This is a genomic window from Streptomyces sp. NBC_00154, assembly GCF_026342835.1.
Taxonomy (GTDB): domain Bacteria; phylum Actinomycetota; class Actinomycetes; order Streptomycetales; family Streptomycetaceae; genus Streptomyces.
The window spans coordinates 1,122,501-1,180,171 of record NZ_JAPEMI010000001.1; the positions used below are offsets into that span (position 1 = coordinate 1,122,501).

At 69.9% G+C, this 57,671-nt stretch carries 47 protein-coding genes (1 of these 47 only partly in view); 19 read left to right on the top strand and 28 right to left on the bottom strand.

Translation table 11 applies throughout. From position 1 onward, the window contains the following. Window positions 1-53: 53 nt before the first annotated feature. From OHA03_RS04895 to thyX, 3 genes are all read right to left on the bottom strand, one after another. Entirely contained in the window at window positions 54-1,739 is a 1,686-nt protein-coding gene (locus OHA03_RS04895; RefSeq protein ID WP_267001090.1) for a ribonuclease J, read from the bottom strand. Window positions 1,740-1,868: 129 nt separating this feature from the next. Continuing rightward, window positions 1,869-2,768 (bottom strand): 4-hydroxy-tetrahydrodipicolinate synthase, encoded by a 900-nt coding sequence (gene dapA, locus OHA03_RS04900; protein WP_267001092.1) that lies wholly within the window; start codon window positions 2,766-2,768, stop codon window positions 1,869-1,871. Window positions 2,769-2,920: 152 nt separating this feature from the next. After that, entirely contained in the window at window positions 2,921-3,658 is a 738-nt protein-coding gene (gene thyX, locus OHA03_RS04905) for an FAD-dependent thymidylate synthase (RefSeq protein WP_267001094.1), read from the bottom strand. 186 nt (window positions 3,659-3,844) lie between these two features. Between thyX and OHA03_RS04910 the strand changes: the two genes are divergently transcribed. Both OHA03_RS04910 and OHA03_RS04915 read left to right on the top strand, forming a co-directional pair. Next, complete coding sequence (locus OHA03_RS04910; protein ID WP_267001096.1) at window positions 3,845-4,084, top strand: hypothetical protein; 240 nt, start codon at window positions 3,845-3,847, stop codon at window positions 4,082-4,084. Window positions 4,085-4,178: 94 nt separating this feature from the next. Continuing rightward, the gene (locus OHA03_RS04915; RefSeq protein WP_267001098.1) at window positions 4,179-4,730 is read left to right on the top strand and encodes a hypothetical protein; all 552 of its coding nucleotides are present in this window, start codon (window positions 4,179-4,181) and stop codon (window positions 4,728-4,730) included. 63 nt (window positions 4,731-4,793) lie between these two features. Here OHA03_RS04915 and OHA03_RS04920 read toward each other — a convergent pair whose 3' ends face one another. The 6 genes from OHA03_RS04920 to eccD all read right to left on the bottom strand — a co-directional run bounded on the left by OHA03_RS04920 (window position 4,794) and on the right by eccD (window position 12,008). Continuing rightward, a complete protein-coding gene (locus OHA03_RS04920) occupies window positions 4,794-5,270 on the bottom strand; it encodes a tetratricopeptide repeat protein (RefSeq protein ID WP_267001100.1) in 477 nt (158 codons plus the stop codon). Between the two features lie 14 nt (window positions 5,271-5,284). Beyond that, entirely contained in the window at window positions 5,285-6,037 is a 753-nt protein-coding gene (gene dapB, locus OHA03_RS04925) for a 4-hydroxy-tetrahydrodipicolinate reductase (RefSeq protein WP_267001102.1), read from the bottom strand. Between the two features lie 23 nt (window positions 6,038-6,060). Continuing rightward, complete coding sequence (locus OHA03_RS04930) at window positions 6,061-7,440, bottom strand: pitrilysin family protein (RefSeq protein ID WP_267001104.1); 1,380 nt, start codon at window positions 7,438-7,440, stop codon at window positions 6,061-6,063. Beyond that, the gene (locus OHA03_RS04935) at window positions 7,437-9,650 is read right to left on the bottom strand and encodes a polyribonucleotide nucleotidyltransferase (protein WP_030933195.1); all 2,214 of its coding nucleotides are present in this window, start codon (window positions 9,648-9,650) and stop codon (window positions 7,437-7,439) included. Before OHA03_RS04935 ends, OHA03_RS04930 begins: the two co-directional genes overlap by 4 nt. Window positions 9,651-9,984: 334 nt before the next feature. Next, entirely contained in the window at window positions 9,985-10,275 is a 291-nt protein-coding gene (rpsO, locus tag OHA03_RS04940; RefSeq protein WP_030933198.1) for a 30S ribosomal protein S15, read from the bottom strand. 251 nt (window positions 10,276-10,526) lie between these two features. Continuing rightward, window positions 10,527-12,008 (bottom strand): type VII secretion integral membrane protein EccD, encoded by a 1,482-nt coding sequence (gene eccD / locus OHA03_RS04945; RefSeq protein WP_267001108.1) that lies wholly within the window; start codon window positions 12,006-12,008, stop codon window positions 10,527-10,529. Window positions 12,009-12,195: 187 nt separating this feature from the next. Here eccD and eccCa point away from each other — a divergent pair, with 187 nt between their 5' ends. Together eccCa and OHA03_RS04955 are read left to right on the top strand one after the other, a co-directional pair. Beyond that, window positions 12,196-16,155: a type VII secretion protein EccCa gene (eccCa, locus tag OHA03_RS04950; RefSeq protein WP_267001110.1), complete on the top strand. Its 3,960-nt coding sequence runs from the start codon at window positions 12,196-12,198 to the stop codon at window positions 16,153-16,155. A 236-nt stretch (window positions 16,156-16,391) separates the two neighbouring features. Continuing rightward, window positions 16,392-16,625 (top strand): DUF397 domain-containing protein, encoded by a 234-nt coding sequence (locus tag OHA03_RS04955; RefSeq protein ID WP_030933207.1) that lies wholly within the window; start codon window positions 16,392-16,394, stop codon window positions 16,623-16,625. Between the two features lie 69 nt (window positions 16,626-16,694). On the opposite strand, the gene OHA03_RS04960 is transcribed toward OHA03_RS04955, so the two are convergent. The 4 genes from OHA03_RS04960 to eccB all read right to left on the bottom strand — a co-directional run bounded on the left by OHA03_RS04960 (window position 16,695) and on the right by eccB (window position 20,487). Beyond that, window positions 16,695-17,000, bottom strand: coding sequence for a WXG100 family type VII secretion target (locus OHA03_RS04960; RefSeq protein WP_267001112.1), 306 nt, complete (start codon window positions 16,998-17,000; stop codon window positions 16,695-16,697). Between the two features lie 52 nt (window positions 17,001-17,052). Further along, window positions 17,053-17,403 carry a WXG100 family type VII secretion target gene (locus OHA03_RS04965; RefSeq protein WP_267001114.1) on the bottom strand — a complete coding sequence of 117 codons (351 nt, stop codon included), beginning with the start codon at window positions 17,401-17,403 and terminating at the stop codon, window positions 17,053-17,055. Between the two features lie 260 nt (window positions 17,404-17,663). After that, window positions 17,664-18,890, bottom strand: a complete 1,227-nt coding sequence (mycP, locus tag OHA03_RS04970) for a type VII secretion-associated serine protease mycosin (RefSeq protein WP_267001116.1) — start codon at window positions 18,888-18,890, stop codon at window positions 17,664-17,666. A gap of 46 nt (window positions 18,891-18,936) precedes the next feature. Next, window positions 18,937-20,487 carry a type VII secretion protein EccB gene (eccB, locus tag OHA03_RS04975; protein ID WP_267001118.1) on the bottom strand — a complete coding sequence of 517 codons (1,551 nt, stop codon included), beginning with the start codon at window positions 20,485-20,487 and terminating at the stop codon, window positions 18,937-18,939. Between the two features lie 226 nt (window positions 20,488-20,713). Here eccB and eccE point away from each other — a divergent pair, with 226 nt between their 5' ends. The 8 genes from eccE (at window position 20,714) to OHA03_RS05015 (ending at window position 32,094) form a co-directional block, all read left to right on the top strand. Further along, a complete protein-coding gene (eccE, locus tag OHA03_RS04980) occupies window positions 20,714-22,078 on the top strand; it encodes a type VII secretion protein EccE (protein WP_267001120.1) in 1,365 nt (454 codons plus the stop codon). Beyond that, window positions 22,078-22,800 (top strand): hypothetical protein, encoded by a 723-nt coding sequence (locus OHA03_RS04985; protein WP_267001122.1) that lies wholly within the window; start codon window positions 22,078-22,080, stop codon window positions 22,798-22,800. The genes eccE and OHA03_RS04985 overlap by 1 nt, the downstream gene beginning before the upstream one ends. 337 nt (window positions 22,801-23,137) lie before the next feature. Next, window positions 23,138-25,888: an SCO5717 family growth-regulating ATPase gene (locus OHA03_RS04990; protein ID WP_267001124.1), complete on the top strand. Its 2,751-nt coding sequence runs from the start codon at window positions 23,138-23,140 to the stop codon at window positions 25,886-25,888. A gap of 197 nt (window positions 25,889-26,085) precedes the next feature. Beyond that, window positions 26,086-27,966 carry an ABC transporter substrate-binding protein gene (locus tag OHA03_RS04995; RefSeq protein ID WP_267001126.1) on the top strand — a complete coding sequence of 627 codons (1,881 nt, stop codon included), beginning with the start codon at window positions 26,086-26,088 and terminating at the stop codon, window positions 27,964-27,966. Between the two features lie 96 nt (window positions 27,967-28,062). After that, window positions 28,063-29,145 (top strand): ABC transporter permease, encoded by a 1,083-nt coding sequence (locus OHA03_RS05000; RefSeq protein ID WP_267001128.1) that lies wholly within the window; start codon window positions 28,063-28,065, stop codon window positions 29,143-29,145. Then, window positions 29,142-30,077, top strand: coding sequence for an ABC transporter permease (locus OHA03_RS05005; RefSeq protein WP_030979809.1), 936 nt, complete (start codon window positions 29,142-29,144; stop codon window positions 30,075-30,077). The genes OHA03_RS05000 and OHA03_RS05005 overlap by 4 nt, the downstream gene beginning before the upstream one ends. Beyond that, window positions 30,074-31,102 carry an ABC transporter ATP-binding protein gene (locus OHA03_RS05010; protein ID WP_267001131.1) on the top strand — a complete coding sequence of 343 codons (1,029 nt, stop codon included), beginning with the start codon at window positions 30,074-30,076 and terminating at the stop codon, window positions 31,100-31,102. Before OHA03_RS05005 ends, OHA03_RS05010 begins: the two co-directional genes overlap by 4 nt. Then, the gene (locus OHA03_RS05015) at window positions 31,099-32,094 is read left to right on the top strand and encodes an ABC transporter ATP-binding protein (protein WP_267001133.1); all 996 of its coding nucleotides are present in this window, start codon (window positions 31,099-31,101) and stop codon (window positions 32,092-32,094) included. The genes OHA03_RS05010 and OHA03_RS05015 overlap by 4 nt, the downstream gene beginning before the upstream one ends. A 75-nt stretch (window positions 32,095-32,169) precedes the next feature. Here OHA03_RS05015 and OHA03_RS05020 read toward each other — a convergent pair whose 3' ends face one another. Beyond that, entirely contained in the window at window positions 32,170-32,772 is a 603-nt protein-coding gene (locus tag OHA03_RS05020) for a MarR family winged helix-turn-helix transcriptional regulator (protein WP_267001135.1), read from the bottom strand. Between the two features lie 228 nt (window positions 32,773-33,000). Here OHA03_RS05020 and OHA03_RS05025 point away from each other — a divergent pair, with 228 nt between their 5' ends. The 4 genes from OHA03_RS05025 (at window position 33,001) to OHA03_RS05040 (ending at window position 38,204) form a co-directional block, all read left to right on the top strand. Further along, a complete protein-coding gene (locus OHA03_RS05025) occupies window positions 33,001-33,822 on the top strand; it encodes an FAD binding domain-containing protein (protein WP_267001137.1) in 822 nt (273 codons plus the stop codon). Then, complete coding sequence (locus tag OHA03_RS05030) at window positions 33,819-34,352, top strand: (2Fe-2S)-binding protein (RefSeq protein ID WP_267001139.1); 534 nt, start codon at window positions 33,819-33,821, stop codon at window positions 34,350-34,352. Before OHA03_RS05025 ends, OHA03_RS05030 begins: the two co-directional genes overlap by 4 nt. Next, window positions 34,349-36,649, top strand: coding sequence for a xanthine dehydrogenase family protein molybdopterin-binding subunit (locus OHA03_RS05035; protein ID WP_267001141.1), 2,301 nt, complete (start codon window positions 34,349-34,351; stop codon window positions 36,647-36,649). Before OHA03_RS05030 ends, OHA03_RS05035 begins: the two co-directional genes overlap by 4 nt. Before the next feature lie 190 nt (window positions 36,650-36,839). Continuing rightward, window positions 36,840-38,204 (top strand): MFS transporter, encoded by a 1,365-nt coding sequence (locus OHA03_RS05040; RefSeq protein WP_267001143.1) that lies wholly within the window; start codon window positions 36,840-36,842, stop codon window positions 38,202-38,204. 78 nt (window positions 38,205-38,282) lie between these two features. On the opposite strand, the gene OHA03_RS05045 is transcribed toward OHA03_RS05040, so the two are convergent. The 9 genes from OHA03_RS05045 to rimP all read right to left on the bottom strand — a co-directional run bounded on the left by OHA03_RS05045 (window position 38,283) and on the right by rimP (window position 50,117). Next, a complete protein-coding gene (locus OHA03_RS05045) occupies window positions 38,283-39,236 on the bottom strand; it encodes a bifunctional riboflavin kinase/FAD synthetase (RefSeq protein WP_267001144.1) in 954 nt (317 codons plus the stop codon). Window positions 39,237-39,279: 43 nt separating this feature from the next. Continuing rightward, a complete protein-coding gene (locus OHA03_RS05050; RefSeq protein ID WP_267001146.1) occupies window positions 39,280-42,699 on the bottom strand; it encodes a serine protease in 3,420 nt (1,139 codons plus the stop codon). 221 nt (window positions 42,700-42,920) lie between these two features. Continuing rightward, window positions 42,921-43,820, bottom strand: coding sequence for a tRNA pseudouridine(55) synthase TruB (gene truB, locus OHA03_RS05055; protein WP_267001148.1), 900 nt, complete (start codon window positions 43,818-43,820; stop codon window positions 42,921-42,923). Continuing rightward, window positions 43,817-44,281 carry a 30S ribosome-binding factor RbfA gene (rbfA, locus tag OHA03_RS05060; RefSeq protein ID WP_267001150.1) on the bottom strand — a complete coding sequence of 155 codons (465 nt, stop codon included), beginning with the start codon at window positions 44,279-44,281 and terminating at the stop codon, window positions 43,817-43,819. Before rbfA ends, truB begins: the two co-directional genes overlap by 4 nt. Window positions 44,282-44,381: 100 nt before the next feature. Then, window positions 44,382-44,675 (bottom strand): DUF503 domain-containing protein, encoded by a 294-nt coding sequence (locus OHA03_RS05065; RefSeq protein ID WP_267001152.1) that lies wholly within the window; start codon window positions 44,673-44,675, stop codon window positions 44,382-44,384. A gap of 137 nt (window positions 44,676-44,812) precedes the next feature. Continuing rightward, window positions 44,813-47,917 (bottom strand): translation initiation factor IF-2, encoded by a 3,105-nt coding sequence (infB, locus tag OHA03_RS05070; RefSeq protein ID WP_267001154.1) that lies wholly within the window; start codon window positions 47,915-47,917, stop codon window positions 44,813-44,815. Between the two features lie 149 nt (window positions 47,918-48,066). Further along, a complete protein-coding gene (locus OHA03_RS05075) occupies window positions 48,067-48,345 on the bottom strand; it encodes a YlxR family protein (protein ID WP_078879240.1) in 279 nt (92 codons plus the stop codon). A 222-nt stretch (window positions 48,346-48,567) separates the two neighbouring features. Continuing rightward, entirely contained in the window at window positions 48,568-49,608 is a 1,041-nt protein-coding gene (gene nusA / locus OHA03_RS05080) for a transcription termination factor NusA (protein WP_267001160.1), read from the bottom strand. 2 nt (window positions 49,609-49,610) lie between these two features. After that, on the bottom strand, window positions 49,611-50,117 hold the full coding sequence (gene rimP / locus OHA03_RS05085; protein ID WP_267001162.1) for a ribosome maturation factor RimP: 507 nt from the start codon (window positions 50,115-50,117) through the stop codon (window positions 49,611-49,613). 177 nt (window positions 50,118-50,294) lie between these two features. Between rimP and OHA03_RS05090 the strand changes: the two genes are divergently transcribed. The 3 genes from OHA03_RS05090 to OHA03_RS05100 are packed head-to-tail and all read left to right on the top strand — an operon-like array spanning window position 50,295 to window position 52,242. Continuing rightward, complete coding sequence (locus OHA03_RS05090; protein ID WP_267001164.1) at window positions 50,295-50,804, top strand: hypothetical protein; 510 nt, start codon at window positions 50,295-50,297, stop codon at window positions 50,802-50,804. After that, window positions 50,801-51,310: a ferritin-like domain-containing protein gene (locus OHA03_RS05095; RefSeq protein WP_267001166.1), complete on the top strand. Its 510-nt coding sequence runs from the start codon at window positions 50,801-50,803 to the stop codon at window positions 51,308-51,310. The genes OHA03_RS05090 and OHA03_RS05095 overlap by 4 nt, the downstream gene beginning before the upstream one ends. Window positions 51,311-51,339: 29 nt before the next feature. Continuing rightward, a complete protein-coding gene (locus tag OHA03_RS05100; RefSeq protein ID WP_267001168.1) occupies window positions 51,340-52,242 on the top strand; it encodes an aminoglycoside phosphotransferase family protein in 903 nt (300 codons plus the stop codon). 88 nt (window positions 52,243-52,330) lie between these two features. Here the strand turns inward: OHA03_RS05100 and OHA03_RS05105 are convergent, their stop codons facing one another. The 5 genes from OHA03_RS05105 to OHA03_RS05125 form a co-directional block, all read right to left on the bottom strand. Next, a complete protein-coding gene (locus tag OHA03_RS05105) occupies window positions 52,331-54,031 on the bottom strand; it encodes a proline--tRNA ligase (protein ID WP_267001170.1) in 1,701 nt (566 codons plus the stop codon). A gap of 79 nt (window positions 54,032-54,110) precedes the next feature. Beyond that, the gene (locus tag OHA03_RS05110; protein WP_267001176.1) at window positions 54,111-54,680 is read right to left on the bottom strand and encodes a GNAT family N-acetyltransferase; all 570 of its coding nucleotides are present in this window, start codon (window positions 54,678-54,680) and stop codon (window positions 54,111-54,113) included. A 119-nt stretch (window positions 54,681-54,799) separates the two neighbouring features. Beyond that, a complete protein-coding gene (locus OHA03_RS05115; protein WP_267001178.1) occupies window positions 54,800-55,645 on the bottom strand; it encodes a GNAT family N-acetyltransferase in 846 nt (281 codons plus the stop codon). Window positions 55,646-55,819: 174 nt separating this feature from the next. Continuing rightward, window positions 55,820-56,974, bottom strand: coding sequence for a flavodoxin-dependent (E)-4-hydroxy-3-methylbut-2-enyl-diphosphate synthase (ispG, locus tag OHA03_RS05120; RefSeq protein ID WP_267001180.1), 1,155 nt, complete (start codon window positions 56,972-56,974; stop codon window positions 55,820-55,822). Window positions 56,975-57,182: 208 nt separating this feature from the next. Next, window positions 57,183-57,671: the 3' portion of an RIP metalloprotease gene (locus tag OHA03_RS05125; protein ID WP_267001182.1), read on the bottom strand. Its footprint extends 822 nt past the window's final position; the window shows 489 of its 1,311 coding nt (coding positions 823-1,311); the start codon falls outside the window, past its right edge; it ends in the stop codon at window positions 57,183-57,185.

The window sequence follows — 57,671 nt, forward strand, 5'->3', positions numbered from 1 at the left end:
GCGCCCCGATGCAAATCGGGGGCCCCGCTCCGGAGTTCGTGCCTGTCGGGGCGTCAGACCTCGACGACGACGGGAAGGATCATCGGGCGCCGGCGGTAGGTGTCGGAGACCCACTTGCCCATCGAGCGACGGACGAGCTGCTGGAGCTGGTGCGGCTCCACCACGCCGTCCTGGGCGGACTTGTTGAGCGCTTCCTCGATCTTCGGCACGACGGCGGTGAATGCCGCGTCGTCGATTCCGGAACCCCGGGCCTGGATGTACGGACCGCCCGTGATCTTGCCGGACGAGCTGTCGACCACGATGAAGACCGAGATGATGCCCTCGTCGCCGAGGATGCGACGGTCCTTGAGGGAGGTCTCCGTGACGTCTCCGACCGAGAGGCCGTCGACGTACACATAACCGGCCTGCACCTTGCCGACGATCCTGGCCTTGCCATCGACGAGGTCGACGACGACGCCGTCCTCGGCGATGACGATGTGGTCCTTGGGCACGCCGGTGAGCGCACCCAGTTCGGCGTTGGCCCGCAGGTGGCGCCATTCGCCGTGGACCGGCATCAGGTTCTTCGGCTTGCAGATGTTGTAGAAGTACAGCAGCTCGCCGGCCGAGGCGTGGCCCGAGACGTGGACCTTGGCGTTGCCCTTGTGGACGACGTGGGCACCCCAGCGGGTCAGGCCGTTGATCACGCGGTAGACCGCGTTCTCGTTGCCCGGGATCAGGGACGACGCGAGGATCACCGTGTCGCCCGGGACGATCCGGATCTGGTGGTCGCGGTTGGCCATGCGGGACAGTGCGGCCATCGGCTCGCCCTGGGAACCCGTGCAGACCAGCACGACCTCGTCGTCCGGCAGGTCGTCGAGGGTCTTGACGTCGACGACCAGGCCCGCGGGGACCTTCAGATAGCCGAGGTCACGGGCGATGCCCATGTTGCGGACCATCGAGCGGCCGACGAAGGCGACCCGGCGGCCGTACTCGTGTGCCGCGTCGAGGATCTGCTGAATCCGGTGCACGTGGCTGGCGAAGCTCGCCACGATGATGCGCTTCTGGGCGTTGGCGAAGACCGTGCGCAGGACGTTGGAGATGTCCCGCTCGGGCGGTACGAAGCCGGGAACCTCTGCGTTCGTCGAGTCGGAGAGGAGAAGGTCGATGCCTTCTTCGCTCAGCCGGGCGAAAGCGTGCAGGTCGGTGAGACGGCCGTCCAGCGGGAGCTGGTCCATCTTGAAGTCACCGGTCACGACTGCCATGCCCGCAGGCGTGCGGATGGCGACCGCGAGAGCGTCCGGGATGGAGTGGTTGACCGCGATGAATTCGCAGTCGAAGACGCCGATGCGCTCGCGCTGGCCCTCGGCGACTTCGAGGGTGTACGGACGGATGCGGTGCTCCTGAAGCTTTGCCTCGATCAGGGCGAGGGTCAGCTTGGAGCCGATGAGCGGGATGTCCGGCTTCAGCCGCAGCAGATACGGGACACCACCGATGTGGTCCTCGTGTCCGTGCGTGAGGACGATGCCCTCGATGTCGTCGAGACGGTCCCGGATCGTGGTGAAGTCCGGCAGGATCAGGTCGATTCCGGGCTGCTCCTCCTCGGGGAAGAGCACACCGCAGTCGACGATGAGCAGGCGTCCGCCGTACTCGAAAACCGTCATGTTGCGGCCGATTTCGCCGAGGCCGCCCAGAGGGGTGACGCGGAGGCCGCCCTTCGGGAGCTTCGGCGGGGTGCCGAGTTCGGGGTGCGGATGACTCAAAAGACTCTCCTTACCACGCACGCCACGTACCGCTGAGGCACGTGGCGCGCATGTCATTCGTGCACTTGCTGTTGTCTGTGTTGTCGCTCTTGCGAATGTTCTTCGCGTATTCAGTTGTGAAGTCTGTGGTTACAGCTGTACCCCACCGGCGGCGAGATCGATCTTGAGCTGCGCCGTTTCCTGTTCGGTGAGTTCCACCAGAGGGAGGCGCAGCGGGCCGGCGGGCAGGCCCTGGAGGGCGAGCGCGGCCTTGGTGGTGATCACGCCCTGGGTGCGGAACATGCCGGTGAAGACCGGCAGGAGCTTCTGATGGATCTCCGTGGCCTTCTGGACGTCTCCGCCGAGGTACGCCTCGATGAGGGCGCGCAGCTCGGGGGTGACGACGTGACCGACGACCGAGACGAAGCCGATGGCGCCGACCGAGAGCAGCGGCAGGTTCAGCATGTCGTCGCCGGAGTACCAGGCGAGGCCGGACCGGGCGATGGCCCAGCTGGCGCGGCCCAGGTCGCCCTTGGCGTCCTTGTTGGCGACGATGCGCGGATGCTCGGCGAGCCGGACCAGCGTCTCTGTGTCGATCGGCACACCGCTGCGGCCGGGAATGTCGTAGAGCATCACCGGCAGACCGGTGGCGTCCGCGATGGCCGTGAAGTGACGGAAGAGGCCTTCCTGCGGCGGCTTGTTGTAGTACGGCGTCACCGCGAGAAGGCCGTGGACGCCGGCGCGCTCGGCCGTGCGGGCCAGCTCGACGCTGTGGCGGGTGTCGTTCGTGCCGATGCCGGCGACGACATGGGCCCGGTCCCCCACGGCTTCCAGGACAGCCCGTACGAGCTGGTCTTTCTCCGCATCGCTGGTGGTCGGGGACTCGCCGGTGGTGCCATTGATGATCAGGCCGTCATTGCCTGCGTCCACCAGATGGGCGGCGAGCCGCTGGGCGCCGTCGAGGTCGAGTGCGCCGTCCGCCGTGAAGGGCGTGACCATAGCGGTGAGGACCCGCCCGAAGGGGGTCTGCGGAGTGGAGATCGGAGCCATGGGTAACACGCTACTCGTTGCTCAGCGCGCGGTGTCCCCTCGGGGGGACAAGGGATAGGAGCCCGGCACTGCCTGCTCGGGGGTTCAAGCAGTGCCGGGTCCGTTTGATCAGCCTAGATGAACTTCACGAAACGCCGCAATACGGACACCGCCTACGGAGCTACGCGTCCGTTTTTGTTGAAGGCTGCATGGGTGAGCGGCATGAGCTGCGCCCACTGTTCCTCCATCTGTTCACCGACCATTTCGATCTCCCGCTGGGGGAAGGACGGCACCTTCGCCAGCTCGTGCTGGGTGCGCAGACCGAGGAAATGCATCAGCGAGCGGGCATTGCACGTGGCGTACATCGACGAGAACAGCCCCACCGGGAGCACGGCGCGGGCGACCTCGCGGGCCACTCCGGCGGCGAGCATCTCCTGGTAGGCCTCGTATGCCTGGCGGTACGAGTCCTCCATCACACGACCCGTGAGCTCCTGCTGGGCCGCGGTGCCCTCGACGAACTCGTATTTGCCCGGGCGGCCCTGCTGAACGAGCTTGCGAGCCTCACCGGGGACGTAGAAGACCGGCTCCAGCTCCCTGTAGCGGCCCGATTCCTCGTTGTACGACCAGCCGACCCGGTGACGCATGAACTCGCGGAACACAAAGATCGGGGCACTGATGAAGAACGTCATCGAGTTGTGCTCGAACGGGGACCCGTGGCGGTCGCGCATCAGGAAGTTGATGAGCCCCTTCGAACGCTCCGGGTCCTTGCTGACCTCCTCCAGGGACTGCTCTCCGGCCGTGGAGACACGGGCGGCGAACAGGACGTCGGAGTCGGCCGCGGAGTGCTTCACCAGCTCGACGGTGACATCGCTGCGGAAGCTGGGCTTTGCGGGCTCGGGGGTCTCGGTCACCGGCGGGGTCCTTCCAATTGCGTCGCTCGGGCGGCGCCCACTCTACGGGCCGCCACTGACAACGAGGCGCGGAAGGCCCGTCCGGGGATTTCTTCGGCCAATCAGGTGATTCGGGGCACCGAACGGGCGTGCCGCGCGTCTGACTCTTTAGCAGCACCTGTAACAGAGATCAAGGAGAGTTTCCTCATGTTCCGCCGGCGTGAAGCCGTCCCGTTCGCCTTCGTGGCCGAGGCCGACCGATTCCGTAGCAACATCACGCCACCGCCCCGGGAACGCGCCACCGCCGCCCAGCTGGCGGCCCGTTCTCTCGTAGGACTCACGGTGCTCGCAGGCCTTGCCGGATCATTGATCCTCGGCCTTCCCGCGCTTGCCCCGGCCGAGGCTCCCTCGCACACTCAGCAGACCGAAGCCGCGCACGGCCCCTGACTCGTACGGGGCCCCTGGGGTGGTAGCGGCGGTGGCCTGCTCGGTAGCCTCACCGGGCACAGCAATCGAGCGTGCTTGTGAGTGAGGATCAGTCGTGCCCCTGCCCTTTCTGACGGCCGACCGCGCGTTTGACGCGAGCGCTGAGGACATCGCGCTGCCGTTCGACGACCACGACAGCTGGCGGCGCCCCTACCGCCCCGGGCCGTGGCGGGTCGCCGCGGCGGCCACCCTGTTGTTGCTCGCCTCGTACGTGCTGATCGCAGGCATGATCATCGCGTTTGCCGGGGCACTGCCCGGGGCCTCGGCATGCCTCGGGCTCGCCCTTGTGGTGATTCTCTGCGCCCTGCGGATGCTGCGGGTCGGTGCCTGGGTGAGCCGGCACGGAGTGCGGCGCGTGGGCTTCTTCATAACGACGACCGTGCCGTGGAGCCGGGTCACTGCGGTCCGCACCGTGCAGCAGCCGGTGAAGTGGCTCGGGTTCCCGCGCACGGTGCAGGGGCAGGCCCTGATCCTCGTACGTCTGGGTGGCGACGCCGTTCCGCCACTGCTCACCGACAGCAACGCGGACTTCTTGGGGCGCAGCGAGGCGTTCGACCGGGCCGCGGACACGATAGAGGCCTGGGACGACGAGTACCGGCTCAGCTAGTGCTCCGAGCCCGCCCGGCGGCCGGTTCCGTCCTCGGTCGCCGGACGGACTCGGAGGACGTTCTCAGTCGCCGGACGAGCTCGATGTGACCGCCGGGGTTGATGTCCTCATGTGGAGGGCGATGGCGCGCTGCATGGCTTTGCGGGCGCGCGGGGTGTCCCGGGCGTCCTGATAGGCGACGGCGAGCCGGAACCAGCAGCGCCAGTCGTCCGGGGAGTCCTCGGTCTCCTCGCGGCGCCGTGCGAAGACGGCGTCGGCCGAGTCCCGGTCGATACGACCGGCCGGGGTACGGACCAGTTCGTCGACGGGCAGACCGCCCTCTGCGTCCAGCTCTGCGGCCAGGGCGTTGGCCCTGCGGACGAACTGGGTGTTCTTCCAGAGGAACCAGATACCGATCACCGGCAGGATCAGTACCGCGACCCCGAAGGTGACCGTGAGCAGCGTGCCGTGCTTGATGAGCAGCAGGCCACGGCTGCCGACCAGGGCGAAGTAGAAGACCAGGACGGCAGCGGTGACGAGGTAAGTGATCTTTGCGCGCATGGCGGTGGGCTCAGTCAGTTCAGGTCGAGGAAGTTTTCCAGGCCGAAGGTTAGGCCCGGAGTGGTCACCACACGGCGTGCACCCAGCAGGATGCCCGGCATGAAGCTGCTGTGGTGCAGGGAGTCGTGGCGGATGGTGAGGGTCTCGCCCTCGCCGCCGAGCAGCACCTCCTGGTGGGCGAGGAGGCCACGGAGCCTGATCGCGTGGACCGGGACCCCGTCGACGTTCGCGCCGCGGGCGCCGTCGAGCGCCGTGGCCGTGGCGTCGGGCTGCGGGGCGCAGCCGGCCTTCTTCCGGGCTTCGGCGATCAGCTGGGCGGTGCGGGTGGCGGTGCCGGAGGGGGCGTCGACCTTGTTGGGGTGGTGCAGTTCGACGACCTCGACCGACTCGAAGTAGCGGGCGGCCTGCTCCGCGAACTTCATGGTGAGGACGGCGCCGATGGAGAAGTTCGGCGCGATGAGCACACCGGTCTCCGGGGAGCCGGAGAGCCAGGTGTTCAGCTGCGCGAGCCGTTCGTCGGTCCAGCCGGTGGTGCCGACGACCGCGTTGATTCCGTGCCGGATGCAGAAGTCGAGGTTTCCCATCACCGACGCGGGTGTGGTGAGTTCGACCGCGACCTGGGCGCCGGTTTCCGCGAGCGTCTCCAGCTTGTCGCCGCGGCTGAGTGCGGCCACCAGTTCCATGTCGTCGGCGGCCTCGACGGCTCGCACCGCTTCGGATCCGATGCGGCCCTTGGCGCCGAGAACGGCCACGCGCAGCTTGCTCATTGCTCTGCTTCCTTACGGGTGGATTAGGAGACCGCTTCGTCGAGGCGGCCGGCCTGCTTGTCCTTGAGCGGACCGATGACGGAGAGCGAGGGGCGCTGTCCGAGTACCTCGCCTGCCACTGCCCGGACGTCGTCCGGGGTGACCTGCGCTATCCGGCTCAGCATGTCGTCGACCGACATCTGCTCGCCCCAGCACAGCTCGCTCTTGCCGATACGGTTCATCAGGGCGCCGGTGTCCTCCAGGCCGAGGACGGTGGAGCCGGAGAGCTGGCCGATGGCGCGCCCGATCTCTTCGTCGCTCAGTCCGTCGGACGCTACCCGGTCGAGTTCGTCGCGGCAGATCTTCAGGACGTCGTGGACCTGGCTGGGCCGGCATCCCGCGTACACGCCGAAGAGTCCGCAGTCGGCGAAGCCCGAGGTGTACGAGTACACGCTGTAGGCGAGGCCGCGCTTCTCCCGTACCTCCTGGAAGAGGCGGGAGCTCATTCCGCCGCCCAGGGCGGTGTTGAGTACGCCGAGTGCCCAGCGGCGGTCGTCGGTGCGGGCGAGGCCCGGAACGCCGAGGACGACATGGGCCTGCTCGGTCTTGCGGTTGAACAGCTCGACCCGGCCCGCCGTGCGCAGGGTGCGAGAGCCTTCGCGGGGTGCGACCGGGACAGCTTCGGTACGGGACAGGGCACCCGCGCGCTCGAAGGCCTTGCGGACCTGGCGTACCACCGTGGCGTGGTCGACGTTGCCGGCGGCGGCGACGACCAGGTGGGTGGGGTCGTAGTGCTTCTTGTAGAAGCGGGCGATCTGGCCGCGGTTCAGTGCGTTGATCGTGTCGACGGTGCCGAGGACCGGGCGGCCGAGGGGCGTGTCGCCGAGCATCGTGTGCGCGAACAGGTCGTGCACGCAGTCGCCCGGGTCGTCCTCGGTCATCGCGATCTCTTCGAGGATGACGCCACGCTCGGCGTCGACGTCCTCGGCGGCGATCAGCGAGCCGGTCAGCATGTCGCAGACGACATCGATGGCCAGCGGCAGGTCGGTGTCGAGGACCCGCGCGTAGTAGCAGGTGTACTCCTTCGCCGTGAAGGCGTTCATCTCGCCGCCGACCGCGTCGATCGCGGACGAGATGTCGAGGGCGCTGCGCTTGGCCGTGCCCTTGAAGAGGAGGTGCTCGAGGTAGTGCGTCGCGCCGTTCAGGCTGGGCGTCTCGTCGCGTGATCCGACATTGGCCCAGATACCGAAGGTGGCGGAGCGTACGGAGGGCAGGGTCTCGGTGACGATCCGGAGACCGCCGGGGAGAACGGTACGGCGAACGGTGCCGATGCCGTTGGTGCCCTTGAGAAGCGTTTGGGTACGGGCGACGGCCCGCGCCTCCGAGGAGGTGCGGGCCGTCGTCACGGAACTACGGGACGTCACTTGGCAGCGTCGTCCTTCTTCTCGTCCTCTTCGCCCTCGATCACGGGGATGAGGGAGAGCTTGCCGCGGGAGTCGATCTCGGCGATCTCGACCTGGACCTTGGCTCCGACCGCAACCACGTCCTCGACGTTCTCCACGCGCTTGCCACCGGCGAGCTTGCGGATCTGCGAGATGTGCAGCAGGCCGTCCTTGCCCGGCATGAGCGAGACGAACGCACCGAAGGTGGTGGTCTTGACGACCGTACCCAGGTAACGCTCGCCGACCTCCGGCATGGTCGGGTTGGCGATCGCGTTGATCGTGGCGCGCGCGGCCTCGGCCTGCGAGCCCTGCTGGGCACCGATGTAGATGGTGCCGTCGTCCTCGATCGTGATGTCGGCGCCGGTGTCCTCCTGGATCTGGTTGATCATCTTGCCCTTGGGGCCGATGACCTCACCGATCTTGTCCACCGGGATCTTGACGGTGATGATCCGCGGGGCGTTCGGGGACATCTCGTCCGGGACGTCGATCGCCTCGTTCATCACATCGAGGATGTGGAGGCGGGCGTCGCGGGCCTGCTTCAGCGCGGCGGCCAGGACCGAGGCGGGGATGCCGTCGAGCTTGGTGTCGAGCTGGAGCGCGGTGACGAACTGCTTCGTACCGGCGACCTTGAAGTCCATGTCACCGAACGCGTCCTCGGCACCGAGGATGTCGGTCAGGGCGACGTAGTGGGTCTTGCCGTCGATCTCCTGGGAGATCAGACCCATGGCGATACCGGCGACGGCGGCCTTGAGCGGCACACCGGCGTTCAGCAGCGACATGGTGGAGGCGCAGACCGAGCCCATGGACGTCGAGCCGTTGGAGCCCAGCGCCTCGGAGACCTGGCGGATCGCGTAGGGGAACTCCTCGCGCGACGGCAGCACCGGCACGATGGCGCGCTCGGCGAGCGCACCGTGGCCGATCTCGCGGCGCTTGGGCGAGCCCACGCGGCCGGTCTCACCGACGGAGTACGGCGGGAAGTTGTAGTTGTGCATGTAGCGCTTGCGGGTCACCGGGGAGAGGGTGTCCAGCTGCTGCTCCATGCGGAGCATGTTCAGGGTGGTGACGCCCAGGATCTGGGTCTCGCCACGCTCGAACAGCGCCGAGCCGTGCACGCGCGGGATGGCCTCGACCTCGGCGGCGAGCGTACGGATGTCCGTGACGCCACGGCCGTCGATGCGGACCTTGTCCTTGATGACGCGCTCGCGGACCAGCTTCTTGGTCAGCGCGCGGTAGGCACCGGAGATCTCCTTCTCGCGGCCCTCGAACTGCGGGAGCAGCTTCTCGCCGGCGATCTCCTTGATGCGGTCCAGCTCGGCCTCGCGCTCCTGCTTGCCGGCGATGGTGAGCGCCTTGGCGAGCTCGGTGCTGACGGCGGCGGTGAGCGCCTCCAGGACGTCGTCCTGGTAGTCGAGGAAGACCGGGAACTCGCCGGTGGGCTTGGCAGCCTTGGCGGCGAGCTCCGACTGGGCCTTGCAGAGGGCCTTGATGAACGGCTTCGCGGCCTCGAGACCGGCGGCGACGACCTCTTCCGTCGGGGCCTCGGCGCCGTCCTTGACGAGCTGGATGGTCTTCTCGGTGGCCTCGGCCTCGACCATCATGATCGCGACGTCGCCGTCCTCCAGGACGCGACCGGCGACGACCATGTCGAAGACGGCGTCCTCGAGCTCGGTGTGCGTCGGGAAGGCGACCCACTGGCCCTTGATCAGGGCGACACGGGTGCCACCGATCGGGCCGGAGAAGGGCAGGCCGGCCAGCTGCGTGGAGCAGGAGGCGGCGTTGATCGCGATCACGTCGTACAGGTGATCGGGGTTGAGCGCCATGATCGTCTCGACGATCTGGATCTCGTTGCGCAGGCCCTTCTTGAAGGAGGGGCGCAGCGGCCGGTCGATCAGACGGCAGGTGAGGATCGCGTCCTCGGAGGGGCGGCCCTCGCGGCGGAAGAAGGAGCCGGGGATCTTGCCCGCGGCGTACTGCCGCTCCTCGACGTCCACCGTGAGGGGGAAGAAGTCGAGCTGGTCCTTCGGCTTCTTGGAAGCCGTGGTGGCCGACAGCACCATGGTGTCGTCGTCCAGGTACGCAACGGCGGAGCCGGCGGCCTGCTTGGCCAGGCGGCCCGTCTCGAAGCGGATGGTGCGGGTGCCGAAGGTTCCGTTGTCGATAACGGCCTCGGCGTAGTGGGTCTCGTTCTCCACTAGCGTTTTCTCCGATACATATCGTCTTCTCGCCCCCACGCCCGTGTGGCGGGGGACGGTGCGGAGAAGCGCTCCATCGGCGGGCCGGTCTTCGATCGAAGCACCCGGGTTGCTCTGTCCGGGGGCCACTACCGAGGACCGGCGGCGGGGAGCCTGCTTCTTCCGCTCGTCTGCGGGACGTTCCGGGACCAGGTTACTGAGATTCGGCTCAGCTTGGCATTCCGGTCGACCGGGCGAGCCGGTCACGTCCCATACATGCTGTTGCACGCACACCTGTACGTACAACAAAGGGAGCGGTTCCCTCAGTCGTGGGAACCGCTCCCTTCACGGCGTCTTACTTGGCACCGCCGGCCGCACCGCGGCGGATGCCGAGGCGGTCGACCAGGGCACGGAACCGCTGGATGTCCTTCTTGGCCAGGTACTGCAGGAGGCGGCGACGCTGGCCGACCAGGATCAGCAGACCACGACGGGAGTGGTGGTCGTGCTTGTGCGTCTTGAGGTGCTCCGTCAGGTCCGAGATACGACGGGAGAGCATGGCCACCTGGACCTCGGGGGAACCGGTGTCACCCTCCTTGGTGGCGAACTCGGACATGATCTGCTTCTTCGTAGCGGCGTCGAGCGACACGCGGTACTCCTCTTTGATGTTCGATGCGCCCACGAGTGCCCCTGGTCTTGATCTCAGGGGGTCTTCCGTTACTCGAGGACGAAGGTCCGATGAGCGCAGCCCTCAGGATGATCCGGGGGCGCGTACACAAACGGCCGTCACACAGCGTACCAGGCCTGCAGAGCCGGGTTGCCGGGGGCTGGTGGGGGCGTCCGGGTGCCGGTTTGTCCTCCATCACCGGACAGGCTTGATTGTGCCCGGCCGGGCTCGGTTCAGCTGGTGAGGGCTCTCGCTCTGGCGAAGACGTCCAGCACTGCCAGGCAGAGCGGGACCAGGGAGAGGAGGAGGGCGCTCTCCGTGAGGTCGAGGAGGCGGCCCCAGAACGGGGAGAGGCCCTTACGGGGAATGATCAGACCGATCGCCGTCAGCAGTGCGGCGCCCGCGGCCACGGCCGCGGAGAGCCAGACCGTTCGGATGTCCAGGGAGCCGCTGTCCCCGTACCGGGCCAGCTCCCTCACCAGGTCGGCCGGCGGGTTCAGGGAGAGGCCGAGGATCAGCAGGGCGACCGCGCCGATGCCCGCCACCAGGACGCAGGCGACCTGCGAGGTGTAGCGGAAGAGGCGGGTGCGCAGCAGCATCGCGAGTCCGGCGGCGAGGGCGAGGAGCCGGCCCCAGACGTTGCCGGAGAAGCCCAGGACGGCGGCGGACCCGACGACGACGGCCGCGCAGCCGCCGACCAGGCCGAGCAGCATCTCGTGGCCGCGGCGGGCCTGGGCGGCGATGCGGTCGGCGTCGACGGGGACGCCTTCGGGCTCCGGGGAGGCGTTCGGGTCCGCGAAGCTGTCGTCGTAACCCTCCGGGGCGGTGCGTGGCGATGCGTAACCGATGGGCAGCCGGGCGAAGCGGGCGGAGAGGCCGGGCAGGAAGGCGACGAGGCCGAGGGCGACCGGGGCGCAGACCGCGGCGGTCCCGGTGGCGGAGACCCCGGTGAGGATCGCGACAAAGGTGGCGAGGGTGCCGACGGTGGCGACGAAGGTCGCCGCGACGAACGGGGCGTCGCCGCTCGGGGTCAGAGCGACCAGGACGACGGACGCGACCAGGACGGCCACGCAGCCGAGCAGGAACTGCAGCCGTCCGGGGCCCTGGCCGGCATCCGGGCCGATGATGCCGGAGCCTGCGATGAGTACGAGGGGCAGCGCGCCGAGGCCGAGTGCGACGGCGGTGGCGCGATCCCCGTAGACCCGGGCGCGTACCCCCGCGAACGCGGTGAGCAGCAGTCCGGCGGAGCCCGCGATGATGCCGGGCAGGCTGTGCATGTCGTGCCGGACGGGGTCGGCGAACCAGAGGACGAAGCCCATCAGCACGAGGAGCAGTACGCCGCCCAGCAGACCGGCGCCGCGCAGCAGTTCGTCGCTCCACAGGTGGCGGTCCCGGGTGACGGCCGAGGCGACGGCGTCCGACACGTCGTCGAAGACGGCGGGTGGCAGTGACTGCGCGAACGGGCGCAGGCTGAGCAGTTCGCCGTCGAGCACCCGCTGGGCGGCGAGCGTGCGCGCCCCGTCGAGCACCGTGCCGTCGCGGCGCACCAGGTGGTAGCCGGTGGGGTGGCCGGCTGCCTGGGTCTGGCCGGTGAGACGGAGGATCTCCGGGTAGATGTCGGCGACTGCGATGTCCTCCGGCAGGGCGACGTCGATACGGCTGTCGGGCGCCACGACAGTGACGCGGCAGAAGCCCGTCGCTGCAGTCGTACTCACGTGTCTGGTCCCCCTGATTCGCGGTTGCGCACGGTGCGCGCGCCACCCTACCGGGAGGAGGAAAGGTGATCGGCAAGTAGGATCGCCGTCGCGCGGAGGGACGTCCGCAAGCAAAGGCAGCCACGGGGGGCTTCGGTGCGGGTTCGACCGGTCTTCCGCCCGTCCGTACCGAGGGATTGATGTTCCGGTGAGCCAGATCGTCGTGAAACGACCTCCGCGGTCCCTGCCGCCCGAAGTGCCCACGGACGAATTGACGTTGGAGGCCCCTCCCGAACTGCCGCGCGGGCAGCAGGAGGGCATGCTGATGCAGATCCTGCCGGTGCTCGGCATGGGTTCGTCGGTGGTCTTCTTCTTCTCGCCGCAGGCTCCTCCGTTCATGCGCATCATGGGCGTTCTGATGCTTGTCTCGACCGTCGGCATGGTGATCGCGCAGCTCGTCCGCCACCGCCGCGGTACGCAGGGGCAAATGGCAGATGTGCGACGCGACTACCTCAAATACTTGGCGCAGACGCGGCGTACGGTGCGCCGGACCGCGCGCGCTCAACGCGACGTACAGCTGTATCTGCAGCCCGCTCCTGAGCAGTTGTGGTCGGTGGTCGCCGAGGGCAGCCGGGTGTGGGAACGGCGGGTCGGGGACCACGACTTCGGGCAGGTACGGGTCGGGCTCGGGGCGCAGCAACTGTCGACTCCGCTGATCGCCCCGGACACCGCGCCGGTGGATGAGCTGGAGCCGATGTGTGCGGGGGCGATGCAGCAACTCCTCGCGGTGCACGGGTCGTTGGACGGACTGCCGATGGCTGTGTCGATGCGGGCCTTCTATCACGTGACGGTCTCCGGTCAGCCGGAGGCGGCGCAGTCGGCGGCGCGGGCGCTGGTCGCACAGCTGGTGACGCTGCACTCCCCCGAGGATCTGATGGTCGCCGTGGTGGCCGCGCCGGGTGCGGTGGCACGCTGGGACTGGACGAAGTGGCTTCCGCACGCGCAGGTGCCCGGGCAGCTCGACGGGGCCGGTACGAAGCGGTTGTTCGGCGACGATCTGGGTGAGCTGGAGCAGCTGCTGGCGAGCCGGCTGGAGGGGCGGCCGCGGTTCGGGCGGGAGAGTCAGCCGCTGCTGGACCAGCCGCACATCGTGGTGGTCCTCGACGGCGGGATGGTGCCGCCGGATTCGTTGTTCGCGGCGGCCGAGGGGCTGCAGGGCGTGACGATCGTCGAGGTCGTCCCGGGTGAGCTGGACGAGCCGCGCGGCGGGCTGTCGGTGGTGGTGTGGCCGGGGCTGCTGCGGCTGGAGTCGGGGGCGGGACTGGCGTACGAGGGTGTGCCGGACGGGATGTCGCTGCCCGCGGCCGAGGCGCTGGCCCGGCAGCTCGCACCGCTGTGCATGGGCGGGGGCGACGACGACGAACCGCTGCTCGCCAACCTGGACTTCACGGATCTGCTGAACCTCGGCGACGCGGGGGCGGTCGATGTGGCGCGCACCTGGCGGCCGCGGTCGGTCTCCGAGCGGCTGCGGGTGCCGATCGGGGTCGGTGAGGACGGTCAGCCGGTGATGCTGGACCTGAAGGAGGCCGCACAGGAGGGCATGGGTCCGCACGGGCTGTGTGTCGGTGCGACCGGTTCCGGCAAGTCGGAGCTGCTGCGGACGCTGGTCCTCGGGCTTGCGGTCACGCACTCCTCGGAGACGCTCAACTTCGTGCTGGCGGACTTCAAGGGTGGTGCGACGTTTGCCGGGATGTCGCACATGCCGCACGTGGCGGCGGTCATCACCAACCTGGCGGACGATCTGACCCTCGTCGACCGCATGGGTGATGCGATCCGCGGTGAGCTGCAGCGGCGGCAGGAGCTGCTGCGGTCGGCCGGCAACTACGCCAACATCCACGACTACGAGAAGGCGCGGGCGGCGGGCGCGGCGCTGGAGCCGCTGGCCTCACTGGTCCTGGTCATCGACGAGTTCTCCGAACTGCTGACCGCCAAGCCGGACTTCATCGACATGTTCATCCAGATCGGTCGCATCGGCCGCTCGCTGGGTGTGCATCTGCTGCTCGCCTCGCAGCGCCTGGAGGAGGGCAAGCTGCGCGGTCTGGACACCTATCTCTCGTACCGGATCGGGCTGCGGACCTTCTCGGCCGCCGAGTCGCGTACGGCGCTGGGGGTGCCCGACGCGTATCACCTGCCGTCGGTGCCGGGTTCGGGTTATCTCAAGTTCGGTACGGACGAGATGACCCGGTTCAAGGCGGCGTACGTGTCGGGGACGTACCGCACAGGTGGGCCCGATCTGTCGGTGGGGACGCTCCCGGTCGAGCGGCGGCCCGCGGTGTTCAGCGCGCTGCCGGTGCCGGTGGTGTACGCGGCGCCGGACCCGGCGCATGTGGTCGCCTCGCGGACGAGTGCGGAGGACGACGCACTCGCGGACACGGTGCTCGATGTGATCGTGCGGCGCCTCGAGGGGCAGGGGGTGCCCGCCCATCAGGTGTGGCTGCCCCCGCTGGACCGGGCGCCGACGCTGGACCAGCTGCTGCCGGGGCTCGCGCCGACCGCGGATCGGGGGTTCACAGCGACGGAGTACACGCGGCCGGGTGGGCTGACCGTTCCGCTCGGTCTCATCGACAAGCCGTTCGAGCAGCGGCGTGAGGTGCTGTACCGGGACTTCTCCGGTGCGGCGGGCCACATGATGGTGATCGGCGGTCCGCAGTCCGGGAAGTCGACGATGGTGCGGACGCTGATCTCGTCGTTCGCGCTCACCCACACCCCGCACGAAGTGCAGTTCTACGGGCTCGACTTCGGCGGTGGCGGACTGGTCTCACTGGCGGAGCTGCCGCATGTGGGCGGCATGGCGTCGCGGCTGGATCCGGAGCGGGTGCGGCGTACGGTCGCCGAGGTCGCGGGGGTGCTGAACCGGCGCGAGGAGTTCTTCCGCGCCCACTCCATCGACTCCGTCGCCACATACCGGCGCAGGCGCGCTCTCGGTGAGCTGCCGGGCGAGCCGTGGGGCGACGTGTTCCTGGTCGTCGACGGCTGGGGCGGCTTCCGGGCCGAGTACGAGATGCTGGAGCAGGTCGTCACGGACATCGCCTCGCGCGGTCTCGGGTACGGCGTCCATGTGGTGATCACGGCCGCCCGGTACATGGAGGTGCGTGCCGCGCTCAAGGACCAGATCCTCGGCCGGCTCGAACTGCGGCTCGGCGACGTCATGGACTCCGAGTTCGACCGCAGGGTCGCGGTGAACGTTCCGCAGGGAGTGCCGGGACGCGGCCAGGTCCCGGAGAAGCTGCACTTCATGGGTGCACTGCCGCGTATCGACTCCACGAGCAGCGCGGCGGATCTCTCCGACGGCACGGCGGCCTTCGTCGAGACGGTGAAGTCCAACTGGGTAGGTCCATCGGCGCCCGCCGTACGGCTGCTGCCGCGGAAACTGCCCGCCGAGCAGCTGCCGAAGGGCTTCGAGTTCCCGCAGCGCGGGATCGCGATCGGTATCGACGAGACCGACCTGGAACCGGTGTTCGTCGACTTCGAGACCGATCCGTTCTTCCTGATCTTCGGCGAGAGCGAATCGGGGAAGACGAATCTGCTGCGTCTGATCGCGAAGCAGATCGCGGAGCGCTACTCGCCCGACGAGGCGAAGCTCGTCGTCGGCGACTACCGGCGGGCCCTGCTGGGCGCGCTGCCGGAGAGCCATCTGCTGGAGTACGCACCGATGGCGAGCTCCATGCAGATGCACATGGAGGCGCTGGCCGGTGTGTTCTCGCGGCGGCAGCCGCCGACGGACGTCACGCCGCAGCAGTTGCGCGACCGCAGCTGGTGGACCGGGCCGCAGATCTTCATCATCGTCGACGACTACGACCTGGTGGCGACGAACGCGGGCAACCCGCTCGCCCCGCTCGCGGAGTATCTGCCGTTCGCCCGGGACACGGGCGTCCGGTTCGTCATCGCGCGCAACTCGGCGGGGGCCTCGCGATCGATGTACGAGTCGTTCATGCAGCGCATCAAGGAGCTGGGGGCGCAGGGCGTGGTGCTGTCCGGCGATCCGTCCGAGGGCGATCTGATCGGGCCGGTACGGGGGCATCCGATGCCGCCGGGGCGCGGGTACTTCGCCTCCCGACGGCGGGGGAACCCGCTGGTGCAGATCGGGCGGCTGCCGGAGCAGCGCTGAACCGCGGGGACCGGGAGTGGTTCCCGGCCGACGACGGTGTGGGCCAGTGCCTCAGCAGCGTCGCGGGCAACCGCAGCCGCGTCGCGTACATGCTGCGACGCGGCTTCCGTGTGGGGCGCGCGGTCCCTACCACCGCGGGTCGGAAGCTGTCCACACCGGGCCTGTGGGCCGTGGGAGCGGGGATATTCTGCACGCGGGCGACGAACATGTTCCGCCGCAGGAGAGGAAGGCATCTGATGGGCACGCAGCAGGAGAAGGACGAGCTGTACGCACTCGACATCTCGGGGGTCGAGTGGCTGAGTGCGCCCGGTACGGAAGAGGCCGAGGAGCGCGTCGAGATCGCGCATCTGCCGGGCGGGGCCGTGGCGATGCGGTCCTCGCTGGATCCGGAGACGGTGCTGCGGTACACGGAGGCCGAGTGGCGGGCGTTCGTACTGGGTGCGCGGGACGGCGAGTTCGACCTGACGTAGGACGCCGCACGGACGGGAGAAGGGGCACGCCGCGACGAGCATGCCCCTTCCGCGTGTGCGGCGCCGCGGTCAGTACGCCTCGCTGAACAGGCGCGAGGCCTTCACGTCCGTCGAGCGGTAGCTGTCCTTGCCGGACTCGATGATCTTCGCGACGTGCTCCAGGCGGGTCTTCATGTGCTCCGCCTTGCCCTTGTACTTGGACTGGAGGTGCACGTACTCCCCGTGCGCCTCACCGTCCCAGGTGTCGGTGACGACCTTCAGTGCCGCGTCCATCTCCTGGAGGTCCTTGATGATGTTCTGCGAGACCACACGGATGCGGTTCGCCATCTCCTGGACGCTCTCGTACCTGACCTTGGTGTTCGGGTCGGTCGCCATCTGTCTGCTCCTCGGTGCTCTGCGTGTGTACGGAAGCGTGCTGCGGCGCGGCTCAGATGCCGTTCAGCCCGGAGGTGTTGCCGGACGACGCCGGCTCCTTCACCGCGTTGAAGGCCGCACGCACCTCGTCGTCGTTGGCGTTGCTGAGGTTCTTGGTCTGGCCCACCGCGTTGAGGAGCACGTTGAGGAGCCGGCGGATCTCGTCGTGGTCCTCGTTGATCACCATCTGTGCGGATGTGAATCCGGAGGCGCCGACACCCGTCCATCCCGCGCTGACCGTCGCGAGGATGTCGGCCAACTCCCTGGACTGCTTGGACACCTGCTCCGCGGTTTCGATGATCTTGTTCTTCGCCTGGACGATCGGATCGTCGGCGAGTCCGAAACCACCTGCGGGGTTGGTCATCCGGAGGTCCTATCTCTGAGTTCCCGGTCCTGTCCGCCCATCGCGGCCAGGGTTCCTGCCTGCCCCGTGTGCTCCGGTTGCGAAGTCGGGGAAGTGCGGGGACGGGGAAGGGCGTGGCAGTGTTCCCACGCCTCCAAATCGGATGCGACCACTTCTCGTTCCCCCGTCACACACGTGAAGTCAGCTACCACCCTAGTCACTTCGTCATCTCTCCCCAACTGCGCTTTATGGGGAGGGATCCACTTCACCGGGCGGTGCTGTCATCGCAAACCGCGTCGCCGCCGGACATCGCGGACGACCGTCGCGGTACCGGCGACCACGGAGATCAGTACGGCCGCTATGGCCAGGGCGTAGGTCGCGTACCGCTCGCTGCGTTCCTGCGAGGTCTCCGACAGCGACAGATGCGCGGGCGAGGGGGCCTGGGCCCGGGGCGGGGCCGGGTCGGGGTGCGGGGCGTCCTGCGGGGTGTCGTCGCCGGAGAGTGCGCGGACCGGGTCGACGACGCCCCAGCCGACGAAGTCGTCGTGGCCGGTGACCGAGCGTTCGGCGGTCTGCTCGATCCGGGCGACGATCTGGGGCGCGGTCCATTTCGGGTACTTGGCGCGCATCAGGGCGGCTACCCCGGCGACGTACGGCGCGGAGAAACTGGTGCCGTTGTCGGTGCACTGGCCGTTGCCGGGAACGGTGGAGACGATGTCGACACCGGGTGCTGCGACGCCGACGAACGTACCGGCCTGGGAGAAGGCGGCGCGCTCGTTGTTGCGGTCCGACGAGGCGACGGCGAGGACGCCGTCGAAGGCCGCCGGATAGGTGTTCCTCAGCTTGCCGTCCATGCCGTCGTTGCCCGCGGAGGCGACCACGACGACGTCCTTGGCGAGCGCCCTGGCCACTGCCTTCCCCAGCGGGGAATCCGGGGTCAGCGACTTCGTCGTGTCCTGGGAGATGTTGATGACCTGGGCGCCCTCGGCGATCGCGTGGCCGATCGCGGCGGCCATGGTGGTGTCCTTGCCGCTGTTCTTCTCGTCGTTCTGGCGGATCGGGATGATCGTGGCCTCGGGCGCCAGGCCGACGAAGCCGGTGCCCTTGCGGGGGCGGGCGGCGATGATGCCGGCGACCTTGGTGCCGTGGCCGACCTCGTCGACGGTGCCGTCGCTCTGGCCGCCCTTGAGGTAGTCGGCGCCCGCGGAGGCGTCGACGGCGTTCTGCAGCTGCGGGTTGGTGTTGTCGACGCCGGTGTCGATGACCGCGACGCGGACGCCCCTGCCCTTGGTGTCCTGCCACAGTTCGTCGAGCAGGACCCGCTGCAGCGACCAGGGGCGTCCCTCGTACTGCTTCTTCATCGGGAAGGCGCATTCGCCGCTGCCGTCTATCCCGACGTCGCTCCGGTCGCCGGGGTGTTCCTCGGCGTACGCCGCCCGGGGTGCCGCCAGTGCGGCCAGCGCGGCGGTGGCCGCCACCGTCAGCAGGGCCGTCTTCCGGTACAACATCTGTTCCTCTCCCCCGACTTCTACGAGCCCTTCGCAAATATCGCGGTCACGAACCCTGCGGCTGGCGAGCGCTGTTGGTGTCGAGCCGCGGGCCCTTGGACAGGAACTCGGACCAGGCGAGCGGGACGAGAGCGGGCGTCACCTTCTCGTATCCGAGCCTGATCTGCGCCTGGCTGGGTTCGGGGCGGCCGTCCGTCCCGTTCTGCTGCTCGCCGGCCCCGATGTCGGAACGCTCGGCGTCGCTGTCGCCGTTCGCCTGAACGGCGTACCGCAGTCCGGTGTCGGTCACCAGGAAGAGTGAGCCGTCGGGGCTGGCCTGCTGCCCTCGGAACTGGGTGTAGAGGAGGCCGCTGCCGGGGGTGACGTACGTGCTGGTGCCACCGGCGCTGATGGAGGCGGGGTACGCGGTGCCCGCCCAGGTGCTGAGCGTCGGGCGGCCGTTGCCGTCGACCTTGCGCAGCACGCTGCAGATGGTGTCGCGGTCGCCGCTGCCACCGTCGGCGGCATTCACCTGGACGGTCTTCCGCGTGGGCCAGTGTGCTGCCTGGCCGGTGAAGGCAGCGGGGTCGGGGACGAACTTCTGGAGTCCGACGGCGCGCGCCTCACTGTTCAGGTTGAGGCCGGCGGTCTGCGGGGAGTTGATCAGCAGCCAGGCGGTGAACTCGGAGACCGGCTGGGCCTTGCCGTCGAGGACCACGTAGTGGGTGGTGCCTTCGCCGTTACGGGTCCGCAGGACCATGCCGACCCTGTTCTCCTCCGTGGAGAGCTGTCCTTGGATGTGCGCGTTCGCGCCGACGGTGCCGGGAATCTGCGGGAAGACGATCGGGCTGCCGTCGTTCAGGGTGGCCAGCCAGTCGTCGGTGACGGACTGCGGCTGCCGGCTGCCGACGAGGGCGCCGGTCAGGTGGCCGTTGTCGGCGGCGGTCTCGTCGATGCGGTATTTGGTTCCGCTCGCATCGACGAGATAGCGGGCTCCGGTCTGGCCCTTGACGTACAGGACCTCGCCGCCGCTGGGCCTGTTGGCGCCGTCGGTCCGCCTGTTGTCGCGTTCGGCGAAGACGAAAGCGGCCTTCTGCACGGTGTTGCCCTTGCCTCCGGGCTGTTCGCAGACGGCCCACCGCTTGACCGTGCCCGCGTCGTTCGCCTCGGGCAGCCGGTCGGGGGCGTACGGGATGCCGAGGACCGGTCCGCGCGGCGGCCTGCCCGCGTCGAGGACGTCGTCGGGTACCTGGATGACGTCGTACTGCTGCGGGGTGAGGAGCAGTCGGGCGGAGGCGAGGTTCAGTACGGGATGCAGCAGGGTCTTCTTCTTCGTGCCCTTGCCGGTGGTGAGCACGACATAGCGGGTGGTGGACTGCTTGCCGACGATCACGTTGGTGAAGGGCTTGTCCCAGTCCTTGGGTGCGGTGGGCTTGAACATGCCGTAGGCCCCGAAGCCCGCGAGGATCAGCGCCCCGGCCACCATGCTCGGGAGGACGGCGCGCAGGGGGCGCGGCGCGCCCTCCTCGGTGCCGGTGGGCGAGGGTTGGAGAAATGCCGCCACCGTGCGTTTCTTCGCAAAGGTGTACGCGTTGAGTTCATCCCGCCGTGATGCCATGAGTCTGCGTGTCTCCCGTGTCTCCCCGCGCGGCTCCAGGAGTTCGCGTCCCCCGACCCCTGCGCCGGCCCCCTGGATGCCGGACCGCGCTGCCGGACAGGCCCCTACTATGCCTGCTGACCCCGGGCGGCTGCGGGGCGGGTAGGGTGATCCAGCCGCCAAAGCCCCCGGCGGGACTGGGGTGATCGGGTCGAAACGGGGGCCTTATGAACGGGGGAATGCCGGAATGATGTCTTCCGCGACGCGGACACGTCCGGCCGGGAACGCACCGCCCCCCGCAGCCCGTACACCCGCCGGAGCGGCGTCCTCCCCGTACCCGCCCGGCGGACCGGCGCGCGGCTCCTCCGGCCCCGGCCGACAAGCCGTCCCGCGGCTGAACGGACGCCCCGGACACTTCGGTTCGTTCCGATTGCAACAACTCGTACTGATCGAGATCGCGGCTGCGCTGCTGCTGGTGTCCTGGGTGATCGAGCCTCTGCTGCTGGTTCCGGCCGGCGCGGTCGCCACTGCGCTGGTGCTGCTCGCCGTCCTCCGCAGGCACCGCCGTTCGCTGCCCGAATGGCTGGGCACCGCGATGGCGCTGCGCGCGCGTACCCGCAGGGCCGCGTCGCTGGTGCTGCCCGCAGGTACTGAGCCGGGGATCGCGCCCGCCGTCGAGTGCGAACCGGCGCTGCGCATGTACTCGTTCAGCGACCGTGACCGGCGGCCGGTCGGGATGATCGGCGACGGTACGTTCCTCACGGCCGTACTGCAGATCGAGTCGGACGCCACGGCTTTGCGGCCCGACCGGTCCGCGCAGCCGTTGCCGCTGACCCTGGTCCGAGAAGTGCTCGACGTCGACGGCATCCGCCTGGAGTCGGCGCAGATCGTGCAGCACACCCAGCCCGCGCCCGCCCCGCATCTGCCCCCGCAGTCCGTCGCGGCACGCAACTACGCACCGCTGCAGGCCCGGACGGGATCGCCCGCGGTCCGGATCACCTGGATCGCGCTCAAGCTGGACCCGGAGCTCTGCCCGGAGGCCGTGCAGGCGCGCGGCGGCGGGGTCGAGGGAGCGCAGAAGTGTCTCGTACGCGCTGCCGATCAGCTGGCCAGCAGACTGACGGGGGCCGGTTTCCGCGCGACGGTGCTGACCGAGCAGGAGTTGACGTCGGCGATCGCGACCTCGGCCTGCGTCAGCCCGTCGGCGATGGAGCAGGCGGGCCGGACCCGCACACCGGCGCGGCGCACCCAGGAGAACGCGCGGACCTGGCGCTGCGACGACCGGTGGCACACCACCTACTGGGTGGGACGCTGGCCGCAGTTCGGCGCGGCGACGAACGGTGGCGGGGCGTCGATGCCGCAGCTGGTCGCACTGCTGACCTCGCTCCCGGCGCTCGCCACGACCTTCAGCCTGACGCTGGGACACGGCGACCGGCAGGAGGCCTCGATCGCCGGCCATGTCCGGATCACCGGACGCAGTGACGAGGAACTGCTCGCCGCCCGGCATGAGTTGGAGCGCACCGCGCGTGGCGTGAACACGTCGCTGGTGCGACTCGACCGCGAGCAGCTGCCCGGCGTGCTCGCCACGCTGCCGCTCGGGGGTACCCGCTGATGTCCGTACCCACCAGTGCCCGCGCCCGGCTGGGCTTCGGGCTGATCGGACCGCGTCGCAGCCGGCACACGGTCTCCGTCGAGCAACTGGCCTCGATGGCCCTGCCGGTCGGCGACGACGGCATGGTGATCGGTGTGGATGCCGAGGGGCGGCCCGCCGTGCTCGGCATCAACCGGCCGACGCCGTACGACGTCACGCTGATCGGCGGGTTGTGGACGGCGCAGGTGCTGGCCCTGCGGGCGGCCGCGACCGGTGCCCGGATCGTCGTGGAGACCGGCCGGGCCCACGCCTGGACAGGGCTCGCACAGGCGGCCGGGGGTGGCCAGCCGTGCATTTCGCTGCACGACGTGGGGCGGGTGCCACCGCAGGGCGCCTCGGCCGGCAGCCCGGTGGTCGTGGTGCGGGACTGCGGGATGCGGCCGCCGCGCGGGCGAGTGGTGTCCGGGCCCTGGCAGTCGGTGATGACGCTGCTGCCGTATCTGAGTCCGGTGGCGGCCGGATTGATGAAGAGGGCGTCCCTGGTGGGGATTCAGCGGGTATCTCCCGACGAAGCAGCGCAGATCGGGCGAATCGCGCATCTGCCGGCGACCGCGACGCAGGCGCTGTCGACGCTGGCGGACGGGGTCACCCTTTGGTGCACGGAACGGGACCGGCAGTTCGTGATGACGCAGGCCACCGATGCGGAGACCGGGCTGCTGGGCGGCGCACGACGAATGGACTGACCGTCGCATGCGCGCGGGGTACGCACCGACCTCGGACAAGGCGCACGGAACGTTCACATATCCGTATGCAGATGTACGAGTTTGACCGCTTCGCTCTTCATGCTCTGCCCTACTCGGTTCACTTGGGGGCTACGCGTGACGTACTGGACAGCTCTTGCGGTGCCCTGCGGCCTGCCGGAGGGGGCCCGATGACGATTAGGGTGGGTAGGGGCGCGGCAGTAGAACCTGCGGGCAGGCAGTGCGCGTCCCAAGGGGGAGAGCCGGGCGGTTCGGAATACGGGAACGGTCGCCCCCACCCACCACGGCACAAGGGTGCTCGACCACACCAGGAGGCAAAGTGAACGGCGATCGGGACGAAATCCGAGAGGGCTGGAGCAGGCCCGTCGACGAGTCGTCCGACGCGGAGCCCGCCGAGATGACGGGTGAGTTCACCATCGACTACACCCCGCCCGCCTGGTACACGCAGAACGCGTCCGGGGACTCGTCGGGCGGGGCCGGATCGCACCTGGCGCCGCCTCCGCCCAACGGGGCGCCGGTGTCCGTGCCCGGGCTGCCGGCCGGGGGCGGCTTCGAGCCCACCTGGACTCCGACGCCGCCCGCACCCGCACCGCCGGTGGCACCGGTCGCGCCGACACCCCCTGCTGCTGCCGCTGCCGCTGATTCCTCTTCCTCCCCCGCGCCCGGGGCGGGGGAGGCAAATGGTGCGCCGGCTCCTTTCGGAGGCGGAGACCTGGAGAGCGGCGCGACCATGCGGTTCTCGCCGGCCGCGCTGAAGCGGGAGATCGCGGAGCGGGAGGCTGCGGCCGCGGAGGCCGCGGACGCGGAGGCCGCGGACGCCGCTGTGGCCGCGACCGCGGCCGCGACAACTACCCCGCCGGCAGACGCCGGTGCCGGTGATCGTGGCGGGGACGGTGGCGCTGCCGATTCGGGCGCGACCGCCGGATCCGATTCCGGACAGCCTTCCGACGTGGCGACCGACTACGGCAACGATGATGCGGGACCGGCGACCGATGCGGTCAGGGACTCCGTTACGGACGAGGTTCCTGCCGACGTTCCTGCCGACGCCGACGAGCCTGTCGGCCCTGCGCCCTCGGACGCCATTTCGGATGCGGTGCCGCCGACCGCTGCGCCGCCGACCCCTTGGACCCCGGCACCGCCCGCGCAGGGCGCTCTGCCGCCGCTGCCGCCCGCCTTCCAGCCGGCCGCGCCGCAGCCCGACGCGCCCCAACCGGCGCCGCAGTGGCCGGCGACGGGGCCTGCCCAGACGAACCAGGCGCCCGGCGGTTATGGGTTCCCGAACCCCGCGCAGGCGCCGCACACGCCTCAGGCACCGCAAGCGCCTCAGCTGCCTGCCCAGCGGAACGCCCCGGCGCCGCAGGGCGGTTACGGATTCCCGCCGCAGCCGCAGGCGCCCGCCCAGGGAGTGCCGCTGCCGCCGCAGGTTCCGCAGCACCCCGCTCCCCCCGCGCCGCCGGTGCAAGGCGCATACGGGTTCCCGCAACCGCCTCAGGTGCCGCAGCCACCGCAGTGGCCCGCACAGCAGAGCGCCCCGCAGCCGCCCCAAGCCCACCAGGCGCCCCAGCCGCCGGTCCAGGGCGCGCCCAATCTGCCCGCGCCGGTCGCGCCCCAGCCGCCCGCCCACCAGCAACAGCCCCAGCAGCTGCATCCGCAACAGCAGCCGCCGCAGGGTCCGCCCGTCGACCCGCGCACCGGCGCGGCCTGGCCCACCCCGGTCACCCATGACCAGCGCGAGCGTTCCGTGCCCGGCGCACCCCTCGGTTACACGGCGGCTGTGGAGCTGTCCTCCGACCGCCTGGTCCGGGGCAAGCAGAAGGCCAAGAGCAGCCGTGCGCCGTCCGCCGCGTCCCGCTTCAAGCTGGGCAACAAGAAGGAGGAGGTCGAGCGGCAGCGCAAGCTCGACCTGATCCGTACGCCCGTGCTGTCGTGCTACCGGATCGCGGTCATCAGCCTCAAGGGCGGTGTCGGCAAGACCACGACGACCACCGCGCTCGGCGCGACCCTGGCCACCGAGCGCCAGGACAAGATCCTCGCCATCGACGCCAACCCGGACGCCGGTACGCTCGGCCGCCGCGTGCGTCGCGAGACCGGGGCCACCATCCGTGACCTGGTCCAGGCGATCCCATACCTCAACTCGTACATGGACATCCGCCGCTTCACCTCTCAGGCGCCCTCCGGTCTGGAGATCATCGCCAACGACGTGGACCCGGCGGTCTCGACGACCTTCAACGACGAGGACTACCGGCGCGCGATCGATGTCCTCGGCAAGCAGTACCCGATCATCCTCACCGACTCGGGTACCGGTCTGCTCTACAGCGCGATGCGCGGAGTGCTGGACCTCGCCGACCAGTTGATCATCATCTCGACGCCGTCGGTCGACGGCGCCTCGAGTGCCTCCACGACGCTGGACTGGCTGTCGGCGCACGGGTACGCGGAACTGGTGCAGCGCTCGATCACCGTCATTTCCGGGGTCCGCGAGACCGGGAAGATGATCAAGGTCGATGACATCGTGCAGCACTTCGAGACGCGCTGCCGGGGTGTGATCGTCGTACCGTTCGACGAGCATCTGTCGGCCGGCGCCGAGGTCGACCTGGACATGATGCGCCCGAAGACCCGCGAGGCCTACTTCAACCTCTCCGCGCTGGTCGCCGAGGACTTCCCGCGCGCTCAGCAGCAGCAGGGTCTATGGACGTCGGACGGCAACAACCCGCCGCCACAGTTCGCCCCGCCGATGCCCGGACACCAGATGCCCGGTCAGCAGCCGTACGCACCGCAGCAGACGGGCCAGCCGTATCCGCCTCAGCAGCCCTACCCGCCCCATCAGCCGTACGGGGGACAGCAGCCGTATCCCCCGCACCCCGGTCCCGGTGCGCAGCAGAACGGCTGGCAGCAGTCGCTGCCGTCCCAGGCCCAGTCCCCGGCGAGCCCGGCCGGCCCGCCCGCGCCGCAGCAGCACGGCGGTCAGCCCGGCTTGCCGGCACAGCAGGACCACCCCGAACTGCAAGGTCCCGTCCCGCCCGCGGGCTGGCAGCAGCACCCTCCGCAGCCACCGCCAGCGCCTCAGCAGTAAGGCATCAGAGGTCTAAACCAATGAGGGCCCGCACCGTCCCGACGGTGCGGGCCCTCTGGGCATTCCTGCAGCCCACACGCCGTTTGGGGCACCGTTGACGCGACTCGACCAGCGCTGGTAGACCTTCGCTTCACCAGTTGGCGAACCAGAGATCAACCCGCCTTCTCCGTGCGAGTCATGACGCGAGGTCCCTGTTCATGGTCACAAGAGTCCCACCACCCTCCGCTCAGCCACGCTCACGTATGCGTATCCTCCTGGCATCCGGTGCCGCGGCCCTCGCATTGGCGGCCGGATCGATCGTCCCGGGGATGCCCGTCGGCGCCGCCCCGCAGCAGGCGCAGGCAGCCGACAACGGCAAGACGACGCTGACCGTCGCGGTCGCACAGAGCGTCGACTCACTGAGCCCGTTCCTCGCTCAGCGGCTGATGAGCACCAGCGTCCACCGGCTGATGTACGACTTCCTCACCAACTACGACCCCAAGGACAACCACACGGTCCCTGGGCTCGCCACCAAGTGGGAGCCGTCCGCCGACAAGCTGACCTGGACGTACACCATACGGTCCAACTCCAAGTGGTCGGACGGGCAGCAGGCCACCGCCGAGGACGCGGCGTGGACCTTCAACAAGATGATGACCGACGAAGGCGCCGCCACCGCGAACGGCAGCTTCGTCGCGAACTTCAAGAAGGTGACGGCGCCCAGCCCGGAGAAGCTGGTCATCGAGCTGAAGCAGCCTCAGGCCACCATGGCCGCCCTCGACGTGCCGATCGTGCCGAAGCATGTCTGGGAGAAGGTCGGGGACTTCTCGAAGTTCAACAACGACACCAAGTTCCCGATCGTGGGCAACGGGCCGTACATCCTGACCGACTACAAGGTCGACCAGTATGTGAAGCTCAAGGCCAACAAGAGCTTCTGGCGCGGCGCCCCCAAGTTCGACGAACTGGTCTTCAAGACGTACAAGGACCAGGACGCCGCGGTCGCCGCCCTGCGCAAGGGTGAGGTCTCGTTCGTCGCGGGCGCCCCCGCGCTCACGCCCGCCCAGGCCGCGTCCCTCAAGGGCGACAAGAACATCAAGGTCAACGAGGGTCCGGGCCGCCGCTTCTTCGCGCTGGCCACCAACCCGGGTGCGCAGACCAAGGACGGCAAGAAGTTCGGCGACGGCAACAAGGCCCTGCTCGACCAGAAGGTCCGTCGGGCGCTGTTCCTGTCGATCGACCGCAAGACCATCATCGACAAGGTCTTCCAGGGCCACGCCGTCGAGGGACAGGGCTACATTCCGCCGCGTTTCTCGGACTACTTCTGGCAGCCGTCCGACAGCCAGAAGCTGTCGTACGACCCCGACCGGGCGGGAAAGCTCCTCGACCAGGCGGGGTACAAGCTCAAGGGCGACCAGCGCGTCGGCAAGGACGGCAAGCCGCTCGACCTGCGCATCCTGTGCCACGCCACGGACCCGAACGACAAGGCGATCGGCAAGTACCTCAAGGAGTGGTGGGGCAAGCTCGGCATCGGCCTGAAGGTCGACTGCCGCGACGACGTCTCGGTGCCCTGGTACGCCGGTGAGTACGACCTCGCCTTCGACGGCTGGTCCGTCAACCCGGACCCGGACTTCGTCCTGGGCATCCACACCTGCTCGGCCCTGCCCGCCAAGGCCAAGGAGAGCGCGGCCACGGACAACTTCATCTGCGACAAGACGTACGACGAGCTGTACAAGAAGCAGCTCGCCGAGTACGACCCGGCCAAGCGGGCGGACATCGTCAAGCAGATGGAGTCGTGGATGTACGACTCCGGGTACATGAACATCATCGCGTACCCGAACGCGGTCGAGGCGTACCGCACCGACCAGATCAAGTCCATCACCACCATGCCCGAGGCGGCCGGCAACATCTACGGCCAGGACGGGTACTGGAGTTGGTGGTCGGCCGTTCCGGCAGCCGCCGACGGCAAGAACGGTTCGGCCGCCGACGACGGTGGCAGCTCGACCGGTGTCGTCATCGGCATCGTCGTCGCCGTGGTGGTGGTCGCCGGTGGCGGGTTCCTCCTCGCGCGGCGTCGCCGCAGCACGGCGGAGGAACGCGAATAATCACGCGAACGGGATGAGAGGGACCGGCAGGGGGCCACGACATCGCATCCCTCTGCCGGTCCCTCCAAGTGCAGCACGAGTAACGAGAGTTCCCCCATGACAGCTGACAGCACTCCGGCGCTCGTGCAGAACGCGGATGCGGACATCGACGGCCGGGCTCCGGCCGGGCCGTCGGTCGCCCGCGACGCACGGGCGCGCAACATCAAGGTCTATCTCCAGTACGTGGCGGCAAAGATCGCGGGAGCGGTCGTCTCCCTGTTCGCCGTTCTGGTCACCAGCTTCTTCCTCTTCCGCCTCATCCCCAGCGACCCCGTGAAGCAGATGACCGGCGGCCGCCGCGTCTCCGCCGAGCAGCTCCAGTCGCTCAGACACCAGTTCGGCCTCGACCAACCGCTCTGGAAGCAGTTCACGAGCTACGTGGGTGATGCGCTGACCGGGGACTTCGGTACCTCGTTCCAGTTCCACAGCCCCGTCATCGACAAGATCACCGAGGCGCTCCCGGCGACGCTGCTGCTCACCGGCACGGCATACGTCCTCTACACGGCGCTCGGCATCTGGCTGGGCACCCGTACCGCCTGGCGCAACGGCTCCCGCAGCGACCGCTTCAACACAGCGTTCGCGCTCACGCTCTACTCGGTGCCGTCGTTCTGGCTGGGCCTGCTCCTGATCATTGTCTTCTCGGTGGGCATCGGCCCGATCCCCGGCATGTTCCCGACGGGCGGCCTGGAGTCGGGCGGCGAGACAGGCCTCGCCTACGTCCTCGACGTCGCCCATCACCTGGTGCTTCCCGTGATCACACTGGTCGCGGTCGGCTATGCGCAGACACTCCTCGTGATGCGTTCCTCGCTCCTCGACGAGATGGGCAGCGACTACCTGACCACAGCCCGCGCGAAGGGGCTCCGTGACGATGTCGTACGGCGCAAGCACGCCGTCCCGAACGCGATGCTGCCCACGTTCACACTGATGTTCGTGAACCTTGGTCATGTGGTGGCGGGCCAGATCCTGGTCGAGACGGTGTTCTCCTGGCCGGGACTCGGCGGTCTCTTCTACCAGGCGCTGAGCGTGCCCGACCTTCCCCTCGTCCAAGGGCTGTTCTTCGTCTTCGCCACCGCGGTGATCCTGGCGAACACCCTCGCCGACGTGCTGTATCCGCTGCTCGATCCCCGGGTGGGCCGATGACGACCGAACCGTTGCCCGTGCAGAACGAAGCGGGCGTGACCAAGACCCCGCGCGCCCTGGCCCGGGCCCGCAAGCGCCAGTCACTGGCCCGCTTCTGGCGGGAGTACCGGACACACCGGGGCGGCCTGTGGGGGCTGGCCGGGCTCATCCTGATCGCACTGATCGCGGTGTTCGCGCCCACGCTGGCCGGCGCCGACTCGCAGAGCGTCACCGACGCACCGGGGGGCGCACTCGAATCGCCCAGCGGTGAATTTCCGCTCGGTACCGACCAGTTCGGGCGCAGCGTCCTGGCACTGCTGGTGTGGGGCGCCCGCGTCTCGCTCACGGTGGGACTGCTCGCCGCGTTCCTGTGCGTGGCGATCGGTACGGTCGTCGGGATCGTCGCGGGCCACTTCCACGGCTGGTACTCGACGGTGCTGATGCGCGTCACCGACTGGTTCCTGGTGATGCCGACCCTCGTTCTCGCGATCGCGCTCGCCACGGTGATGGACCGCTCCATCTGGACGGTCATCCTCGCCATCGGCGTGACGACCTGGCCGACCACGGCCCGTCTGGTCCGCGCCCAGACGCTCGCCGTGGAGTCCCGTCCCTACATCGAGCGCGCCCGCGCCCTGGGCGGCGGCCACGGGCACATCATGGCCCGCCACGTCCTGCCGAACGTGATGCCGCTGGTGCTCGCGCAGACCACGCTCGTGATCTCCAGCGCGATTCTCACCGAGGCCACGCTCGCCTTCCTCGGCCTCGGCGACCCGACCATCACCTCCTGGGGCGGCATGCTTCAGGACGCGCGCGAGGCGGGCGCCGTGAGCGCCGGCGACTGGTGGTACCTGGCACCGCCCGGCATCGCCATCGCCCTGGTGGCGCTTTCGTTCACACTGTGCGGGCGTGCCATCGAGTCCGTCCTCAATCCCAAGCTGGGGGTGGCCCGTTGAGTACACCGAGCACACAGAGGACACCCCTGCTGGAGGTACGCGACCTCTCGGTGACGTACGCCGGCGGAGCGCAGGCGGTCCGGGGCGTGAACCTCACCGTCGACGCGGGCCGGAAGCTCGGCATCGCCGGTGAGTCCGGGTGCGGCAAGTCGACGCTCGCGCTCGCGCTGCTGCGGCTGCTGCCCGCCCGGACGAAGGTCACCGGCGAGATCCTGCTGAACGGCGAGGACGTCCTCGCCATGAAGTGGGGCCAGGTCAGGGCCGTGCGCTGGGCGGGTGCCTCGATCGTCTTCCAGGGGGCGATGCACTCGCTCAACGCCGTGCACCGCATCGGTGACCAGATCGCCGAGCCGATCCTGCTGCACAAGAAGGCGACACCGGCCGGCGCGAAGAAGAAGGCCGGTGAACTCCTGGAGCACGTGGGGCTGCCGGCCGCGCGCGCGAACGCGTATCCGCACGAGCTCTCCGGCGGTCAGCGGCAGCGCGTGATGATCGCGATGGCGCTGGCCTGCGACCCGGACCTGATCATCGCGGACGAGCCTACGACGGCTCTCGATGTGATGATCCAGGCTCAGATCCTGCGGCTGATCGAGCAGCTGGTGTCCCAGCAGGACCTCGGTCTGATCATGATCAGCCACGACCTGGCGGTGCTCTCGGACACCTGTGACCGGCTCGCGGTGATGTACGCGGGCCGGGTCGTGGAGGAGGGCCCCTCCGCCGCGGTCTTCGAGGACGCGCAACACCCCTACAGCAAGGCACTGTCGGGCGCCTTCCCGCGGATCGGCGACCGGTCCTCCCGGTTCGCGCCCCGCGGGCTGCCCGGTGACCCGCCGGACCCGTCGGCGCTGCCGGCCGGCTGCACGTTCCATCCGCGCTGTCCGGTGGCACTGGACTCCTGCACCACGCAGGACCAGGAGCTGCGGGACGCCGGCGCGGCGCGGCGGGCGGCCTGTGTGCTGGTGGAGCCGGGGGCGGCCGACGCCTCGCTCCGGCAGGGCGCCGAGGAAGCAAGGAGCACATCATGACCACCACCAATCCTCTGCTCAGCGCGGAGGGACTGAAGGTCACCTTCCCCGGCCGGCGCGGTGCGGCCACGGCTCGCGCGGTGGACGGCGTCGACCTGGACATCCGGCCCGGCGAGATCGTCGCACTGGTCGGCGAGTCCGGGTGCGGGAAGACGACGCTGGCCCGCTCCCTGCTGGGGCTGGTGCCCCCGACGTCCGGGGCGGTCACCTTCGACGGCAAGCCGCTCGACTATGCGGGCCGCGCGCTGAAGGCGTACCGCAAACGGGTGCAGCTGGTTCTCCAGGACCCCAGTGGTTCGCTCAACCCGCGGCACACGGTGTACGAGGCGGTGGCGGAGGGCCTGCGGATCCACGGGTACGCAGGTGACGAACGGGCCGCCGTCGCGGAGGCCCTGTCGCGGGCCGGGCTGCGGCCCCCCGAGCGGTTCTTCCTGCGCTACCCGCACGAGCTGTCGGGCGGCCAGCGCCAGCGCGTTGTGATCGCGGGCGCCCTCGTCCTGGAACCGGAACTCATCGTGGCCGACGAGCCGGTGGCCTCGTTGGACGCATCGGTGCGCGGCGAGATCCTGGCCCTGCTGCTGCGGCTGAGGGACGAACTGGGCCTGTCGGCCCTGGTGGTCACGCACGACCTCGGTCTGGCGTGGAACATCGCCGACCGGGTCGCGGTGATGTATCTCGGCCGGATCGTCGAGACGGGCGAGGTCGAGCAGATCCTGACGGCCCCGCAGCATCCCTACACCCAGGCACTGCTGTCGGTGCTGCCGGAGGCCGAGGGCGATCCGGTGATCCTCACGGGTGAACCGCCGGACCCGTCGAAGGTGCCGTCCGGCTGCCGCTTCCACGCGCGCTGCCAGATTCTCGCCTCGGGCGAGGCGGAGCGGGCAGGGGTGGCGGACGCGTGCCGTACGAAGGATCTTCCGGTGCTCGCCGGGGGCGGGGAGACACAGGTGGCGTGCCACTGGGCGAACGCGGTGGTGGGCGCGCAGTCGTAGGGCGGTGGCCCTCCGGTCGGCCGGGCGTCCGGCCGACCGCTCCGGGCCGGATGCGGCCCCGTCCCGGTCGATGCCTCAGTGCTCAGATACTGACTGCCGGCGGCTTTTCGACCCGGCCGGCCGCCCGGCCGCCCCGGTGGCCGTCCCGGGGTCGGGCGGTGTCCGTTCCGCCGTCTCCAGGGAGCGTTCCAGCTTGCCGAGGAGCCGGCCCAGTTGACGTCGCTCGGCCCCCGTCAGCTCCGCCAGCATCCGCTCCTCGTTGGCGAAGTGCGCGACCGCGACCACATCGGCGATCTCGATCCCCCGGTCGGTGAGCCGCGCGTACACGACCCTGCGGTCGCCGGGATCGCGCTCCCGGGTCACCAGACCGGCCTTCTCCAGCCGGTCCAGACGCAGCGTGATGCCGCCGGTGGTGACCAGGGATATGTCGGCGAGTTCACCGGCGGTCCGTCGGTAGGGCGGTCCTGACCTGCGCAGAGCAGCGAGCACATCGAAGGCCGCCATGTTCAGGTCGAAGCAGTCGAAGAGGTCGGACAGCAGCCCCTGGTAGCGCAGGAAGCTGCGGTGCAGCCGGCCGAGCACCTCCATCGGGGAGGCGTCGAGACTCGGCAGCTCCCGCTTCCACTGCTCCAGAATGAGGTCGACCGCGTCGGGGCTGCTGGAAGCTCTACGAGTCATGTGCGGTGGGAGGACGGCGCCGGCGCCGGGACCCCGCGCCTCCTTCCGGGAATGGAGCGTGCGGTGTGGTAGTGACCGCCCACGATACAACCGACACCCGGAGCCGGACCCTTGTGGTGGCTATCTCCAAGTGCTAGAAATCTCAGCATTAGCTGTTTCAGTTCTTAGATAACTCTCCGTGGTGACATCGGGATCGACCGCTGCGCCGCTCCAGGAGGCACGGTCCGCATGCTCCTGCTCCCCACCGGGATGGTGGCGCCCACCCAGCGCACCATCCCCGACTTCGTCCTGGAACGTCCCGTGACGGCGGCCGAGGCCGTGGCGGCGGGGGCAACCCGCGGTGCGGTCTATGCACAGGGCTGCAGCGATCTCTTCGCGCAGTTCCGCGAGGGTCTCGACTGCCGGACCCTCGTGTCGCTGGAGCGCGTACCCGAGCTCGGCTCGGTCGAGTGGGACGGCTCGACGCTGGAGATCGGCGCCGCGGTCGATCATCACGCCGGCTCGCACGACGCCCGGGTGCGGGCCGCCCTGCCGGGTCTGGCCGCGGGCTGGGGCAGCATCGCCACCCAGCGGATCCGGCGGCGGGCCACCCTCGGCGGGAATCTGATGGCGCGACGCACCCGGTACGAGATGTCGGTGATGCTGGGCGCGCTCGACGCGGAGCTGGACTTCCTGACACTCGACGGGACGGTCACCGTCTCGCCGGCCGCACTGTGGGACCGGGCGGAGCCGCCGGGCGGTCTGCTGCGGGCGGTCAGGATCACGGACGTACGTCAGGTGTGGTTCGGGTACGAGCGCTCGATGCGCCCGCTGATGACGGTGGCCGCAGCGGTCCGTGTGGGGACGGTCACGATGGCGGTGGGCTCCGAGTACACCCGTCCGTACACCGTCGGCGCCCCGCTGGGCACCGACCCCACCGAGATCGCGGCCGCACTGCCCGAGGCGATCGGCGACGCGGCCGGGAGCGCCCGCTACCGGCGCCATGTCGCCGCGGTACTCCTCGGACGGCTGCTGGAACGACGCACCACCGGAGAGGGAACCCCCCGATGAACAGCGACATGACCAGTGACATGGGCACCCGGCTCACGATCGACTTCGCCGTCGACGGCCGGCCGCGCACCGAGCGGATCGCACCCAACACCGTTCTGCTCGACCTGCTCCGCGACCGCTACGGCATGACCGGTGTCAAGGCGTCCTGCGAGCGCGGCGTTTGCGGCGCCTGCACCACGTTGATCGACGGGACCCCCTCCGCCTCCTGCAGCGTCTTCGCGTTCAGCGTCGACGGCCGTGCGGTGGAGACCGTCGCGGGACAGGCCACGGGCGGGGAACTGAGCTCCGTGCAGCGCGCCTTCGCGGAGTGCGGGGGCTTCCAGTGCGGCTACTGCACCCCCGGCATGATCATGCTGACCACCGCCCTGCTGAGGGAGGACCCGGAGCCGGACGACGAGACGATCCGCTCCTGGATCTCCTCCAATGTGTGCCGCTGCACCGGCTATCAGATGATCATCGACTCGGTACGCAGGGCGGCCGAGCTGTCCCGTGACGACGAGCCGGCCCGTGACACCGAGGACGCCCGATGACCGGATCCCGCATCGGAACCCGCGACCGCCGCACCGACGCGACCCTCAAGGTCACCGGCGCCGCGCAGTACACCGCCGACATCCGGCTCCCCGGCATGCTGCACGCCAAGGTGCTCCGCAGCCCGCACGCCCACGCCCGCCTGGTGTCGGTCGACAGCGCCAAGGCCCGCGCCCTGCCGGGCGTGCACGCCGTACTGACCCGCGACGACCTCGACGGACTCGACCCCACCTACGGCTACTTCATCAAGGACCAGCCGGTCGTCGCCCTGGACCGGGTGCGGTACGCGGGAGATGTGGTGGCGGCCGTCGCCGCCGAGTCAGAGGCGGTGGCGCTGCACGCGCTGGAGCTGATCGAGGTGGTGTACGAGCCGCTGCCGGCCGTCCCCGACATCGAGGCCGCTCTCGCACCCGACGCCCCTGAGCTGTTCGAACAGGCTCCGCCCGGCATCGTCCCTCCCTATGGAACAGGGGCCTCCGGTCAGCTCCGGCCGCGGCCCAACGTCTGTTACGAGTTCCGGTACGAGACCGGCCCGGACTCCGTCTGGGACGACTGCGACCACATCTTCGAGGACTCCTTCACCTTCTCCCGGATGAATCACTTCCATCTGGAGCCGTTCGTGACGGTCGCGGATGTGCGCGGCGAGGAGATCGAGATCTGGGCCTCGACGCAGAACCCGTTCCCGCTGCGCAAGGAGCTGGCACGGGTGCTGCGCACCCCGGAGAGCCGGATCCATATCCATGTGCCGTATGTGGGCGGCGGGTTCGGCTCGAAGCACAACTGCAAGACCGAGCCGATCGCCATCCTGCTGTCGCGGGCGGCCGGCCGGCCGGTGCGCTACTGCCTGACGACGGAGGAAGGTTTCCTCACGCTCAGCCAGCACGCCGCCCTCCTGAAGGTGAGGACAGGCGTCATGGCGGACGGGACGTTCGTCGCGCGCGACAGCGAGGTGCTGCTGGACGCGGGAGCGTACTCCGACGGCAGCCCGCTGGTCGCGGAGAAGGCCTGCTACCGGATGCCGGGGCCGTACCGCTGGCAGCACATCCGTTCCTCCTCGTCGTGCGTGATGACGACGACCACACCGGCGGGTCCGTTCCGCGGCTTCGGGGCGACGCAGGCCACCTGGGCGTCCGAGAGCCAGGTCGACATGATCGCCGAGCGGCTCGGGATGGATCCGTACGAGCTGCGCATGAAGAACCTCAAGCAGCTCGGGGAGCCGTTCGTGCCGGGCGAGAGCGGGATCGACAGCGATCTCGCCGAAGGCCTGGACGCGGTCGCCGATGCGCTCGGCTATCAGGGGCGCGAGCGCGTACCCCATCGCGGGATGGGGCTGGCCATCGGTTTCAAGGACGGCGGAGGGGTGAACAAGCCCGCGCAGGCCCGGGTGAAGATCACGGCCACCGGCTCGGTCTACGTCAGCTCCGGCACGGTCGAGATCGGCCAGGGCGCCTCCACCTCGCTCTGCCAGGTCGCAGCCGAGGTGTTCGGCACGGATCTGGAGCGGGTGCGATACGCACCGGTCGACACCGATGTCACTCCTTACGACCAGGGCACCAACGCCTCGTCCGGTATGACGGTGATGGGCACCGCGGTACTCAGGGCGGCCCAGGACGCCAGGTCGAAGGTGCTCGCTTTCGCAGCCGAGCAGCTCCGCTGCGATCCGGCCGAACTGACCCTGCAGGACTGGACGGTACGCCGCGGGGAAGACGCACCGGTTCCGCTGCCGGGCCTGGCGGCGAGGGTCTTCGGCGGTACGGGGTACGAGTTCCACGGCGAGGGGTTCTTCAAGGCGCCACTCTCCTCCGACGCCCCGCTGGAGTCCCCCTGCCTCTTCTGGGAGATCGGCTGGGCGGGCGCGGAGGTCGAGGTCGACCCGGACACCGGAAAAGTGACGGTCCTGCAGCTGGTGGCCAGCGGCGATGTCGGCCGGGCCGTCAACAAGCTGCTCTGCCGTGGTCAGGACGAGGGCGCTGCCGTGATGGGGCTGGCGCAGGCGATGTTCGAGGAGATGCGGTACGAGGACGGCGCACTGCTCAACGGTGAGGCGCTGGACTACCGGGTGCCGATGGCCGAGGACCTCCCCGAGCGTTTCGTGTCGATCACCCAGGAGCAGGGGCACGGACCCGGCCCGTTCGGTGCCAAGGGGGCCGGCGAGGGCGCGATGGTCCCGGTCGCGGCGGCCATCGCCAATGCGGTGCAGGACGCCACCGGTGCGCGGGTGACCACCCTGCCGCTCTCCCCCGAGCGGGTCTTCGACGCGCTGCAGGCACTGCCGCGGGAGCGCACACAGCTGCGCTGACCCGCACCGCCCCGACCGGTCCATGGCTCATCCGCCATGGGCCGGTGAGTCATGCCCGTACCTCGCTCACCATCAAAATGCCTGTTCAGACGGGGTTCACTTCGTTATGAAATTTAAGTGCTTAGTTGTTGACCGCTAAGACACTTCTTTCTAAGGTCACCGCAACTCCTCTGTTCGCGGAAGGATCCCCATGTCAATCGTGGCCACCGGCCCCACCGTGAGCTCCATCTCGGCCAGGCTCGAACGCCTGCCGAGCTCTCGCTGGCACATCAAGGTCCGTACGCTCATCGGCGCCGTCACGTTCTTCGAGGCGTTCGACCAGTTGCTGACCGCCTCCGCACTGCCCGTCCTGACCGAACAGTGGAAACTGAGCACCGGCCAGGGCACGCTGATCGTCACCAGCGGTTCGGTCGGCATGCTGCTCGGCGCACTCGTCGCCGGCTGGCTCGGCGACCGCATCGGCCGGGTCCGTACTGTCGCGCTCGGCGTGGCCGTGACCGCGCTGGCCAGCCTCGCCGTCGCCGTCTCGCCCGGCTTCGCCCTGTTCACCGCCTTCCGGTTCGTCCAGGGGCTCGGCATCGGCGGCGTCGTGCCCGTCGCCGCCACGTACATCAACGAGATAGCGCGCGCCGACCACCGCGGCCGGTTCGTGCTGCTGTACGAGCTCATCTTCCCGGCCGGTCTGGCCTCGGCGACGCTGGTCGCCAGCTGGGTGGTGCCCAGCTTCGGCTGGCGTGTGATGTTCCTGATCGGCGCCCTGCCCGTGCTGCTGGTCGTCGTCCTGCGCCGCCAGGTTCCCGAGTCGCCACGCTGGCTGCTCTCCCGCGGCCGGGTCGAGGAGGCCGAGCAGGTCATCGCCCGGATCGAGCAGGACGTCGAGAAGTCCATCGGCGCGCAGCTGCCGGAGCCCGGCCCGGCGACAGCCGTCGAGACGGCCCGTGGCGGCCTGCGCGACCTGTTCACCGGCCGCTATCTGCGGCGCACGGTGGTCGTCTCGGGTCTGTGGTTCGTCGCGTACTACGTCAACCACGGCATCGCGACGTGGCTGCCCTCGCTCTACACCAAGACGTTCGGCCTCGATCTGCGCACCGCGCTGAACTACTCGCTGCTGAGCAATGTGACCGGGCTGATCGGCTGTCTCCTCGTGGCCCTGATCATCGACCGGGTCGGCCGCCGGATCTCGCTCACCATCGGGCTCGGCGGCGCGGCGGTCGCCCTGCTCTCGCTGGCCGTCTCCGGTGCCACCTCGGGCGGACAGGTCGCGGTCTGGGCGTCGGTCGCGACGCTCTTCGTCTTCGCGACCAATGTCAGCCTGTACCTCTACACACCGGAGCTGTACCCGACCCGCAGCCGTGCGCGCGGGGCGTCGTTCGGCGGGGTGTGGAACAGGCTCGGTGTCATCCTCGGACCGATCGTGGTCGGCGCCATCATCGGCTCGGGGGGCAGCCTGACGATGGTCTTCGCCCAGCTGGGCTGCATGGCCGTGGTGGGTGCGGTGATCGCACTGTTCGCGGTGGAGACCAAGGGGAAGACGCTGGAGGAGCTCAACTCCTGAGCCGCCTCCCGATACACCTACGGCTCCGGCCGGGACCGCTCTGCGCGGTCCCGGCCGGAGCCGTAGGTGAGAGAAGGATCAGCCGCGGTCGTACGCCGCGACCAGCTCGCTCGCCCGCTTCACATCGGCGGCGATCGCCACCAGCAGGTCGTCGAGCGAGTCGAACTTCGCCATCCCGCGGACGTACGCGAGGAAGTCGACGGAGACATGGAGTCCGTACAGATCAAGACCCACACGGTCGATCGCGTAGGCCTCCACCGTCCGCTCCGTGCCGTCGAACTGCGGGTTCGTGCCGACCGAGATCGCGGCGGGCATCGTCTCACCGTTCGCGTTCAGCCAGCCCGCGTACACGCCGTCGGCGGGGATCGCGGTGTGCGGCAGGGTCTCCACGTTCGCCGTCGGGAAGCCCATCTCGCGGCCGCGCTGTGCTCCGCGCACCACGATGCCCTCGACACGGTGCGGACGGCCCAGGATCTCGGCGGCGCCCGCCACATCGCCCTCGGAGACGAGCCGGCGGGTGAGGGTGGACGAGAACGGCTCGCCGCCGCCCGCCTCGCCGCTCACATACAGATCGATGACCTCGACGCTGTAGTCGTAGGTCGCACCGAACTCGGTGAGAAGCTGCACGTTCCCCGCGGCCTTGTGGCCGAAGCGGAAGTTGGGGCCCTCGATGACGAGCTGCGCCTGCAACTTGTCGACCAGCACCTTCACGATGAAGTCGGCCGGCGTCAGCTTCGAGAACTCGGTCGTGAACGGCAGGATCAGCAGCGCGTCCACTCCCAGCTCGGCCATCAGCTCGGCGCGCCGGTGGTGCGGGGCCAGCAGCGGCGGATGGCTGCCGGGCCGTACGACCTCGCTGGGGTGCGGGTCGAAGGTCACGACGACCGAGGGCACGCCCAGCTCGCGCGCGCGGTCCACGGCCCTGCCGATGATCAGCTGGTGTCCGCGGTGCACCCCGTCGTAGGAGCCGATGGTGACGACGCTGCGTCCCCAGTCCTGGGGGATGTCCTCCAAGCCACGCCAGCGCTGCACTGTGACCGCTCCTCGCCCGAACCTGTGTACGTGGGTTTACCTCTTATGCAGGTCTAAGACTGCCATGCCCCCGGCCCGGGGCCTGCATCGGCATCGTCATCGCGGTGGACAGGGTCTCCACGGTCCGCCGCGTACCGGGGCCGACGACGGCTGCCCACTCCTGCGGCGCATCGGCCAGCCATCCGGTGACCAGCTGGGCGAATCCGGGCACGTCGCGGGCCAGTTCGACCAGCCTGCGGTCGAAGCGGGCCGCTCCTTCGGGGGTGCGGACGAGCAGCATCCCGGTGCGGTGCACCAGCGCTCGGGTACGGACCGGCGCACGCCGGGCGGATCCGGTCGCCGCCGCACAGAGCAGTGCGTCGAGCACGACCGGGTCACGGTGGGCGCCCTGCTCGAACTCCAGCAGGACCTCCAGCAGCTCGGCGCGCAATGCCCCGGAAGCCGGGGTGCCGGGCGCGGCCAGCACCCGGGCGAGCGCGCCACGCACGGGTGCGGGGGCCGGACGGTCCCGCAGCAGGCCGCTCATCAGGGGCAGCAGCAGGGCGCGGGCGACGGGCCCGTGCTCCAGTCTGCGGTCGATGTACGCGGCAGCATGTGCACCGCCCTCCGGATGGCTGTCGACGTACGCCCGCACCAGACCGGCCGCGTGCAGGGCCAGCGCCGGGGCGTCGATCCCGGCGAGCGAGCGCAGCACCTCGCCCGCGCCGCCCCCGGGCCGGGTGAGCGCCTCGCGGATCGCGGCGATCACCGGCTCGCGATGGGTCGGCAGGGCGACGACGAGCTCGGCCGCGGACAGCTGCGGATCGCCCTGCACGAAGACCCGCAGGGCCTGCGGCAGATAGCAGTCCCGGGTCTGCGGATCGCGTACGAGGAGGGCCAGCGCGGCTCCGTGCAGGTCGACGTCGGCGGGGTGGGCCAGCAGGGCGAGCGCGGAGAGGCGCAGCAGTGCACGGTCGGCTTCGGCAGTGGCGTGCGGTGCGGTGAGGAGCCCGTACGAAGCGGCGGCGCCCCGTCGGGCCCGCCGGTCGCCATCGCGGGCCCAGCGCTCGACAGCCCGGCACAGGGCGGCCGGCTCGTCCTCGGCCAGCGCGACGAGCAGCTCGCCGGCGCGCGGGTGGACGGTCGCGACGAGGGCGTCGGTCAGATCGTCGACGGCCAGGTCACGACGGGCGTGCAGGAGCGCCTGCGCGGCAGCGGCGACGGTCGGCCGCATCGCCACACCGACCTCGGCGGGCAGCGGACGCTCATCGGTGAACCAGCGGCAGAGCAGGGGCTGCACGATCCGGGGCCGGGCGACGAGCCGCCTGGCCACCACATCCAGGAACCGCTCCCCGCCACTGTCCCCGCCCTCGTCACGACATGCGACGGCCTGGCCCCGTCGGCCGTCGCGGCCGCCGTCCCACCCGTCTCCGCGCGGCGGGCCGTCCGCAGGCACCAGCCGCCGCAGCAGGTCGATCCGGTCCGCCTCGGACAGCCGCAGCCGCAGCCAGAACCACGGTCCGAACTCGGCGTACGCCCCCAGCGGGTGTCGGCGATGCCCCGGACCGGGCGGGACATCGCGGGCGCCCTCCGGCTCCCCTGTCCCTCCCTCGGCGCCGGACCGCCGGACGATGCGACCCGCGAGAAGCCGCAGCACTTCGACGTACCGCCCGGCGTCGGGCACCCGGAGCAGTGTCTGCGACAGGAGGTGAGCGGCCCACCAGGAGGCGTCGCGCAGCGGGCCGACGTCCTCGGCCCCGCCGGGCCGGGCAGCGCCGCCGTCCGGACCGGCCGCAGCCGTGGGGATCCCGGTGCCCTGCCGCCGGGCGGCTGTGGCCGGGCCGTCCGTCCTCGTGGACAGCCGGTCCATGGCCTCGATCAGATCCGCCAGGCGATGGGACAGGGCGGCAGCGCCTTGCCTGCGGCCCAGGAGCAGGAGTGCCTGGATCACCGGGCCGATCCGATGGCGCGGTACGGGGAGCGTGCGGGGCTCGCGCGAGGACATCGCTCCCGAAGCCGCGTCGGCCCCCTGCACCTGCCCCCGCTCGGAGGCAGTCGACGCCCGGCGGCTCGTCCGCGGGCTCCGCTGGGCCGGAACGCGTGCCTCCGCCGCCCTGGCCCCACCGCCCGGATCCTCCTCGTGCCATCGGTGCACCAGCGACCGCAGCGCCGTGTCCAGGTCCAGGTGGGCGCCCTGCACCCAGTCCCCCAGCTCCTCGTGCGCGAAGCGGTAGCCCGCGCCCGCCGGGACCAGCAGGCCCTCGGTGAGGACCGCCGACGCCCATCCCGTGCGCCAGGGGAAGATTTCCTCGAACGCCGCGCGGTCCAGCTCCCCCTGCCCCGGCCCGAGACAGCGCCGCGCAGCCTCGTGGACCTGCCCCGTCACCCGGGCGGCCAGCCGCCGCACCGCAGTGCCCCTGAGCGCCGGACGGGACGCCGCCGCGATCCGGACCGCGATGCGCAGGCACATCAGGTCCAGGTGGGCGCCGAAGACGTCGTCCGTGTCCGGCTGTCCGGCCACGTCTCCGGGGAGCGCCGCGCGTACCTCGGCGAGCAGGCGCAGGGTGAGCGGATGCCGGTCGTGGCCGGGGGCCAGGGCGTCGGCCGGAATGGCGTACCGCTCCCTGGCACGCTCGGCCTGGCTCGCGGTGAGGTCGGCGAGTTCGGTGGTGCGGCCGGTGCCGGGCTCCGCGACGAGGCCGAGCACGACCTCGGGGCGTTCCCCGGCGGCCGTGAACGCCGTGAACTCCGCAGTGACGTCCGGGCGTTCGACCGGATCGGGCCGGGCCCCAGGACCGCCCGCGGCCCCGATGGACATCGCGGCGAGCTGCAGGGCACCGGCAAGGTTGAGGTCGCGTCCGTATCCGGGGACGGTCGTCGCATTGCGCCGCAGCAGCGCGCCCAGCGGTGCGTCGGTGCCCACGCCCACCAGCGGCACCGCGAACCCGGCGGCGGGGTGTTCGCCGCGCAGCGCGGTACCGACCACGGCGATCACCGCACCGCTGTCCGGATCGAGCACCGGCCCGCCGACCGCCGCCCCACGCAGCCGCAGTGCGTCTCTGCCGTCCGTGCCGAGCGCCAGCTCCATCGCGGCGCCGACCCGGTAGGAGCGGTCGGTCGCGGTGTACGTCACCGGGCCCACGCCCAGCACGCGCGCCTCACGCCAGCCGTGGGCGGCGATACGTACGTACGTACCGGCCTCGATCCGGTCCCGCAGCACGATCGGCAGCGGCTCCACGCCGAGCACGTCGAGTCCCCCGGTGCGTACCAGCGCGAGGTCCAGCTCCGGGAGCGCGGTGATCGCATCGGCCTCGACGCGGCAGCTGCGATCACCTGTCCCGTGCAAAACAAGTCGCAGCAGGCCGTCGACGGCTTCGTGACTGGTGACGACCGTGCCGCGGTCATCCGCGACGAACCCCGTCCCTCGCGGCCGGCCGGCCGGATCGCAGATACGCACCAGCGTCGACCGGTCCCCGCTTCCCATGGTCCGACGTTAGGTCGGCAGTGATCAGCGCGAGAACCACTCGGAGCAAACGCGCCCCCAAGTGCACCCCTGAATCACTCCGAGCGCCTGCTCGTGGGGGTGAATTCGCGGGTTCCGGTGGACAGACACCCGAGGGGGATCGTGGAGCGGGCACGGGGGGCTGCCCGCTCCACGATGAGGATCCGGCGTCCGGTGGCGATCCCGGCGCTGACGGCCGGCCGTCAGCCGAAGACGGCGAGGCTCTTGGCCTTGCCCTTCTGCTCCTCGACCAGCACCAGGAAGGTTCCGTCGGGCCCGAAGACCGCGACCGGTCCCGACGGGTACGAGGGCATGTCCAGCCGCACCCCGTTCAGCAGCAGCTTGGCCCGCTTCTCGTCCACGTCCCAGCGCGGGAACGCGGCGGCGGCGGCCTCCGCGACCGGCATCACGGTCAGCTCCTCCTGGTGCTGATCCAGCGTCCGCGCCGCATCGATGCCGTACGGACCGACGCGAGTGCGCCGCAGTGCGGTCAGATGCCCGCCGACACCCAGTCCGGCGCCGAGGTCACGGGCCAGGGCGCGGATGTAGGTACCGGAGGAGCAGACGACGGAGACGACCAGGTCGACGACCGGGGTCCCGTCCTCCGCGACCGCCTCGCGGACGTCGTAGACGTTGAAGGACGAGACCGTCACCGGCCGGGCCGGGATCTCGAACTCCTCGCCGCCGCGCACCCGCGCGTACGACCGCTTGCCGTCGATCTTGATGGCGCTGACCTTGGACGGCACCTGCATGATGGCCCCGGTCAGCGCAGCGACACCGGCGTCGATGCCCTCACGCGTGACACCCGACGCATCGGTGGACGAGGTGATCTCGCCCTCGGCGTCGTCCGTGACCGTGTCCTGGCCGAGCCGGATCGTGCCGAGGTACTCCTTCTCGGTCAGTGCGAGATGGCCGAGGAGCTTGGTGGCCTTCTCGACACCGAGCACGAGAACGCCGGTCGCCATCGGGTCCAACGTGCCGGCGTGCCCGACGCGGCGGGTGCGGGCGATGCCGCGCATCTTGGCCACGACGTCGTGCGAAGTGAAGCCGGACGGCTTGTCGACAATGACAAGGCCGTCCGGCGTCCTGTTCTGCTGTGTCATTCGGAGGCTGAGCCCTCGTTCTCGTCGGACTCGTCCGTTTCGTCCTCCGGCTTACGGTACGGGTCGGCGTCGCCCGCGTACTTCGCACCGGTGGACACCTCGCGGACCTCCGCGTCCTTGGCCCGCGCCTTGTCGAGGAGGTCCTCGATGGTGCGGGCGTTGTCCGGCAGGGCGTCCGGGACGAAGGCCAGGGTCGGCGTGAACCGGACCCCGGTCTGCCGGCCGACCTCGGAGCGGAGCACGCCCTTGGCGCTCTCCAGCGCGGCGGCGGAAGCCGCCCGCTCCTCGTCGTCGCCGTAGACCGTGTAGAAGACCGTGGCCTCCCGCAGGTCGCCGGTGACCCGGGCGTCCGTGATGGTCACGAATCCGAGCCGCGGATCCTTGATACGCCGGTCCAGGGTCTCCGCGACCACGACCTGGATGCGATCGGCCAGCTTGCGGGCCCGCGCGTTGTCGGTCACCGGTCCGTCACTCTTCCTTCTGGGTTGCTTACGGTCCGACGCTTCCGGGGTCCGACGCCTGCGCGTCGGACGGTGCCGCGTCGAACAGTTCTGACGTTGTTCAGTCTTCGTCGCTGTGCAGCCGCCGTCGAACCGACAGCAGCTCCACCTCGGGCCGGGCGGCAACCAGCCGCTCGCACCGGTCCAGTACGTCTGTGAGGTGTCCGGTGTCCCCGGAAACCATGGCAAGGCCGATCTCTGCCCTGCGATGGAGATCCTGTCCGCCCGTCTCCGCCGCACTCACCGCGTACTTGCGCTGCAGCTCGGCGACGATCGGTCGGACGATGGAGCGTTTCTCCTTCAACGACCGTACGTCGCCGAGGAGCAGATCGAAGGACAGTGTCCCCACATACATGTATGTCCGGATGTCCCGCCGGTTCGGGTTCGCGCCCTGCCAGTGCTTGGCAGGGACACAAGAACCGTACACGGAACGGCCGGGGCCGATCGACGGGAATACGACCCGTCGACCGGCCCCGACTGTTGAGGTACGGGTCAGCCTCGCGGCTTCTCGCGCATCTCGTACGTCGCAATGACGTCGTCGATCTTGATGTCGTTGAAGTTTCCGAGGTTGATACCGCCCTCGAAGCCTTCGCGGATCTCGGTGACGTCGTCCTTGAAGCGACGCAGACCGGAGATGTTGAGGTTCTCCGCGATGACCTTGCCATCGCGCAGCAGGCGCGCCTTGGTGTTGCGCTTGACCTCGCCGGACCGGACCAGCACACCGGCGATGTTGCCCAGCTTGGACGAGCGGAAGATCTCGCGGATCTCCGCCGTGCCGAGCTCGACCTCTTCGTACTCCGGCTTGAGCATGCCCTTGAGGGCCGCTTCGATCTCTTCGATCGCCTGGTAGATGACCGAGTAGTACCGGACGTCCACGCCTTCGCGCTCGGCCATCTGCTGCGCACGCCCTGCGGCGCGCACATTGAAGCCGATCACGATGGCGTCGGAGCCGGTGGCCAGGTCGATGTCCGACTCGGTGACCGCACCCACACCGCGGTGCAGGACCCGGATGTCGACCTCGTCACCGACGTCGAGCTGGAGCAGCGAGGACTCGAGAGCCTCCACCGAACCGGACGCGTCGCCCTTGATGATGAGGTTGAGTTCCTGGACCAGACCGGCCTTGAGCGCCTCGTCCAGGTTCTCCAGGGAGAACCGGACACCCTTGCGGGCGAAGTTGGCGTTGCGCTCACGAGCGGCACGCTTCTCGGCGATCTGACGGGCCGTACGGTCCTCGTCGACCACCAGGAAGTTGTCGCCGGCGCCCGGGACGTTGGTGAGACCGAGGACGAGGACGGGGGTCGACGGACCCGCTTCCTCGACGTTCTCACCCTTGTCGTCGAGCATCGCGCGGACTCGGCCGTACGCGTCGCCGACCACCATCGTGTCGCCGACCCGCAGGGTGCCTCGCTGGACCAGGACGGTCGCAACGGCACCGCGGCCGCGGTCGAGGTGGGACTCGATCGCAATACCCTGCGCGTCCTGCTCCGGGTTGGCCCGCAGGTCGAGCGAGGCGTCGGCGGTGAGGACGACAGCCTCCAGAAGAGCCTCGATGTTGAGGCCCTGCTTGGCGGAGATGTCGACGAACATCGTGTCGCCGCCGTACTCCTCGGCCACCAGACCGAACTCGGTGAGCTGACCGCGCACCTTGGTCGGGTCGGCACCCTCGACGTCGATCTTGTTGACCGCGACCACGATCGGCACGTCGGCCGCCTTGGCGTGGTTCAGCGCCTCGATCGTCTGGGGCATCACACCGTCGTTCGCCGCCACCACGAGGATCGCGATGTCGGTGGACTTCGCACCACGGGCACGCATGGCGGTGAACGCCTCGTGACCCGGGGTGTCGATGAAGGTGATCCTGCGGTCCTCACCGTTGACCTCGGAGGAGACCTGGTACGCACCGATGTGCTGCGTGATGCCGCCGGCCTCGCCCGCAACGACGTTCGTCTTGCGGATCGCGTCCAGCAGTCGGGTCTTACCGTGGTCGACGTGACCCATGACGGTCACGACCGGCGGACGCGAGACCAGAGCCTCTTCGCCGCCCTCGTCCTCGCCGAACTCGATGTCGAAGGACTCGAGCAGCTCGCGGTCCTCCTCCTCCGGGCTGACGATCTCGAGGATGTAGTTCATCTCGTCGGCCAGCAGCTTCAGAGTCTCGTCGGAGACGGACTGCGTGGCAGTGACCATCTCGCCGAGGTTCATCATCACGGCGACGAGCGACGCCGGGTTGGCGTTGATCTTCTCCGCGAAGTCGGTGAGGGAGGCACCGCGCGACAGCCGGACAGCCTGTCCGTTGCCGCGAGGCAGCATGACGCCGCCCACCGACGGGGCCTGCATGGCCTCGTACTCCTGGCGCCTCTGCCGCTTCGACTTGCGACCACGACGCGCGGGACCGCCGGGACGGCCGAACGCACCCTGTGTGCCACCACGGCCACCGGGGCCGCCGGGGCGTCCACCGAAGCCGGGACGACCGCCGAAGCCGCCGCCACCACCGGGACGGCCTGCGCCGCCACCGCCACCGCCGCCACCGGGACGACCGGCGAAACCGCCGCCACCGCCACCGGGACCGGCCGGACGGCCGGCGAAGCCGCCGCCGGGACGACCTGCACCGCCACCGCCACCGGGACGGCCTGCGCCGCCACCGGGACCACGGCCACCGCCGGGGCCACCACCGGGACGCGGGCCGGCAGCGGGACGCTGCGGCATCATGCCGGGGTTCGGACGGTTACCACCGGGCGCACCGCCCGGACGCGGAGCCTGCGGACGGGGCATGCCGCCCGGAGTCGGACGGGCACCGCCCTGACCCTGCGGACGCGGGGCGCCACCGGGGCCGCCCTGCGGACGCGAGGCGCCCGGACGCTCCTGGCCGCCACCGGAACGCGGGGCGCCACCGGGACGGGGTGCCTGCGGACGGGCCATGCCCGTCGAGCCACCGGAGGTGAAGGGATTGTTGCCCGGACGGGGACCCGCCGGACGGGAGCCGCCGGGGCGCGGGGCGCCCTGGCCTGCGGGACGGGCCGGACGGTCGCCGCCACGGCCACCGTCACGCTCGCCGCCACGGCCACCGTCACGCTGACCGCCGGCCGGAGCCGGACGGGCGGGGCGAGGACCGGGGGTGGCACCCGCGGGACGCGGGGCCTGCTGCGGCGCGGCCGGCTGGGCCGGGGCCGGAGCGGAGAACTCTGCTGCGGGCACCGGGGTGACCGGAGCGGGCTTCGGCGCGGGCTTGGGACCCGGACGCGGGCCCGCCGACGGCGCGGAAGGCGCGGCAGCGGAAGGGGTGCTGCCGGGGGCCTCGGCTGCGGCCGGCTTGGGGGCCGGGGCGCCGGGCTTCGGGGCAGCGGGACGTGCCGCAGCGGCCGGGGAGGGCGCTGCGGGCTTTACGGGCGCGGCCTTGCGAGGCGCGCCAGGCTTCGCAGCGGACTTGCCGGCGTTGCCGCCGGGCCCCTGCAGTGCGTCAGTCAACTTGCGTACAACCGGCGCCTCGATCGTCGAGGACGCCGAACGGACGAATTCACCGAGTTCTTGGAGCTTGGCCATGACGACCTTGCTCTCGACGCCGAACTCCTTGGCGAGTTCGTATACCCGGACCTTAGCCACTTCGCTCCTTTTAGGTCCGGGTTACCGCCGGACCGTCGCTACTTCATGGGCGTACTCATCGCGTACTCATCGAGTGCTCATCGCAATCTCGACCTACTTCCAACTCGCGAGGTACCTGACCGCACGGGGTCCCGTGCCGTTCTCGTTTCTTACGGTGTCACCCGCTCGACGTACCGCTGCACTTCCGCGGAATCGAGCGGCCCCTTGGCCTTGAAGGCCCGGGGGAATGCCCGGCGGCGAACCGCCAGGTCCAGACAGACAGTGACGGGGTGCACATATGCACCCCGGCCGGGCAGCGTACCGCGAGGATCGGGGACGCATGCATCCTCGTCCACCGCGATGCGCAGCAGCTCGCTCTTGGCCGCTCGCTCCCGGCATCCCACACAGGTTCGCTCAGGGCAAGCGCGGGCGTGCGTCCGGCCAGACACGGTTAAGTCTACCTCCCCGCACCGACCTCACCCCTTTGGGGCAAAAATCGAACGGATGTTGTCGTGTTCTCAGCGGCATGGAGCGGTGGATCTATTCCCCGGGGCCCATGTCGGTCCCGTGCTCCTGACCGTTTCGGGTCCATTTCCCGGACCGGACGGGTCCACCGTCCGGACGGGCGCCGGTCCACTCCTCGGACCGGCGCCGGCCGATTCCGTACCGGATCAGAGCCGGTCGGACCGCTCGCGGGCGCGCTCGGCCCGCTCCCGGTCGGCGATGTCCCGCTCGGCGTCGGTCTCGGTGTCCGGGCGGATGTCGATGCGCCAGCCGGTGAGGCGGGCGGCGAGGCGGGCGTTCTGCCCCTCCTTGCCGATGGCCAGGGACAGCTGGTAGTCGGGGACGGTGACCCGGGCGGACCGCGCCCCGAGGTCCACGACCTCGACCTTGCTCACACGGGCGGGCGACAGTGCGTTGGCGACCATCTCTGCCGGGTCGTCCGACCAGTCCACGATGTCGATCTTCTCGCCGTGCAGTTCGGCCATGACATTGCGGACACGGCCACCCATCGGGCCGATGCAGGCACCCTTGGCGTTCAGGCCCGAGCGGGTCGAGCGGACCGCGATCTTGGTGCGGTGGCCTGCCTCGCGGGCGATCGCGCAGATCTCGACGGAACCGTCTGCGATCTCCGGGACCTCCAGCGCGAAGAGCTTCTTGACCAGGCTGGGGTGGGTCCGGGACAGGGTCACGGACGGACCGCGCACACCCTTGGCGACCCGTACGACATACGAACGAAGCCGCAGACCGTGCGTGTACTCCTCGCCCGGCACCTGCTCCTGCACCGGCAGGATCGCTTCCAGCTTGCCGATGTCGACCAGGACGTTCTTCGGGTCCTTGCCCTGCTGGACGACGCCGGTGACGACATCGCCCTCGTGGCCCGCGTACTCGCCGAACGTCTTGTCGTCCTCGGCGTCACGCAGCCGCTGCAGGATGACCTGCTTGGCGGTCGTCGCGGCGATCCGGCCGAAGCCGGACGGGGTGTCGTCGAACTCCTTGGGCTCCTGGCCCTCTTCGAGGTCGGCCGGGTCCTCCTTCGCCCACACCGTCACATGGCCACGCTCGTTGAGCTCCACACGCGCGCGGCGGTAGCTCCCGTCGGTGCGGTGGTAGGCGATGAGGAGGGCCGACTCGATCGCCTCGACGAGCACGTCGAAGGGGATCTCCTTGTCCTGTGCCAAGCCCTTCAAGAGCTTCACATCGATGTCCACGGCTACGCCTCCTCTTCCTTCTTGTCCTTGCGGTTGAATTCGATCTCCACGCGCGCCTTGGCGATCTCGTCGAAGGCGACCCGGCGGGAAGTGGGCCTGCGGCCCTTGACGCCAGGCACTTCGAGGTCCAGCCCGTCGTCGTCGACCGCGATGATGCGGGCCACCAGTTCGCCGGCAGCTCCCTCGGCGGCCAGCTGCAGCTTGACCAGGCGGCCGGTGGCGCGTACGTAGTGGCGATGCTCCGTCAGCGGACGGTCGGCACCGGGAGAGCTCACTTCGAGGACGTACTCGTCCTCCCCCATCGCGTCGGTCTCGTCGAGCTTCTCGGAGATCGCGCGGCTCAGCTCGGCGCAGGCGTCGAGCTCCACGCCCTCGTCCGAATCCACGATGATGCGCAGCACACGGCGGCGGCCGGCCCGGGACACCTCGATCTCCTCGAGATCCAGCTCCTTGGCGCTGACGAGCGGTTCGAGCAGCCCGCGCAGCCTCTCGCTCTGGGTGGTGCTCATCCGGGTGACTCCTCGGCCGCGTGTGCTGTTGTGTGGTTCGTCGCGTGTCAGGTCAAAGGGTATCCGGTCCCGAGGGGTGTTGCCGTCCGCCGGCCGCTCAGCCGCGGGTACGCTCGCCTGCGGTGATCACTTCAGGACAGATCCTGTCAGGACAGATCGACACCCGAAGGAGAACAGGTGCGGCGCACGGGGACGACGCGCAGGGGTGCGCTCACCGCGACGGGGGCGATCGCCCTGGGGGCGGCGCTGACCGGCTGCGGGGACGGCGGCGGCAGGGAGGACACCACGATTGCCGACGCGCAGGCCGCTGCGGCCCAGGTGGAGAAGACCTTGCGGATGACGGCCGCCACGACGAGCCGGAACCTGCTCGTCCAGTATGACCAGGTCGTCAAGGCGCATCCGAAGACCGAGGCCGGACTCACACCGCTGCGGGACGCCGTGCAGGCACACACGACGGCGCTGGCGCAGGGCGAGGGCGGGGCGCTCGCCCTCTCGCGCCCGCCCGCCGCCGATGCGAGGGCCGCCGTCAAAGATCTGGCCGCGGCGGAGCGCCGTACCGCCGACGCCCATACGGCGACGCTCCTGAAGGCCCCTCCGGAGCTGGCCCGGCTGCTGGCGTCGATCGCCGCGGCGGGCGCCGCCCATGCCTACCTGCTGACCGAGCTGGCCAAGGAGACCTCGTCATGAGCGCGCAGACGCTGCAGGCGGCGCAGGCATCGCTGGCCGCCGAACATGCGGCGGTGTACGGGTACGGGGTGGTCGGCGGCCGGGTCTCCGACGGCCGCCGGGCGGAGGCCACGGCGGCTTACCACGCGCACCGGGCCCGGCGCGACGCGCTGGTGCGGACCGTACAGGACCTGGGCGGTGAGCCGGTCGCCGCGGATTCCGCGTACGCTCTGCCGTTCGCGGTGCCGGACTCGGCGGCGGCGGTGAAGCTCGCCGCACTGCTGGAGGACCGGATCGCGGACGTCTACTCCGATCTCGTACGGGCTGCCGGAGGGCCGCTCAGGCGAGAGGCGGCGGATGCGCTGCGGGAGGCCGCGGTGCGTGCGGTCCGCTGGCGGGGCAGCGGCGTAACCTTTCCCGGGCTTGCCGAGCGGTCCGCCGACGGAACCACCGGGACGCACCGGCCGACCGGGACCGATGCGACGGCAGGGACCACTGCGAAGGCCGGGGCGGGTCCGACGCACTGAAGAAGGCTCTGAAAGGGAACACAGCACGTATGGGTTTTGAACCGCCGCAGCGTCTGGTGCGAGCGCTGGGCGAGGTGTACGGGGAACCGGCCGCCGCCGACTGGCTCGCGCGGCTTCCCGCGCTGACCGCCGAGGCGCTGTCCGCGAACGGGCCGGAGCTGACCGTGGAGCGGGTGGCCGCGCCCGGTGGGCGCAGCAGCCTGGTTCTGCTGGTGCGGCGCTCCGACGGCACCCCGGCGGTGCTGAAGATTCCGGCCGGGGCCGCACCCGAGCTGGAAGGGGCGGCGCTGGCGCACTGGAACGGCTGGGGTGCGGTGCAGCTCGTCGGCTCCGACGGCGGCGCGCTGCTGCTGGAGCGGCTGCATCCCGAGGTGTCGCTGCGTTCGCTGCCGGAGGCGAAGGCGCTGCTGGAGGCGGCGGGGACGGTGCGGCGGCTGTGGGTCGAGCCGCCCGCCGGACACTCCTTCGAGACCGTCGAGGAGCGGACGGGCCGGCGGACGGAACCGATGCGGGCTGCCGCGAAGGCCGACCCGATGCTGGAACCGCTGGTCTCCGCGGCCCTGGCGGCTCGCGAGGAGCTCGTCGCCCACTCCCCCGAAGTCCTGCTGCTGCACGGCAACTTCCGCCAGAGCAAGGTGCTGGCGGGCGAACGGGCGCCCTGGCTGACGGTCGGGCCGGAGCCGCTGGTCGGCGAGCGCGCCTACGACCTGGCGCGACTGGTGCGTGACCGGGTGGAGGACCTGATCGCGTCCCCCGGCGGGGCGGCGACCGCCCGCCGCCGGGTCAACAAGCTCGCGGATTCGCTGGATGTGGACCGGGAGAGGCTCCATGGCTGGACGCTGTTCCGTGCGGTGGAGTCGGGCACCCGCGCGCTGGCGGTCGGCCGTCGTCGGGAAGGCGAGCTGACCCTGGAGTTCGCGGGCTGGCTGTAGCCGTCACGGCGAAGCCGCCCTGGGACGAACGGGCGAGGGCCCCCGCGCTGTCGGACAGCGCGGGGGCCCTCGTCGGTCTGAGCGGGGGTCAGCCCTGCACGGTGAGACGGGCGATCGCCTCGTCGACCGTGAGCTCCTCGCGCTCGCCCGTACGGCGGTCCTTGAGCTCGAGGACGCCCTCGGCCGAACGGCGGCCCGCGACCAGGATCTTCGGCACACCGATCAGCTCGGCGTCGGTGAACTTCACACCGGGCGAGACACCGGCGCGGTCGTCGACCAGGACCCGGACGCCCGCGGCGCCGAGCTTCTCGGCGACATCGAGGGCCAGCTCGGTCTGGAGCGCCTTGCCCGCGGCGACGAGGTGGACGTCGGCCGGGGCGATCTCGCGCGGCCAGCACAGGCCCTGCTCGTCGGCGGTCTGCTCGGCGAGTGCGGCGACCGCGCGGGAGACGCCGATGCCGTACGAGCCCATGGTGACGCGGACGGGCTTGCCGTTCTGGCCGAGCACATCGAGCTGGAAGGCGTCCGCGAACTTGCGGCCCAGCTGGAAGATGTGGCCGATCTCGATGGCACGGTCCAGCTTGAGGCCGGCGCCGCACTTGGGGCACGGGTCGCCCGCCTCGACGACAACGACGTCGAGGTAGTCGTCGACCTCGAAGTCGCGGCCGCAGACGACGTTCTTGGCGTGGGTGTCGGGCTTGTTGGCGCCGGTGACCCAGGCGGTGCCGGGGGCGATGCGCGGGTCGGCGATGTAGCGGACCTTCTCCAGGCCCTGCGGGCCGACGTAGCCGCGTACCAGGTCGGGACGGCCCACGAAGTCCTCACCGGTGACCAGCTCGACGACGGCCGGGGCCAGGTGCTCGCCGAGCTTGCCGAGGTCGACCTCGCGGTCGCCGGGGACGCCCACGGCCACGATCTCGCCGTCGACCTTGACCAGAAGGTTCTTCAGCGTCGCGGAGGCCGGGATCCCGAGGTGGGCGGCGAGCGTCTCGATGGTCGGGGTGTCCGGGGTGTCCAGCTCCTCGACGGGGCCGTGCGCCGAGCCGTCCACGGGGGTGGCCTTGAAGGTCACAGCCTCCGTGTTGGCCGCGTAGTCGCAGGCGGGGCAGTCGACGAAGGTGTCCTCGCCGGCCGGGGCGGGCGCCAGGAACTCCTCGGACGCCGAGCCGCCCATCGCGCCGGAGACCGCGGAGACGATGCGGTGGTCGAGGCCGAGCCGCTCGAAGATGCGGATGTAGGCGGCGCGGTGCAGCTGGTAGGCCTCGATGAGGCCCTCGTCGGTGGTGTCGAAGGAGTACGAGTCCTTCATCTGGAACTCGCGACCGCGCAGCACACCGGCGCGGGGGCGGGCCTCGTCGCGGTACTTGGTCTGGATCTGGTACAGGATCACGGGCAGGTCCTTGTAGGACGTGATCTGATCCTTGACGACCTGGGTGAAGATCTCTTCGTGGGTGGGGCCGAGGAGGTACTCGGCGCCCTTGCGGTCCTTGAGCCTGAAGAGCAGGTCGCCGTACTCGTCGTAGCGGCCGCTCGCGTCGTACGACTCCTTGGGGAGCAGCGCCGGCAGCAGGACCTCCTGGCCGCCGATGGCGTCCATCTCCTCGCGCACGACGCGCGTGATGTTCTCCAGGACCTTCTTGCCCAGGGGCAGCCAGGTCCAGATTCCGGCGGCGGTGCGACGTACGTAACCGGCCCGGACGAGCAGCTTGTGGTTGAGCGTCTCGGCGTCCGCCGGGTCGTCGCGCAGTGTCTTGATCATCAATCGGGACATGCGCTGGACCTGGGCCATGATGAACTCCTGCTCGGAAGGGTGATGTGCAGGAGGTTAGCCGGGTGGCACGGGCGGGCGGAAATCGATTGACCCGGTCCTAGGCCCGACGGCGCAGCGGAAGAGGCGCTCCCATCACCGCGTACGGCTTGGGAGCGCTGGGAAACAGCACGTGTCGGGCCAGGTCCCGGTAGCCGAGCGTGCGATACAGACCACGCGCCGGGCTCTCCGTGTCGATGGCGGAGAGGATGGAACGGGGCTGGTCGACGGCGTCCGTGATGGTGGTGATCAGCGAGCGGCCGATGCCCTGGTTCTGGAACTCCGGGTGGACATGCAGTTCGGTGATCACGAACGAGTCGTCGAGCCAGTCCTCGGATCCGGTGGCGCGCAGATAGGGCTCGACGACGGTGGACCACCAGTGGCCGCGCTCGTTCGGCATGCCGTACACGAACCCGATGAGCCGGCCGGTCGCGGTGGTGGCTCCGAGGGCGCGGGCGCACGGGTGCTCCAGGTGTCTGAGGACGATGTGCCGACGTACGTCGACCTCGTTCCGCCCGAGGCCGAAGGCGACCGCCTGCACGGCAAGCGCCTCGTCCACGCGTGCGGCGAGATCGATCGGCCCGACCAGGACACTCGGAGTGTGGGCGCCGCCCCCGGAAACTGCTGCCATGCGCCGAACCCTACTGTCCGCGCCGGGCTGCGGGATACGTGCCCGGGTCGGCCGGAGGACCTTCGGACGGGCCTGAGCGGTGCGTGGGGACCCGCCCGGAGCGGCTCCCTCCGGCGAGGTCAGAAGAGCACACTCATGAACGCGCCGACCTCACGGAAGCCCACCCGGGTGTAGGCCTTGCGGGCCGCGGTGTTGTAGTCGTTCACATACAGGCTGACGACCGGTGCGACGTCGGCGAGTGCGTAGCGCAGGACCGCCGCCATGCCGGTCTCGGACAAGCCGCGGCCGCGGTGTTCGGGGGCGACCCAGACACCCTGGACCTGGCAGGCCTGCGGGGTGGCCGCGCCGATCTCCGCCTTGAATACGACCTTGCCGTCCTCGATACGGGCGAAGGAGCGGCCGGCGCCGATGAGCTCGGCGACGCGTGCCTGGTAGAGGAGTCCGCCGTCACCGGCCATCGGGGAGATGCCCACTTCCTCGGTGAACATCGCGACGCAGGCCGGCATCAGGACGTCTATCTCGTCCTTGCGGACGCGACGTACGAGAGGGTCGGGTGTCACATCGGCGGCGGGGCTCTCGGTGACCATGAGCGGCTGGTTGGCCCTGACCTCTCGGGCGGGGCCCCAGCCGGGTTCGAGGAGCCGCCACAGCTGTGCGGTCGCTTCGGCGGGACCGACGATGGAGGAGCAGCGGCGGCCCGCCCGGCGGGCCCGGTCGGCGAAGGCCCTGATGGCCTCGGGGGTGGCGCAGATGGGGACGAGATTGGCGCCGGAGTAGCAGAGCGACCGCAGTCGGCCGTCGGCGTACCAGCCCCACATTTCGCCGCCGAGGCGCCATGGGTCGAGTCCTGCGATCTGAACCCGGGACGTCACAAAAGCGTTGGCGACGGGCTCGCTCTCCAGGATGGCGAGCGCTGCGCCGAGGTCGCTGGGTTCGAGGACCCGGGTGGTGGTCTGCGTCAACACGAGGGGGCCTCACCATGCGGTCTGCTGATTTCCGCACTGTACCCAAAGAGGCTGGGAGACGCCGCCCCATGGCTGTCACCGGTATCTTCGGCCCACCGTGAGGTCTCTCACGACGGTGCCCCGCCGGGCGGTTCGTTCGCCGGGCGGGGCACCGTCATGAAGCGGGGATCGGCCTCAGCTGATGGAGACCTCGGGCTCGCCGGAGGCGATGCCGTCCTTCTCCATCTGCTCGGCGATCTTCAGGGCTTCCTCGATGAGCGTCTCGACGATCTTCGACTCGGGAACCGTCTTGATGATCTCGCCCTTGACGAAGATCTGCCCCTTGCCGTTACCCGACGCCACACCCAGATCCGCCTCACGGGCCTCACCCGGACCATTGACGACACAGCCCATCACGGCAACCCGCAACGGCACCTCCATGCCCTCAAGACCCGCAGACACCTGATCCGCCAGCTTGTACACATCCACCTGCGCACGACCGCACGACGGACACGACACGATCTCCAACCGCCGCTGCTTCAGATTCAACGACTCCAGAATCTGCAGACCGACCTTGACCTCCTCGGCCGGCGGCGCCGACAACGACACCCGGATCGTGTCCCCGATCCCCTCACTCAACAACGCACCGAACGCCACCGCAGACTTGATCGTCCCCTGGAACGCCGGCCCCGCCTCCGTCACCCCCAGATGCAACGGGTAATCACACTGAGCCGCCAACTGACGGTACGCATTCACCATCACCACCGGATCGTTGTGCTTCACCGAGATCTTGATGTCCCGGAACCCGTGCTCCTCGAACAGCGACGCCTCCCACAACGCCGACTCCACCAGAGCCTCAGGAGTCGCCTTCCCGTACTTCTTCAACAACCGCGCATCCAACGAACCCGCATTCACACCGATCCGAATCGGCGTCCCCGCATCGTTCGCCGCCCGCGCGATCTCCTTCACCTTGTCATCGAACTGCTTGATGTTCCCCGGATTCACCCGCACCGCAGCACAGCCCGCATCAATCGCCGCGAACACATACTTCGGCTGGAAATGAATATCCGCGATCACCGGAATCTGCGACTTCCGCGCAATCGTCGCAAGCGCGTCCGCATCATCCTGAGTCGGACACGCAACCCGCACGATCTGACAGCCCGACGCCGTCAGCTCCGCGATCTGCTGCAACGTCGCACCGATGTCCGACGTCCGGGTCGTGGTCATCGACTGCACCGACACCGGCGCATCCCCACCGACCGCCACCGACCCGACCTGGATCTTGCGGCTGACCCTCCGGTCGGCGAGCTTGGTCGGAACGGACGGCATTCCGAGAGAAATCGCAGTCATGCGCTGAGCATCCCCAAGGTGTGGATCAAGGTCCCGAGATCGGCGGGCTCCGACCTTCGAGGTTACGCCACGGGTGAGATCCCGGAGCACACCGCATCCCCGAGTGAGCACAAAGGTGGTCGGCCGGACACCGGGTGTATGTCCGGCCGCCACCTGTGGTGCACGCGATGCGGGCGGCGCGCAGGGTGCGATCCGCGCACCCGGCCGGTCAGGAAATCTTCACCGGGTTCACGATGTCGGCCACCAGGACCAGCAGTGTGAAGCAGATGAAGACGCCGGCGACGACGTAGGCGACCGGCATCAGCTTGGCCACGTCGAAGGGGCCGGGGTCGGGGCGCTTGAAGACCCGCGCCACGTTGCGCCGCACGGACTCCCAGAGCGCTCCGGCGATGTGCCCGCCGTCGAGCGGCAGCAAGGGCAGCATGTTGAAGAGGAACAGCGAGAGGTTGAAGCCCGCGAGCAGGAACAGCATCATCGCGATCTGGTTCGTCGCAGGGACGTCCAGCGTCATCACCTCGCCGCCGATCCTGGCCGCACCGACCACGCCGACCGGGGAATCCGCTGCTCGCTCCCCGTCGCTGAAGGCCGCGTTCCAAAGGCTCGGGATCTTGGACGGAAGGGCGATGATCGAGTCGACGCCGTTCTCGATCATGTCGCCCATGCGGACGACCGAGTCACCGAAGGAGAGCGGGACGAT

Excerpts from the sequence above, each read along its gene's own strand:
- dapA (WP_267001092.1), bottom strand. The coding sequence starts at position 2,768 with ATGGCTCCGATCTCCACTCCGCAGACCCCCTTCGGGCGGGTCCTCACC.
- OHA03_RS04910 (WP_267001096.1), top strand. The coding sequence starts at position 3,845 with ATGTTCCGCCGGCGTGAAGCCGTCCCGTTCGCCTTCGTGGCCGAGGCC.
- OHA03_RS04920 (WP_267001100.1), bottom strand. The coding sequence starts at position 5,270 with ATGCGCGCAAAGATCACTTACCTCGTCACCGCTGCCGTCCTGGTCTTC.
- dapB (WP_267001102.1), bottom strand. The coding sequence starts at position 6,037 with ATGAGCAAGCTGCGCGTGGCCGTTCTCGGCGCCAAGGGCCGCATCGGA.
- OHA03_RS04955 (WP_030933207.1), top strand. The coding sequence starts at position 16,392 with ATGGGCACGCAGCAGGAGAAGGACGAGCTGTACGCACTCGACATCTCG.
- OHA03_RS04960 (WP_267001112.1), bottom strand. The coding sequence starts at position 17,000 with ATGGCGACCGACCCGAACACCAAGGTCAGGTACGAGAGCGTCCAGGAG.
- OHA03_RS04965 (WP_267001114.1), bottom strand. The coding sequence starts at position 17,403 with ATGACCAACCCCGCAGGTGGTTTCGGACTCGCCGACGATCCGATCGTC.
- mycP (WP_267001116.1), bottom strand. The coding sequence starts at position 18,890 with ATGTTGTACCGGAAGACGGCCCTGCTGACGGTGGCGGCCACCGCCGCG.
- eccB (WP_267001118.1), bottom strand. The coding sequence starts at position 20,487 with ATGGCATCACGGCGGGATGAACTCAACGCGTACACCTTTGCGAAGAAA.
- eccE (WP_267001120.1), top strand. The coding sequence starts at position 20,714 with ATGATGTCTTCCGCGACGCGGACACGTCCGGCCGGGAACGCACCGCCC.
- OHA03_RS04985 (WP_267001122.1), top strand. The coding sequence starts at position 22,078 with ATGTCCGTACCCACCAGTGCCCGCGCCCGGCTGGGCTTCGGGCTGATC.
- OHA03_RS04995 (WP_267001126.1), top strand. The coding sequence starts at position 26,086 with ATGGTCACAAGAGTCCCACCACCCTCCGCTCAGCCACGCTCACGTATG.
- OHA03_RS05000 (WP_267001128.1), top strand. The coding sequence starts at position 28,063 with ATGACAGCTGACAGCACTCCGGCGCTCGTGCAGAACGCGGATGCGGAC.
- OHA03_RS05005 (WP_030979809.1), top strand. The coding sequence starts at position 29,142 with ATGACGACCGAACCGTTGCCCGTGCAGAACGAAGCGGGCGTGACCAAG.
- OHA03_RS05015 (WP_267001133.1), top strand. The coding sequence starts at position 31,099 with ATGACCACCACCAATCCTCTGCTCAGCGCGGAGGGACTGAAGGTCACC.
- OHA03_RS05020 (WP_267001135.1), bottom strand. The coding sequence starts at position 32,772 with ATGACTCGTAGAGCTTCCAGCAGCCCCGACGCGGTCGACCTCATTCTG.
- OHA03_RS05025 (WP_267001137.1), top strand. The coding sequence starts at position 33,001 with ATGCTCCTGCTCCCCACCGGGATGGTGGCGCCCACCCAGCGCACCATC.
- OHA03_RS05030 (WP_267001139.1), top strand. The coding sequence starts at position 33,819 with ATGAACAGCGACATGACCAGTGACATGGGCACCCGGCTCACGATCGAC.
- OHA03_RS05035 (WP_267001141.1), top strand. The coding sequence starts at position 34,349 with ATGACCGGATCCCGCATCGGAACCCGCGACCGCCGCACCGACGCGACC.
- OHA03_RS05040 (WP_267001143.1), top strand. The coding sequence starts at position 36,840 with ATGTCAATCGTGGCCACCGGCCCCACCGTGAGCTCCATCTCGGCCAGG.
- OHA03_RS05050 (WP_267001146.1), bottom strand. The coding sequence starts at position 42,699 with ATGGGAAGCGGGGACCGGTCGACGCTGGTGCGTATCTGCGATCCGGCC.
- truB (WP_267001148.1), bottom strand. The coding sequence starts at position 43,820 with ATGACACAGCAGAACAGGACGCCGGACGGCCTTGTCATTGTCGACAAG.
- OHA03_RS05065 (WP_267001152.1), bottom strand. The coding sequence starts at position 44,675 with ATGTATGTGGGGACACTGTCCTTCGATCTGCTCCTCGGCGACGTACGG.
- rimP (WP_267001162.1), bottom strand. The coding sequence starts at position 50,117 with ATGAGCACCACCCAGAGCGAGAGGCTGCGCGGGCTGCTCGAACCGCTC.
- OHA03_RS05095 (WP_267001166.1), top strand. The coding sequence starts at position 50,801 with ATGAGCGCGCAGACGCTGCAGGCGGCGCAGGCATCGCTGGCCGCCGAA.
- OHA03_RS05100 (WP_267001168.1), top strand. The coding sequence starts at position 51,340 with ATGGGTTTTGAACCGCCGCAGCGTCTGGTGCGAGCGCTGGGCGAGGTG.
- OHA03_RS05105 (WP_267001170.1), bottom strand. The coding sequence starts at position 54,031 with ATGGCCCAGGTCCAGCGCATGTCCCGATTGATGATCAAGACACTGCGC.
- OHA03_RS05110 (WP_267001176.1), bottom strand. The coding sequence starts at position 54,680 with ATGGCAGCAGTTTCCGGGGGCGGCGCCCACACTCCGAGTGTCCTGGTC.
- ispG (WP_267001180.1), bottom strand. The coding sequence starts at position 56,974 with ATGACTGCGATTTCTCTCGGAATGCCGTCCGTTCCGACCAAGCTCGCC.